Genomic DNA, 57671 nt, shown 5'->3' with positions numbered 1-57671 from the left:
GGGCATGAACGGACTGACGACCAATGTCAATCTTGCGGAGCCAGATAGAAACGTGATCCTTCAAAGCAGCCGAAACCCAAGCGAGAACCCACTGAATGCTTTTCGGTTGAAAGCGGATTATGCCATTAATATCGGCTCAGGGAAGCTGGAAACCGGCTATCAGTACCGAAATCAGGTTCAGAAAGGTGATTTTCAATATCTTGATCTGAACCTGGAAACGGGCGTCTTTCACATAGTCCCTGAATTTAGCAGCAATACCGAAGTCACCAATGAGATCCATTCTGTTTATGGGCAATATGCGGGCAAACACGGTAAATTGGAATACCTGGGCGGCTTGCGGTATGAATATTCCACCAGGGCGTTCAAAGCAGGTGCCGAAAGTCCCCGGAACCTCAATTTGTCAAACCTTTTTCCTTCGCTGAATCTGCAATATCAGCTCACCAAGCTGCTTCGCGCGCGTGCCGGATACAGTAAGCGTGTGCAACGCGCTACGAACAGCGAGCTCAATCCTTTTCCCGAGCGGGAGCATTCGGAGACGCTTGAATCGGGTGATCCGGACATTTTGCCCGAATTTATCGATTTGTCTGAGTTGGGGATCGTCAGGGAATTTCAGGAAGGCAGCTTTTTTGCAACTGTTTATAACCAGCGCATTAAGAATGTTGTCAACCGGGTTAATAGTGTCTATAACGACACGATTTTAAACCGTATTTATACCAATGCCGGCCTCGCCACTTCCTGGGGGCTGGAAACGGGAAGTTCATTAAATATCACGAAATGGTGGCAACTTCAGGCTGGGGGAAATTTGTATCATTATAAAATTAAAGGGTCGTTGTTCGAAAATGATGTGGCTGTGAATACGGCCAGCTGGGTTTACGGCATCAATGCCAACACTACGTTCAAGCTTTCCGGAACTTTTCAAATACAGGGATCGGTGAATTACCTGTCGAAGCGGGTTACCGCGCAGGGCGAAGATTCGCGTTTTGTGACTCCCAATCTTTCGGCCCGGAAGACGTTCCTGAAAGGAAAACTTGCGGCTACATTACAATGGCAAAATGTGGACCTGGGTCTCCTGGGAACCAACCGACAACGCATTACGACGTTCGGTAAAAACTTCTTCACCACGACCAACTACATCCAGGAAACGGACATTTTCCTGCTTAACCTGAGCTACAATCTCAATCAGACCTCAAAAAAGGCAAAACTGCCTTCAAGCGAATTTGGGGACAAAGAGTTCTAGGTTACATTACTTTTTAGCACGGAGGTCCAGGTTGTGGAAGACAAAAACCCTTAATACATTATTGCTATTGAAATGGTTGCCGGAAGGAAGCTGCTGGAACTGGTTCATGTAGCCTACCTGCAAATTAAGTCCTTTTGTGAACTGGTAACCCAGTCCCACGAAAAGGCGGTTTTGGTCAAAAATATTGTAGGTAATCTGCTTGCCCGCATTGATGTGAATCTCATCGTTAAAGGCAAAAAACAGCGTTTTAGGTTCGATAAAATCCCTGTTTAGCGGCACCATCAGATTGAGTAAATAGCGGAAGCGAAAATTGAAATTGTATCCGTCCTGCAAGACGTCATTGGTAATTTTTCGGTTAAAACGCTCTTCAACTCTGATCCACTGCTGCGTCTGCAAACGCTTTTGGCGGCTTGTCCAAAGTACCTGCTGCCAAAGTCTGTTTTCCGGCCGCACCGTATGCAGGCCAGCCGCCGGATAGCTGCGCGCGAAGGCATAACCCGCCGTAAATCTCAAATGGTCATTGGCATAATAAGTAATCCCGGGGCGGATAATCTGTGTAGACCAGCGCTCCAGAAAATCCGTGCGCCTGGCGTGCAGATCAAGCCAGAAGCCCCATTTGTCCGTAATCCTCGTTTGATTAAAATAGCCCAGCCATACGCCACTATGTTTGTTAACCTGTTTTTGAGCGAATGACGGAATTGCAAAAAGGATGAATGATAGTAAAAAGAATTTCTTCATATCGGGCTCAACTAAGTATTGCGTGTTGATTTACTATTGGTTAAAAATGATTGACCTGGATGGCACGTTTGCGTTAGTGGTATTCATTCAGTAAATTTCAAAAATACCTAATAATTTACCTGACAATCAGTAATTTATATTTTTTATTAAAATCCATGCATCCATATTTCTACATTTTCTGGTCTCTATACCTGACTAATTTGTAAAACCCCTGGGATACGCTATGGTACGCACTAAATTTATACCTATAATACTACTGGCCGTTGCGCTATTTGGGTGCAATAAGCTGATTGAAGTTAATCCGGATACGAATACCGCCCCCGAGCAGGCAGTTGCCCTCATTCGCAGCCGTTTCCCGGCAGCTTCCGATCTGGTTTTCAATACCCTGGTTAAGGGGCGGGTTTGGGATGCGTCCTTTAAAGTGAGCAACAGTCGCTATCGTTCTGCTGTGGATAGAACAAGCATTTTGACAACTTCCCGTAGCGCGAGCGAAAGTCTTCACGATTCCTTGGTGATATTGACAAATCATCTTTTCATCAGATGGGGAACAATTTCAAATATCCGGGAAATACTACCAGATAGCGAAACGGGTGCAAAGAAATCCTCATACTTTGCCGACTATGCGTGGAAAGGAAATCTGTGGACGTTAAAAGTCACTTTTGCAGAACCGGGATCACCCTTTTATCACACCGTCACGATAATCCCACGGATCGACCTTGAATACGTGACCGCTGATCTGGAGTCACTTCCAGCGAAGGCTCAAGAGGTTCTCAAGGAGAGGGGACAATGGTCGGGCGCAGTTACTGTGCGTATAGACAAGGACGGAAAGCGGACCTACCTCGCCCCATTTTACAGGTTTGATGATGACGGGATTCCCTTTTTTACCGGTTTAAATAATGTCGTTAAATATGGCAACATGGAAGAAATTGCCCCGGGTATCCACGACTATTTCAAACATTCCAGCGGTTTTTCAGAATTAAGTTTCTCCTCGGGAACCATGTTCGATGACGGGAGTTGTGCTGGTTATTCACTATATCTCGGAAATGATAATGAGAAAGTTTCCGAACAATTTCATTTCATTTTTTCAAGGCAAGGATACATCGTTACCGAATCATATACGGCCTCGGTAAAGCCATAGGAATGGCAGCGAATTAGAAACAATGAATAATTTGAACTCATCAACCTGCTAATTATAATTTGCCTGGTCATGGACAATCATGTCTTAATTGAGATTTTCGATGTTTTTTAACAAAAAAAGCAGATTCCATGACGTGACCGAACTTGTTAAGGCATGCCAACAGCTTGACCGGCGCGCGCAAAACATTTTGTATGACAGGTATATGAACAAAATGCTGGGAGTCTGTCGAAGGTATGCGCGTACAAACCTAGAAGCGGAAGATATCTTTCAGGAAGCATTTATGAAAATCTTTCAGAAAATTGATGACTTAAAGAATCCGCTTCAATTGGACAGTTGGATTAAAGTGATTGTGATCAGGACAGCTATTAACTACTATCAGCGCACCACTAAGAGCGAAAAGCTCCAAATTTGTCTGGATTCGATGGATTTTGAACGGGAGTCCGGCGAGCATGACAGGATTTTTAATCAATTGGATATGGAGATTTTAATCAATGTGATTAGTGAACTGCCCAACGGCTATCTGGCGGTAATCAACTTATTCTTCATCGACGGCCATACGCACGCAGAAATTGCCAATCTACTTGGAATAGAGGAATCGACTTCAAAATCACAATTGAGCAGGGGGAAAGACTTGCTGATTAAAAAACTGCAGAAAAAAGGAATCATGGCTTATGAAAGACTATGAGGAAAACCCTGAAAATGCTTTACGAAAGTTGTTAAGCGAAAGTTTTGCCGATTTCGAGCTTCCCGCAAATCCCGCTTTAAAGAAAAAGCTTTTCAATAAAATACCATCACGGCGGAATCCTTCCCGATTCTATATTTTGCTTGTCATTTTGGTGATGGTGGGAAGCCTGTTTCTTGTAACTCGCGAACCACGTCGTGAACCTGGCTTACAAACTTTTTCAAAAGCCAATGAGATAATTGCAAAGGGAAAGATTCAGACAGCATCAGTAGTGGTCGACAAAGGCGACGACGGGATCGTGTCAGTAGACCCGGTAGCGCAAGACCATCGCATACTCACTCCGCCAGTACCAATCGATCATATGCAGAACAAGATGCCTCGCAAAATCATCAGGGAAGAAATCAGACGTAATTTGAAAAATCATTCCCTTGCGTCTGTGGAGATTGGTGGCAAAAAAGACCAAACTTTCACACCTATGGATGATTTGGGAGGCCAAGACGGGCAAAGACGTCAGAACCGCGTTACCTCTCAGGCTCTGGACGAAACAGGGACAGCTCTTTTCGGAAATAAAAGCGAGCAAATCTACGTCCAGCAGGAAGCGCTCCCGAACACGTTAATTGACCCGTTGTCGCCGGGGGCAATCCCTCTTTTAAAGCCATCACCATTCCGTGAAATTCCTGGTCCACCATTTCCGGATGAAATGCAATTGATGCCTGAAACAGGCGAAAAACAAGGAATGCAGACTCCCAACACCAAACTGCATGCAAGGTTATCTGCCCCCAAATGGTCTTTTTCAGTCACGCCTATGCAGACTTTTCAAGTTATGAAGCTCTGGTCTACACCGCAATTGAGTCTTCAGAATATCCGGTTTGCACCCGTATTGTCATTGCAATCCAAGGCGATGAAAGTTTCCGGGGGCTTGGAGGCATTTGGAATGGACTTTCTGGTTAGTTACAGCTACATCGGCAACCGTGTTCATTTTGAAACGGCCACGGATGAGTACATCGTAGTGCCTTCTGACAACCAAAGCTATGCGGTTATCCGGAAAGGAGTACCTTTAATAAAAGAGGAAAACCTCAATCTGCTGAGCATCGGAATACGGAAAAATATCATGTTGGACCGTGGTCGCCTCAATCATTATCGCGGGGCCGTCGGTCTGGACTATTCGCGCATTCTTGGTAGCAAGCGAAACATGACAATGGCCGGCATCGGGATTTACAGGCAATGGGGCTTTGGGGCGAATGCTAGTTTCTCGGTTGGTCCCTATGCCCAGGTGGGACTCACACAGAAGACTGTGATTCCCGGGATCTGGAAATACAGGCCTTATCAGTTAGGGATTTCTATCGGGCTCAGAAAAAATCGGTGAATCCGCTTAATGTACGGATCCTTAGTCACTTAGCAAAGTTAATTCTTCATAAATCAAACTTTGAGTTTCAAGTTATGTATGTAAAGAAAAGTCTGATACTTCTCACCGTAATCATTGCTGTTTTGGGTTGCACCAAAAAGCGCGTGGAGGTTGAGCCGGTTAATTTGACTGGTAGCGAGCAACTTGTTTTAGTAACTGCGAACTACGGCCGACCGGATGCCAGCTTGACCGCTCTGGACGGAAGGACGGGCAAAGTCAAGTGGAAGATGGCCTTTGACGGTGACATCATTGTTCACTCCAAAGTGCTTTACCTTAACAGAAGAGTGTGGACTGATATCGTCAACTACGCCGATACGGTTAGTTTTTATGCCAATTCGGGCGGGCCTCAAAACCTTTTAACTATCGATGCGGCGACCGGAAAAGTAATTCGGCAAATTAAAAATACACTTCGACCGGATTTTACGATAGGCTGCTGCTCAACATATCAATTCAACAGCCTGGTGAAAATTGAGGATGAAATAGCCTATATGGTCCTAAGTGAATATGATTTTGGCATAGCTTACAGAGAAACGATCTATGCCACAGACCTGGCTGCGGGCCAGGTTAAGTGGAAATACAAAGTTCCTTCGGAAAAGCTGCCTCTCGATGTTTATAGCCGAAACGGAATAACTGTTACCGATGGGAAAGTATTCGTGGCCGGGAGAAATCAATCGTTTGTATTGGATGCTTCAACCGGACACTCTATTCAAGAGTATAAAATGGGAGGTTTAATAAATCCAGTTGAAGGATGCTACTATCTAACTAAAAGTTATGAAGCCTCGTCCATTGACGCAAAATCAGGCAACGTGAAATGGAGATTTGGTATACCTGCGGGAGATGGGGCCATTACATCCACGCCGCTCCTGGTTTATAATGATCTGGCATATGTATGTACGATGTCCGGGTCTATATCGGCACTGGATAAAGGTACGGGCGAAAAAAAATGGACGTTCAAAGTCAAAGAGATAACCCCTTATTCAAATTATAAGGTCTCCATGCGGTCCGGGATGCTCTATGCTTATAACGAATCTCTGGAGAACAACAGGTTATTTTCATTGGATCCCATAACGGGTAAGCTGAATTGGGAGGTCTTGATGGATGATAATTCGGATAACATCAGCCAGCAGGTTGGCGATGAAAACGAGCTGGTCTACGAAAGAACAATGTCGTCGGTAACGGCGGTGGATTCAAAAACAGGCAAAAAAGTATGGCGGCGGCTGAACCCGAAAGGTGAGGTGATAAACAATATTCATGCCTATAACAGAGCCCAGCTAGACTTTTAGAGAGCATCATTAATCAATGAAAACCGAACAATCCAAATTTATGAGAACAGGGAAAAATGTAATATTCTTTATGGTGGCCTTCACCATGTTTGGCTGTCTTTCAAGGAAACATCAAATCACACCGGATCCGCTCTCCAGTCAGGAAAATATTGTTCTGGTGCCTTCCGCTGTGGACGGGAAAGGATACTTAACAGCGCTGGATGGTCAAACGGGCAGCATAAAATGGGAGATGCCATTTTATGGAGATGTGAAAATCGGTCGTGAAAAACTCTTCCTCAATCAAGCAGCGTACAACCGCATAGAGAAATATTCAGATACCCTAAGCTTGTATACGAATGCACCTCTGACAAAAAACCTGTTAACCATCGATCCCTTCACCGGCAAATCCGTTGGAGAAGTATACAATCTTTTGAAACCGGGTTTTCACTTGAGTTGCTGCCACGAATTGCAGGTGAATCAACTGATCGGTGTTGAAAATGAGGTTGCATTTATGGCCCTGATGTTCAGGGGGCCGTTTTCCAACGGATCAGCCACCACGCAAAAATTCACAGTTTATGCAACGGAATTAAAAACAGGCTCTGTCAAATGGACTACGGACATCCCGACGACCAAGATCCCCGCATTCGACGATCTTGTAAACGCAATGCTGGTTAAGGACAGTAAAATTTATATTGGAGGCATGCAATACTCGCTCATACTGGATGCCCAGACAGGCAAAACAGTGCAAGGCTTTTCTATTGGTAAACTCATTGAACCTGTGGACGGAAATTTCTACAAGACCGAACGTGATAAAGTCATCGCAGTGGATTCAAAATCGGGGGCGGTTAAATGGCAGTTTACCCGTGAAAATATGCCATTGTCTAAACCTGCAATATCCGATGGTGTGTTATTCACTGCGGCCGATGACGGAAAACTGTACGCATTTGATGCACAGACTGGCTCAAAAAAATGGGAAGTTCAGATCAAAAATGCCAACAACGGTGGATTTCACGCCTTGCAGGTTAACGACGGCTTGCTTTACGGGACTTTTATGAATGGTCAAATGTATGCCATAGACCCGGGCAATGGAAGCATTAAATGGGAAGCGCAGCTGGATCTTAACTTCTATGTTTCTCCGTGGAATTTTCAAATCCGAGGTAATTTCGTCTACGCCTGGGACCTGGTCAATCGGGTGGTTGCGCTCGACAAAAAGACCGGAAGACAGATATGGGACAAGTCAATGAAGGGTGTCTTTCAGTATAATTACCCTGCTGTTTTCACAAAAGACAATTAGGTTCAACTTCTTGTTCAGCTATATTGCTCACACAAATGGCTTCGAAGCTTGGCAAATTCTGTCAGCACACGTTTACGCTTAATAGCACTGAATCCATTAGCCTCCCTTAGATAGCATCACCAATTTGCCTCCATTGACTTAAACAAACGATTCTCGCTTTCTTCTGTAAATGCCAAAAAATAGTCTCACCATTTATTGTATATTTTCCCATCGTCTCAGGTAAAAACTACAAAAAAGCGCGATTCCTATACTATAATCGAAGGGCTTTATTATCTCCGTAGTATTGCTGTTGCTCTCAACGGCAATAAGCATCGCAGTGGCCATCAGCAATTACAACGAAAGAAGCAGACTAGAAGAAAGCGCTCTCAAATTCCGTATTGCCCGGCAGCTCAGTCCGGAACTTACGGCAAGGGTTAATAGTATTTACTATAAAGATCCTGACCGAGCGGAACTCGAAACGCAGAAGCGTGAGGCGCACGAACTAACGGTCAAAGAGGTAGAAGAACTTTTGAACCAGAGGGAAGACGGGGCTGAACAAGCGAGGGAGTTGCTTAACAAGCTTAAAAGGGATTGCAAATCATTGTCGCTGCTGACTTAGCGTGTCTAGGGACGGCAACGTGAAATTCACCCTCAGCATATTTCATATTACATGTAAGGTTAGAAGTCGTATTCCCACAAGTTACATGAATAGGAATGGCAAAACAAGACAATCTATTAAGCGGCAATTGCTAGATGTAACGAAGGGAAAAGGACGTTTATATTCTGGTTAATTCCTTAAGATATTGGGCGTAGAATCATTCTCTCTTCATCGGCCCCGTATGAAAGCCGCTATTTCCTGACTATCGGTCACAATCTACCTCATATGTGTCGTTGACCTAATGACCGCCTCAGAACTGAACTTGTTCAAATCTCCCAAAGTTGCCCTACGAAATGTATGTGGCCCATTAAATTTTCTAGCGAATAGTTTCCGAGTATGCCCTAACTAAAAGAATGTCACAAAAAATGTTCGACTAAACAAAAACAGGCTTTCAAGTTGTTACACTTAAAAGCCTGTTAATCAATGTCGGGATGACAAGATTCGAACTTGCGACCCCTAGCACCCCATGCTAGTGCGCTACCGGGCTGCGCTACATCCCGAAAATTTGCTGATCAAAGGCTGGTTAATGCCTTTTTTCATGCCGGTGGCCCCGTTGTTTGGGGTTGCAAATGTATAAATGTTTTGGATTATTGTCTATTCCCGGCATTAAAAAATGTGGCCGGAAACAGACAATAATCCATGATTTTCTAAATCGTTTCGTTTTGCCAGTTTGGATTCACGACCTCAGGCTGGCCTTTTCTGAACCATTTGTCGCGCACTCTTTCGTTTACGTAATACATACAGGGGACAAGGATCAATGTAAGTATAGTCGAGAATGTGAGACCGAAAATGATTGTCCAGGCCAGAATATTCCAGAAAATCGAGCTCGGGCCGCCGATGATCAGATGCGGTTCAAGGTCACGGAACAAGCCGACGAAATCGACCGTAATACCCAGTGCAAGCGGCACCAGACCGAGTACAGCAGCCGATGCAGTAAGCAATACCGGCGTTAAACGGATCGCACCACCTTCAATGATCGCCTCACGCATAGGGTAGCCCCTGCCGCGGAGCTCTTCAATAAACTCAATCAGAAGGATACCGTTTTTAACTACAATTCCAGCTAGCGCGATAATACCTACACCTGACATGATCACCGAAAAGTCTTTATTGAAGATCACAAAACCGAGTAATACCCCGATCAGCGAGAGAACGATTGTGAAGAAGATAATGAATGGTTTCACGACCGAGTTGAACTGTGTAGCGAGGATCAGGTAAATCAGCATGATCGCTGCTCCGAATGCCGTTCCAAGAAAGGCCATGGATTCGGCCTGCTCTTCCTGTTCTCCGCCCATTTTGATCGTGTAGCCGTTAGGTACATCCATATCTTCGATAAGTGTCTGGATCTGGGCTACGATTTCATTTGCGTTGTACCCTGGCAATACGTCAGAACCAAGCGTCACGATGCGTTGCTGGTCCTGCCGGTTGATCTGGCTGAAAGTGGTTGAGTAGTGGATATTCGCGACCGAAGTGATCGGGACCTGGCGCAACGCACCCCCCATATTCATATCACGGTAAACCACATTGAGGCTCAACAACTTTTCAATTTGCTCGCGATCATCCTTTTCCAGTCTTACCATAATCGGATATTCGTCTTTATCGTCCCGGAATTTGGAAACTTCCAGACCGAATAATGCCGTCCGCACGGCCAGGGCGATTTGTTGGGAGCTGATCCCCTCGCGCTGCGCCTTTTCACGATCAATGTCGATGACGATCTCTGGCTTGTTGGTAACCAGGTCGGAGCGAAGCTGGTCAATCCCTTCTATGCCTGAGTCTTCAACACGTTTCAGGACGGTTTTTTCCAGTGCCTGCAGCTGCTCGAACTCATCTCCCGAAATTTCAATAGAAATCGGCTTACCGGTTGGCGGACCTACTGCTTCACGTTCAACCGATATTTCTGCGCCCGGAATGCCTGTAACAGCCGCCCGTATTTTCCGGAGGATCGCTTCTGATGATCTGCCGCCTCGTTCGGTTCCGTACACAAATGCGACGGTAACTTTGGATTTGTGCGGCGTTGCAGAGCGGTCGGGGTTATATGGGTCACCCGCGTTTTTACCAACGTTAGCAATGACGGAGTTCACCATGTCCATTGCTTTCTCTTTTTCCAGAACATCAAAAACCCTTTTTTCAATGATCTTGGTTACAGAATCAGTTACTCTCGCATCCGTTCCGATTGGCATTTTGTTATAAACGTAAACATAATCAGGGTCACCGCTTGGGAAAAACAAAACCTTGGGCTGGGCTATACCGGTGATAATAAACGTTGCAACCAGCAATACGAGCATGCTGACGATCGCGATAACAGGCCGCCAGCCGCGAAGCAGCCAGTCGATCAGTTTGCGGTAGTTGTTTTTCAGTGCCGGAAGCAAGCGGTCCTGGAATGGGACCAGTATTCTTGGTGTCAGAATATAGTGATTAAAAATCCATAGGATCAATATCATTACCAGGAAGTTACCAATACCGCGGTCGATCAGGTAGCCTATTACCGCTGCAACAACCAGTATAATCACAGGTCTGCGGATTGCTTTGAAACTGGTGTCGTGCGCTTCTTTCTCGTCATCGTGGCGACCCATAAAGGAAACCGCGAAAACCGGGTTCATTACATAGGCGACAAACAAAGACGCTCCGAGCGTGATAATCAGCGTCAGCGGCATGAATTTCATAAATTCCCCGACTATCCCTGTCCAGAAGAGAAGCGGGAAGAATGGTGCGATGGTGGTAAGCGTTCCTGATAGTACGGGAATAAATACCTCACCTGCCGCAGCCTTCACAGCTTGTTGGATCGTCCAGTCCTTGTGTTGGTTGAAAAGCCGGTGTGTATTCTCTATTACCACAATCGCATCATCCACAACCAGACCAATACCCAGCAGGAATGCAAAAAGTACGATGGTATTCAGTGTAAATTCGGTTCCAACAAGCGGACCAATAATTGGCATCATTACAAATGCGACCAATGCGGACAGTGGTACCGACAGCCCAACGAAAATGGCATCGCGCACACCCATGAAAAACATCAGTACCATTACCACGAATATAAATCCGAGTATAACCGTATTGATCAGATCGTGCAGATCGGCCCTAGTCTGGATAGATTGATCGGCAGTGATCTTAATATCGAGTCCCTGAGGGAACCGGTTCTCTTGGTAATCGGCGATTGTCGCTTCTATCTTGTCGGCAGCATCCACCAGGTTTTCTCCCGAACGTTTGATCACGTTCAGCGTAATAACCGATTTATTGGCCAAACGGGCAAAATCCTGCTGTTCTTCGAAATCATCCCGTACATCGGCTACATCGCCAAGCCGCACTGTCGCGCCCGTTGACGTACGGATGCGGATATCGGCCATGTCAGCTACATTGGTATACTCACCTTTCACACGCAGCGTTCTTCTCACACCGTCAACATTCAGCTCACCACCCGAAATATTGATGTTTTCACCCTGAATTGCAGTTTGGATATCATAAAAAGTCAATCCGGTGGAACGCATGCGATCGAGGTTTACATTGATCTGTATCTCGCGGTTCAATGCTCCGAGGATGTCTACACGGGTGATTTCCGGCAGTGCCTCTATTCCGTCCTGTAAATCTTCTGCATACTGCTTTAATTGTTTCAGTGAATAATTTCCTGCAATGTTCACGTTCATGATCGGGAACTCGGAAAAGTTCACGTCCTGGGCCGTAGGTCCCGAATCGAGGTTTTGTGGCAGATCGGTTTTGGCCTTATCGACCGCATCCCGGACCCGCTGCAATGCTACCTCCACTGCTACATCGGGCGTAAACTCAACCAGGATCACAGATACATCCTGCAATGCATTAGACTTGATCTTCTTGACCCCATTCAGCGATTTAAGCTGCTTTTCAATAGGCTTGTTAATTGTATTTTCGATATCAGCAGGGGCAGTTCCGAAATACACAGTGTTAATGTAGATCTGCGGTATTTTGATATCGGGGAACTGCTCTTTGGGCAGGTTATTGTAAACCATGAACCCGGCCAACGTGATGATGAACGTAAAGATGTAGATCGTCGTCCTGTTCTCTACGCACCAGTTGGTAAACCCAAGGGTTTTATATTCGTTGAATTTCATGTGATCAATTTTGAATGACTCAATGAATGATTGATTGAATGCATCAGACGGTAATTGTCAATTAATGACTATGAATGACAATAATGACTTACCGCCGCCACGCTGCCTTTTAATAACTGATAGGTTGTCCGTCAGATACTTCCTGGTAACCCAGCGTGATCAGCTGGTCGCCGGCGGATAGTCCTGAAAGAATTTCGATCTTGCCGTTGTAGCTCAAACCGGTTTTGACATCGCGGGCTTTGGCGATCTTTTTGTTTCCTTCTGCTACCGCCACATATACCACATTCCCTTTTTCAGTGCTTTGGACGTAATTCTGATCAATGGCCAGCGCATTCTTCTTCGTAGCATCATTGATCTGGACATTGGCCATCATATTAGGTTTGATATCCCTGTCAGAAGGAAGGTTGGCCTCAATCGTGAAAGTCCTGGAAAGCGGATCGACAGCTGTGCTTACAAAAGAAACCCTTGCCTTGTATTCCTTTTTCAGGTCAGGAAACTTCACGATCACTTCATCCCCTTTTTTGACGCTCGCAGCATAGGTATCAGATACTTTCGCGGATACTTTCAGGTTGCTCAGGTTGACAATCCTGACAACACCCATCCCGGGGGAAGCCATTTCGCCCACTTTCACATTCACCATATCCACCACTCCGGCCATCGGAGAAACGATATTGGTTTGCGACAACTGCGTATTCAGTGTGCTCATCCTTCTTTCCAGGGACTCCTTGTTGTTCTTTGCCTGAAGAAATTGAAGTTCAGTACCGATTTTCTGGTCCCAGAGATTTTTTTGTTTCTCATAAAGCGTATTAGCAAGGCTCAGCTGGGTCTTCAGTTCTTCCAGTGATTCGGTCAAAAGGCTGTTGTCAATTTTTCCGATGACGGTCCCTGCTTTCACATAATCACCTTCCTTAACATTCATGGCCACAACTACACCTCCCGATTTAGGAGTAACCATTACATTGTTTTTAGCATCGACAGTACCTTGCAGCTCCACATAATGGCGGAATGTTTCTGAGGTAAGCGTATCAACAGAAACAGGTTTGACTCTTGCCTCGGCGGCTTTTTTAGGGTCCAGTTTAGCGATCTCAGACTCCAGCGTCTTGATCTGCTTTTCCTTCTCGGCCTGCTCTGTTTTCAGTTTTGCGAGTTCTTCTTTTTTTCCGGCCAGGTCGTTCTTTTTCTCGCCACCGCAAGAAGCGAGTATGGTAGCCAGGGCGGCTATAAGCAAAATATGTCTTTTCATGATATTAGTAAGTAGCTGTTTCAAATTTTGTAAGTGTTAATGTCAATTTCCTGCTTCCGAGTAAAGTTCTCCTTTTGCTCTGCTGAGATCTACCTTCGCGATCATCAGATCATAAAGCGCTGTGAAGTAGTTGGTTTGCGCTTCTTTGAGAGAAGACTCTGCATTTATTACTTCGATATTAGAACCTACCCCTTCTTTGTATTTGATCTTCGAAACCCGGACGATTTCCTCCGCAAGTCGCAGGTTGCGCTGCTGTGTTTCCAGCGTAGCGAAAGCATTTTTGATATTGATCGTCGCCTGGTTAGTTTCCAGGTCGATGGATTGTTTCAGTAGCGTCTGGTTGTTCTTGATCTTGTCCAGTGCAATTTTCTTCTGGTCCAACTGATATTTTTTCGTGAAACCATCGAAAATCGGGATGTTAACATTCAATGCTATCAATGCATTATTGAACCATCTTGTAGTGAACAAATCGCCTAATGTGCTCTTACCATTGTTGTGACCATAACTTGCATTAAACGACACACTTGGAAGATATCCCGCGCGTACATTCCGGATATCCAACCCTGCCAGTTTTTCCTGTGTATCCAGCAGCGAAAATTCAATCCGGTTGCTGTAATTCAGTTCCGTGCCCGGGAAGGAGGATTTCAGGGAATCAATATTTACTGCATTGATATCATCCGTCAGCCTAATACTTTCGCCAGCGGGCATCCCCATTTGAAATTTCAGCAATGCGTAGCTCAGCTCAATCAGGTTCTGCACTTTCTGCCGCTCTGTCTGGAGATTGTTGGCTTGTACTTCCAGCCGGTTTACGTCCAGTAATTCAACAAATCCGCTCTCATTCATCACTTTCGTTTCGGCAATCAGCGAATCCACTCGACCAATGTTTAGATCCAGCAACTTGGCTCTTTCTTCGGCCACCTGCGCAGAGTAGTAAGCTTTTGAAACAGCTTCTGCCACAGACACTTTGGAAGAAGTGACACTTTTGCTGGCCAGCTCCCGGTAGGTCGCGGCTGCCTTCAAACCGATGAAATAAGACCCGTTGAAAATCAGCTGGTTCAAAGTAGCCGAAGCGGTTCCGAGGTACCTCACTCCAAACTCGATTGCAACAGGTTCTGCATTAGCCGGTACGCCTGGGCCGCCGAACTCACCTGGGGGCAGAAAAAATCTTTGAATGATCAGGTTATCTGTGAGGTTGACATTTGCATTTACCTGCGGCAGACCGGCTGCCCTGGTTTCCCCGATACGCGCCTCAGCCGAAACGGCATCCAACTGCGCATTTTTGACATTTAGATTATTCTTAATCGCGTAATCCACAGCCTGTTTCAGAGAAAAACTTTCTTCCTGCGCGTACAGCGGGACATAACTTAGTAAGATCGCCAGCAGTATCAGACTGCGGCGCATGATCGGTTCATTTTTCATGGGTATTGATTTCAATTGCTGATTTATCTTTTATGGTGTTATAATATTCAAATCCTTTTTCAGTTAAAATGCCCCTCAGAAAATGATGTACGAATTGCATTTGGATCTGCATCAAATCAAACTTCCTGGGAGTAAAAATGGTTGGGTCAAAGCCCATGACAACCTGTTCGATGCGGAGCAGTGAGAGTATCTCCACATCTATGTCGGGCCGGTACAATCCAAGTTCGATCCCAGTTGTCAGATTGTCACGGATGTTCTTGATTATGAATTCATGTTTATAGTTTTGAAACAACTCCCAGGCCGCGGGATAATACTTTTTAAGGTCGTATAAAAAAGTAGGACTCATATTGGCCATCATTTCGCGCATCTGAATGGAGGCGAAGATCATCTGTTCAATCGGGTTGGAAGCTTCTGAATCCAGCCTTTCCATATCACATTTCTGCGCCTTGATTTCTTCCTGGATTACCAGTGCCAGTATCGCTTCCTTGTCTGAATAATGCTGATAAATGGTTCTTTTAGAAATGCCCAGATCCCGTGCAATGTCATCCATTGTCACGCTTTTGATGCCATAGCGCCAAAACAGATTTAAAGCTGATTTTATAATTCGATCTTTCACGCGACAAATTTGAAATATTCGAATGATAAAAACTAAGGAAACTCCGTAAATCTTTAAAGTTTTCTAATTCTTCTGATAGGCTTTTAACATCACTAGCCGCCAATCGCTTACGAAATCCTTCAACCTGGCGCGATTTAACATTTTCAGTATTGCCGGAACACGCATTTGCTGCTATAATGATAAATGATGCGTTGCCGGTATATACATTGTTTTGATATGGTAACAAAAAGTTAATTTGTACTATTTATAGAACATTTGTTTCTTGGCAATGATCTGGCGGAACGCTGAAGTTTGTGAGGTGACGCTTTTCGTCGTGTGTTCCAGGGCAAAAATAGCTATACGAGATCGGGCGGGTCAATCAAAAAATTCTTAAACGGGATATTTGCGGTATGAACCTTTGAAAACAGCCGATAAATAGCAGGGTGGGGGAATGATTTCAAAGTAAACCGTGTTTGGAAATGACACATATTCTGGCCAAATTTCGAGCCTTTTTTGTTTCCCTTTTACTTATAAATCAATCATTACAACCGCGACGAGCAAATAATGAAAAGCAGCTACATTGACCTTATTGAGCAGACGTTCGAATTCCCAACCATGGAATTTAATGTTGATAATAATGAATTGCTGTTCAACAATGTACCTCTGATGGACATCATCAGGGAGCACGGTACGCCTCTTAAAATAAATTATTTACCCAAAATAGGGGAGCATATAGAGAATGCAAATATGTTTTTCCGGAATGCATTCAAGAGGCACAATTACAAAGGGACTTACACTTATTGCTATTGTACCAAATCTTCGCATTTCAGCTTTGTGCTTGAAGAGGCATTGAAGCATAATATCCACATTGAAACTTCTTCTGCGTTTGATATTCCCATTATCCGGGAACTGTACCGCCGGGGTAAGGTGAACAAAAGCACTTATATTCTTGCCAATGGTTACAAGCTGCCGCGTTATACGCAATATCTGAGCGAGCTGATCAACGAAGGCTTCAATGTGGTCCCCATTCTGGACAACCTCAAAGAAATCGAATCTTACGAGCAGCAGGTTACCGCGGACACGGTCAATTTCGGAATGCGCATTGCCACTGACGAAGAACCTAATTTTGCATTCTATACCTCGCGTCTTGGTATCCGTTACCACGATGTGCAGCAGCTTTACAAAGAGAAAATTGAGCCTAATCCACGGTTTAAGCTCAAAATGCTGCACTTTTTTATCAATACCGGTATCAAAGACAGCGCGTATTACTGGAGTGAGCTTACCCGGTTTATGTTCAAATACTGCGAAATGCAAAAGATTTGCCCCGAGCTCGATTCTATCGACATTGGCGGCGGTTTGCCGATCCAGACTTCATTGCAATCGGGCTATGATTACCAGCAGATGATTGACGAAATCATTGAAAATATTCAATGGATCTGCAACAAAAACAATGTGCCGGTTCCACATATTTTTACGGAATTTGGAAGCTACACGGTAGGCGAAAGTGGCGCGGTGATTTATGAAATCATTGACAAAAAGCTGCAAAACGACAAGGAGCTTTGGTATATGATCAATGGATCTTTTATCACTCAGCTGCCTGATTCGTGGGGTATGAACCAGAAGTATATCATGCTTCCGATCAATAACTGGGACAATGCGTACCAAAAAGTGAATCTGGGCGGATTAACGTGCGATTCACAGGATTTTTACAACAGTGAAATGCACAGTGCTGATCTGTATATGCCGATTTTTGAAGAAGAAACCGAAAAGCAATACATCGGATTTTTCCATACCGGTGCTTACCAGGAATCCCTGGGCGGCTACGGTGGGATTCAGCACTGCCTGATCCCGGCACCGAAACACGTGCTGGTCGATAAAGACGAAGACGGAAATATAACAACACGTGTATTCGCTCAGGAGCAAAACAGCGATTCGATGCTGCGGATACTGGGCTTTAAGGAGGAGCCTTTTACCAGTCAGATTAACAACAATAATGGCAAGGAAGATTTGCCGGTAGAGGTGGAGGAAGAGTTGGCCGAAACAAAAATTTAACCGCTTAATATAAAGTTCTTTGAATGAGTTCGTTATTAGTCGGACTGCAACACTTATTCAAAGAACTTTTTTTATATTTTTACGGTGACAAAACCTTATACGAACAGAAAAATGAAAAAGATCCTGGTCATTTTCGCGGTTTGCGGAACACTGGCAGCCTCAGCCTGCACCAAGCATGCCTGCCCTGCTTACGGCTCAGTTCAAAAGATTCAGGCCGCTCCGGTAGTAAAAGCCTAAGCTGAAATTTTTACTATGATTTCGGCTGCATCCAATAAATTGGCAGCCGCGTAATCACCCTCCGATTTTTCAGTATCAGGAACAATGTGGATTGTTCGTACTCCCGCATTCTTTCCAGCCTGCATATCCCTATCCCTGTCACCAATCATCCATGACAGTTCGGGATCAATATCATATTTGGCAATCGCTTTTTCCAGCATCAATGAACCTGGTTTTCTCGACAAGGAAGCGCCGGAAAACTGCGGATGATAGGGGGAAAAATAAAGATCATCCAATGCATTTTCCGAAGCCTGCTGCATTGCTTCATGGATTATGTACACATTTTCAGCGGTATATAGCCCTTTTGCAATACCCGCCTGATTGGTGATCACAATCAGCAGATATCCTGCCTTTTTGAGCATTTGAAGCGCCTGCGGAACACCTGCCGGAATTACCAGATCTTTAAGATCATATACGTAGTCGGGGCAATCCTCATTAAGTACTCCGTCGCGATCGAGGAATACACATTTCTTTTTTGGTACTGACATTACAGACTTGAATATTCTTTGACAGATTCAATGAAACACCGCACCTTATCCGGGTCAGTGTCGGGATAAACGCCGTGGCCAAGGTTGGCGATGTATTTCTGGGTGCCAAACTGTTCCAGCATTTTCTTCACTTCAAGCCTGATCTGATCGTAGGAAGCGTATAGTACGCACGGGTCGAGGTTACCTTGCAGCGTTTTGTTGGGAATCAGTTCGCGCGATTCGCGTATATCCATATTCCAGTCGAGCCCCACCACATCGCAACTTAATTCGCTTATCTCTTTTCTTGCAAAAAATGCACCTTTCGCAAAAACGGTCACAGGTACTTCTGTGATCGCGTCGCAGATTTGTTTGATATAGGGTAGGGAAAAAATCCGGTACTGCTCGGGCGACAGAATACCTGCCCAGGAATCGAAAATTTGTACCAGATCGGCGCCGGCTACTATCTGCGCTTTCAGGTAAGCAATTGTGCTGTCTGTGATTTTTTGCAGTAATGCGTGGGAAAATTGAGGATCTGCATACAAATGCTTTTTGGCCACTGAAAAGGTTTTAGAGCCTTTTCCTTCCGTCATGTAACAAAAAATAGTGAAAGGCGCGCCAGCGAAACCGATCAAAGGAACCCGGTTTTCCAATCCCTGCTTGGTGAGCTTGATCGCGTCGAGCACGTATTTTAGATCTGTTTCCGGCTCAGCAATATGCAGCTTTTCGAGGTCTTGCATGGAATGCACGGTCGCAGGAAAAACCGGTCCGCGCTGCTCGGCCATTTCGTAGGGCAGCCCCATTGCTTCGGGGATCACGAGAATATCTGAAAATATAATAGCTGCGTCAACGCCAAGCAAATCAACGGGTTGCAAGGTGACTTCCGCCGCCATTTCTGGCGTGGTAGCGAGTTTGATAAAGCTACCTGCTTTTTCTCTTACCGCCCGGTATTCAGCCAAAATCCGGCCCGCCTGCCGCATCATCCAAACCGGCGTCCGCTCCGTTTTCTCGCCCCGCGCCGCACGAAGCAAAAGGTCATTTTTGAGTTCCATGCGGCAAAGGTAGCCAGAAAGTCGAAATCAAAACCTAAAATTAACCCCTACCAGAAAGTTTCTGCCAGCTTGCGGGAAGTAGAAATTTTCCTGTGTTAATGCGCCCCCGGCGATGTAGCCGTAGGTATAACCGTTTGATTCGTATTGCTCAGCCAGGATATTGTTGACCAGCAGATTGAATGCAATTTCATTCGCCCATTTTGGTTTGACCGTCCATGACAGGCGCACGTCATTTGTGAAGTATGCGTCGAGTTTCCGGCTTTCAGTGGAAGTGTTATCGAGATATTGTTTGCCTACATATTTAGTCAGCAGCGCCAGTTCCAGGTTTTTTTGTATGGCATAAGTCAGCTGACTTCCTGCAACTACATTGGGCGAAAAAGAAATATCGGACTTTCCGTGGTTTACGGTCTGATATCCTCCATTGTCGTAATCGACCACATATTCAGTGAAATTATGGATCTTATTCCGGCTGAAAGTTGCGTTCACATTCCATTTCAGAAAGTGGTTGAATGCGACTGCGCCTTCCAGCTCGATTCCTGTCCGGTAGCTTTTCGGAACATTCACGCGGATCGAATTTCCAACATCATTGATCTGTCCGGTGAGTACCAGCTGATTTTTGTAATGCATTAAATAATAGTTCGCCGCAAAAGCAAATTTCCCCTGCTGTGTCCTGAAACCCGCCTCCACGTTTTGCAGACGCTCACTTTTTGGGAATAAAACAGCAGTTGTATTGGTAAGATCATCGCGGTTCGGTTCGCGGTTTCCGATGCTGTAAGACGCATAAATGCTGCTCTGATTCGCGATCTGATACGTTAATCCTGCTTTTGGATTCAAAAAGGAATAAGATTGGTCAACCGCCAGTTGAACCTGATCATTGTCCGTCCCGTGGACCGCGTGACTTACAGTTCTGAATTGCAGATCGGCAAATGCATTGAGCTTATCGGTAAACTGATAATACAGTTTTCCGTAAATATTAAAATCCTTTTTGATCCCCTGGCTGTAATAGTACTGGTGCTCGTTTTCGATGTTTCCCGCATTTCTGGCCCAGATAAGCTGTCCATAATGGTTACCGTCGTACTTGTTCCAGCCGCCGCCAATGCTGGCGGTCAGCTTTTTGAAACTGTTATAATCGAGCGAAAAGGTAGTTCCGTAGAAATAATTATCCAGCCAGCGCCTGCGGATCAGATCGGTACTTTCCAGTGTATCGGCGCCGATTATAACATTCGGCAGATTGTAGTTTGCGTAATCATCACCTTTCCGGTACTGCTCGTAATATCCCAAACCTCTAACCAAAAATGCATTGAGATTGAAGTTCCATTTATCGCTCAGACTGTGTGACGAAACAAGCTGGTAATGATCCTGGCGGTAATTATCTACCTCATTTTTGTAGGTATACGAATTGTAAGTGCGGTTGTCAGCGTTGAGCAGGTTCTGTGCATCTGCTTCGTCCAATCCGTTTCTTTCAATGTAGCTCAAAATTCCCTCCCGGTCGCCGCGCAACTTAGCTTCCGGCACGCCGTTCCACGACTGGTAAGTACGCTCTTTTCCTGAAAATACATTGACCCGTACAAAGCTTTTCCTGCCAAAATAACCACCTGACAAATAGTAGGAATGCAGCTCGGAAGCCGCACGATCGACAAAACCGTCGGATGAAACGCGGGAAAGTCGCGCATCGAATGTGAACTTGTCTTTGATCAGACCGGTACCCACTTTCAATGTGTTTTTGAAAGTATTGAAAGATCCGTAAGCATTGTTCAGCTCTGCATAGGCTTCTTTTCGCAATGCATTGGTATTGATATTCACCGTCGCGCCGAAGGAAGCCGCTCCATTGGTTGAGGTACCCACGCCGCGCTGGATCTGAATGCTGCTCACCGAAGAGGCGAAGTCGGGCATATTCACCCAAAAAACACCCTGACTTTCAGCATCGTTGTAAGGTATTCCGTTGACAGTCACATTAATGCGGGTTGCATCGGAGCCGCGGATCCTGATTCCGGTATAACCTACACCCGCACCTGCGTCACTCGTACTCACAAGTGAAGGCGTGAAGTTGAGCAGTACGGGTAAATCCTGGCCGAGGTTCTGCTTGTCGATAGCTGCCGCGGTCACATTCGTAAACGCCATTGCACTTTTTTCATTGACGCGGGTTGCATTGATTACCACTTCGTCGGCCTGGTAAGTGCTCTTTACCAGCTTGATTTCCAGTTGATTCTGTCCATTTAGAGGAATTTGAATGGTTTGATAACCAATATAGGAAACTTCAAACTCGCTCACATTATCCGAAATGTTGCGAAGGGTGAAATTCCCATTCTGATCGGAGTTGGTGCCACGAATCTCAGAGGCTTTGATGGTAGCGCCGGGGAGCGGCTTTCCGTCCTCGGAGTCGGTAACGCGACCGGAAATGGTGCGTTGTGCAAAGGTATGGGCACTGATAGTCACGCTGAAAACCAGCACGAGCAGATAGGTAGTAACGTTTCGCATTGCGAGATAAATAGTTACAACAGGCAGGGGCCACCTATCTTGATTTAAAACAATAAATAAAATTTAGAAACAGCTATGGATTTTTCCAGCTTTCTCTTCCTCCGCCGGCATTACCCGGATCAGGTTTATGGGTATGATCTCAGCCCGTCAGGTAGGGCACCCCTTTGAGATTATGTTTGCAAATTTAGTATGTGAAATTGATGTTTCAACAAATGTTTTCTATTCTTTTCGAAACGGCCATTTGTCAGGATTAAGGCTCATGTGGAAAACAGCAAAAATGACAACCGTTTTACTAATCTCGTCAATTCTAAAATGTATGGAAAATGGAAAAATTGGCAATTGCGCCAAACGGATATTTGAATAACGAACTTCATATAAGTAAGGGTTTTTACTTATCAATTCGAGTTTACCTTTAACAAAGTTTGTAAACCGTTTACCCAATCCTGGCCGTTGCTCATTATACCAAAGCGCAGCCTCCCTGGTGTCCAGTCTGGCCCCAGGGGTTATTTTAATTTTATACATCAGAGATCTTTCTCGATCTCTTTCATTGCTTCTTCAAAGTCGAGTAATTCTTCTGTTCCACTTTCGAATGCCTGGATCCTTTTAAGTACAATTTCTTTTTGCCAATCAGGAATGTGATAGGATTCGGATCCTTCAGTAAGCAAAGACTCAGATTTGAGAGAGTTCCACTCCTGAACCGGAATGAACTTGCGGGTGGTGGTACTGCGATTTTCTGGAATATAGTGCGCTTTCATATGCTTTAGCCTTCTGATCTTTTACAAATATAAGATTATAAGGCTTACTGTAAAATCACTAATTCCCTCAATGCTTTTCTCTATTTTTACATAAATAGAAATGATGGCTTATTATGGAAAAAATCTCAGACTATACAGACACAATGAGCAGCTCGCAGCATGCAATGGAGCTCGAATATCAATATGGTGCACATAATTACAAACCAATGCCCGTAGTGCTGGAAAGGGGATCGGGTGTGTATTTGTGGGATGTGGAGGGCAGGCAATACTTTGATTTTCTCTCAGCATATAGTGCTGTGAGCCAGGGACATTGTCACCCGCATATTATCAATGCCATGATTGCGCAGGCGCAAAGGCTGACGCTTACTTCCCGCGCATTTTATAATGATCGCCTGGGTGAATGCGAAAAATACTTGTGCGAATATTTCGGTTATGATAAGGTGTTGATGATGAATTCGGGTGTGGAAGGTGGTGAAACTGCATTGAAACTCACCCGTAAATGGGCGTATAAAGTAAAAGGAATTGAACCGGGGAAAGCCAAGACAGTTTATGCTGCGGGCAACTTCTGGGGGAGGACGCTGGCTGCTATTTCCTCTTCCACCGATCCTTCGAGCACCGATGATTACGGTCCTTTTTTGCCAGGGTATGAGATTATACCTTACGACGACCTGGATGCATTGGAGTCCATTTTCAAACGCGACCCGAATGTGGCCGGCTTTATGGTCGAGCCGGTCCAGGGAGAGGCTGGGGTTGTAGTACCCAAAGCAGGTTATCTGAAAGGCGTCAGGGATTTATGTACAAAATACAATGTGCTGTTCATAGCTGATGAAGTGCAAACCGGAATCGGACGAACGGGGAAGCGGCTCGCGTGTGACTGGGAAGGTGTCAAGCCGGACATATTAGTTTTGGGAAAAGCACTTTCTGGCGGTGTAATGCCCGTTTCAGCCGCATTTGCCGACAATGAAATCATGCTTACGATCGCACCCGGCGAGCACGGATCTACTTATGGCGGTAACCCGCTCGCGTGTGCGGTGACCATTGCGGCTTTACAGGTGGTGGAAAATGAAAATCTCGCTGATAATGCGGAGCAAATGGGACAGCTTTTCAGAAACAGAATGCTGGATTTGCAAAAGCAATGTTCTCTGATAGAAATCGTTAGAGGAAAGGGACTTTTGAATGCGATCGTAATCAATGATAGCGAAGAAGGTTCTGCCGCAATGGACCTTTGTTATAAAATGATGGAAAAGGGGCTGCTCTGCAAACCTACACACGGAAACAAAATCCGGTTTGCGCCGCCGCTCGTGATCAACGAAGAGCAAATGAACCAGGCTTGCGATATAATTGACGAGGTTTTCCTAGCATTTAACCGGGCATTATGAAAGCAAAATACCTCCTCCTGTTGTTACTGACAGCTTTTTTTCTGAACGCGTGTCGCGAAAAGAATGTAGATCCCGCGGATGATAAGCAGACGAATGAGTGGATCTATGCCAATATGAAATACTGGTATTACTGGAATGACCACATTCCGGCCTCACCGGATTATACTAAAAAGCCGGACGAATTCTTCGAATCGCTGCTTTACCGCTACGATGCAACCGCCCGGCCTGACGGGGACCGCTTTTCGTGGATCCAGGAAAGTGCGGATGAATTGCAGGCTTCGCTGGGCGGTGAATCCAAAACAACGGGAATGGAATACAAGCTCGTGTATTTCCCAAGCGGCTCTACCAACATAATCGGTATCGTGCTCTACGTAATTCCCGACTCGCCTGCCGACAAGGTGGGATTTGTTCGCGGAGATATCTTCAACAGTGTGAACGATCAGAAACTGACAGGCAGTAATTACAACCAACTGTTGAACAACGAGGAAAAAAAGACCTTCAAATTAGCCAGGATCAACGGTACTGTCCTGGAAGAAACAACTACCAAACGGGAAGTGGCACCGGTTGTGTTACAGGAAGACCCCGTGTTTTTTGACACCATATACACTTACGGGCCTAATAAGATCGGTTATGTGGTTTACCATCAGTTTATCCCCCAGCCTTACAAAGCGACGAACGGACAATACGACAAAAAGCTCGACAACATTTTCGCGACGTTCCAAAGAAACAATGTGAATGCTTTGATAGTGGATTTGCGATACAATCCGGGGGGATATGTAAGCTCGGCAACCAACCTGGCCAGCCTGATCGTGAAAGGTACTGCCAATGATATTTTTTATTACAAAGAATACAACGACGAGGTTACCGAGACGAATCGTAAGAAATACGGCGACAGCTATTTTTACGATAAGTTTATAACCAAAACACAAAACATCGGCGGAAACCTGACGAACGTCGTTTTTCTGGTATCCTCCCGCTCGGCTTCGGCTAGCGAGTTGCTGATCAATGGATTGAAACCATTTATGAACATTACATTGGTCGGTTCCAAAACGGTAGGCAAAAACGTAGGCTCGGTGACGTTGACCGGCGAGGAAAAGGGAATTAAATGGGGCTTGCAGCCAATCGTCTCCAAATCCCTTAACAAGGACAAAAAGTCGGATTATCACACTGGATTTGAGCCTGATATAGCAGCCAGTGAGGGAAATATACTCTTTCCTTTCGGCAACCCGAAAGATCCGCTACTAGGTGAGGCACTCTTCAAAATCACCGGGACTCGCGTAGCGCGACAGGTCCGCGGGGCCAGGATCCTGAAGGAAGAAGAAGGTCAGGAAATTATCTCTTCCATCACTAAAAAAGCGGGAGGTAGCAATATGTTTTATGATAAATGATTCCAACACGGCATGGTTTTTGTTATTGAAGTTTGAACACCTTTATTAATCTAAACTAAGAACTATGGGTATTTTAACATGGATCATCGTCGGCCTGGTCGCCGGTGCTATTGCAAAGGCACTTCATCCGGGAAAGGATCCGGGCGGTTTTATTGTTACCATATTGATTGGTATTGCAGGAGCCGTAATTGGGGGCTGGATTTCATCTATGCTGGGTTACGGAACCGTTGACGGATTTAATTTCGGGAGCCTTTTCATTGCCATACTAGGTGCTGTTTTGCTCCTGTTTATCTACCGAAAGTTTAGCTCCAGATCATAAAATTCTTCGGAACAGAATGGTGGGAAACAGGTTGAAAAACTGTTCTCCCACCATTTTTTATTGTTATTTTTACGGTCTTCCATCTGGCACTTCAAACTGAGTAAATACAATGAAGCTGGTTAACGATATGACTGTCTGGTTCTTAAAGCGCCGCTTTGAAAGGATAGAGCAGTTTATGAAATACCCGATCGAAACCCAGCAGCGCATCTTTTCCGAACTAATTGAAACGGCGCGTTACACGGAGTGGGGAAGCAGGTACAATTACAGTCAGATCAGATCAGTAAAGGAATTTCAGGAACAGGTGCCGGTCTCAACCTACGAGGACCTGTATCCCTATATCGAGCGTGTACTCAAGGGCGAACCTAATGTAATGTGGCCTTCGCCCATCGAATGGTTTTCAAAATCGTCGGGTACTACGAATGCCAGAAGCAAATACCTGCCTGTATCGCCGGAAGCACTCGAAGAATGCCACTACGAGGGAGGGAAAGATATGATGACGCTCCTGATCAACAACCGGCCGGATACGCGGGTTTTTGATGGAAAAGGATTGTCAATCGGAGGTACATTACACGCAAATCCATTTGATGATTACACGCAGATCGGTGATGTTTCAGCGGTAATCATGCAAAACCTGCCTTCCTGGGCAGAATTTATGCGTACACCGCCACTGGAAGTGGCATTAATGGACCATTGGGAGACTAAGCTGGAAAAAATGGCTTCTATTTGCTCTCAGGAAAATGTCACGAGCATACTCGGCGTGCCTACCTGGACAATTGTGCTGCTGGATCAGATACTTGAATTGACAGGCAAGAAAAATATGCTGGAAGTGTGGCCCGATTTCGAGGTGTTTGTTCACGGCGCAGTTTCGTTTGAGCCTTACCGTGACCTTTTCATGACCAAATATTTTCCGTCGGATCAGGTTTTATATCTTGAAACTTACAGTGCGTCGGAAGGCTTTTTCGCTATCCAGGATGACATTAATAGGGTAGGAGAAATGCTTCTGATGCTGGATTATGGCATCTTCTACGAATTTGTACCAGTAGAAGAAGTTGGTAAAAAGCACCCGAAAGCACTGCTGCTCGACGAAGTGGAAGTAGGTAAAAACTATGCAATGGTGATTTCGACCAATGCGGGATTATGGCGCTATCTGATCGGGGACACAGTTAAATTTACTTCGGTTTATCCGTTTAGGGTAAAAGTAAGCGGGCGTACCAAGCACTTTATCAATGCATTTGGTGAGGAAGTAATCGTTGAGAATGCAGATCACGCGATCAAGGTAGCGGCTCAAAAGACAGATTGCCTGGTAGCAAATTACACAGCCGGCCCGGTATATATGGGCGATGGCTCTCGGGGCAGCCACGAATGGATTATCGAATTTACCAAAGCACCTGCTGATCAAAATGAATTCAGCACGGCACTCGACGCTGCATTGCGGGAAGTCAATTCGGATTACGATGCTAAAAGATACAAGGATATGGCCCTGCTGCCGCCGGTGATCCATTTCGTACCTACAGGTACCTTCTACACCTGGATGGGCAAACGCCAGAAACTAGGCGGACAGAACAAGGTACCCAGACTTAGCAACGACAGGGAATATCTGGATGATTTGCTGGCGGGGCTTTGAGGGTTAAGCTGTATGCTTTAGGTTTTAAGCTCTATGCCTTTAGCTATTGGCCGTTAGCTATTAGCCCTTTGCTGGTTGTTTTCTGGCTGCTAGTGTTTGGTATTATTACATATTAATTCTAAAAGCTAATGGCTAACAGCTTAAAGCTAAAAGCATAGAGCCTAACGCATACTGCCTAATGCCAAAACAATGATCCCCAAATACCTCAAAATAAAAGGCTTATATTCTTACCAAACTGAACAGGAGATTGATTTTGATCCTTTGACGGATGCTGCGTTGTTTGGGATTTTTGGTGCGGTCGGGAGCGGGAAATCTTCTATTCTGGAAGCGATCACTTTTGCGTTATATGGAGATACCGAGCGGCTGAACAAGTCTGGTGACGACCGGACCTACAATATGATGAACCTGCGCTCCGATGATCTTTTGATAGATTTCGAATGCATTGCCGGGAAAAAAGGGGATAAGTATAAGTTCACGGTCCGCGGGAAAAGGAATACAAAGAATTTTAAGGACGTAAAGACTTTCGAGAGAAGGGCTTATATCTGGGAAGATGAAAAGTGGGTGCCCTTGCCGGAAACGGAATCGACTGAAAGTATCATCGGGCTGAGCTACGATAATTTCCGTCGCACGATCATTATCCCTCAGGGACGTTTCCAGGAGTTTATCGAACTCCGCGATGCGGAACGCACACGGATGATGAAAGAGCTATTTCAGCTCGAAAAATATGATTTGAGCCGAAACGTCGGGTCGCTGAGCAAGCAGAACGATATTGCATTGTCCAATCTGGATGGTCAGTTGACAGGATTGGGCGAGGTAACCCCGGAAATGATCGACGAAGAGCAAAAAAAGCGCGAGCTGATAAGAGCAGAGATCAGGAAGATAAATGCGGAGTTGTTACTTCAAACGGAGTTGGAAAGTCTTTTTCAACGGCTGAAAGCGACGGCGGAAAAGATCGGTTTACTTCAAAAGCAAAAAGAGGAGCTTGAACTAAGTGCTCCGGAAATGCAGCTTCGGGAGGAGGTACTCAAGATTTATGAAATCTGTTCTCTCCATTTTAAATCGCTTTTTGACCAAAAACGTAAGCTTGCATCAGATACTGAGCGAGAGGAAAAGCAATTTTTAAACAACCAGTTAAGAAGCAAAGAGCTGGCTGTTTTGATTAAAACGCAAAACGAAACCCTGAGTGAGCTGAAACCCCGGTACGGGAAGCGGGAAGAATTGCTGGATACGGCCGACGAGCTGGAAAAAGTGATCCGGATTCTGGAAAGCTCGACGGCTGTCACAAAGCGAAAGGAAGCACTGGAGCGCGGTGAAGCGCAGTTGAAAGTCACTGATAAGGCGATTGAACTGTTGAAACTACAGAAGCTTGACAAGGAAAAGGAAAACGAATCCAAAAAAGCGGAGCTGGCTGATATTCATGAATTAAGCCTGATTAAATCATGGTTTTTGAAGGCAGACAGCCTGGCAGAAAACAGGCAAATGGTTAAGGCAGAGGCGGAAGATTTGCAGACAGAATTGAAAACTCAACAAGCCGCACTCGATGAACAATTGGAAAAAAGCCGCGCCATGCTGCTCCATGACCTGCCTCTCTCCGTTAGTCCTGAAAATTTTCAAACCACAATTCAAAACTTCCTGAATGCAAGCGAGGGAGAGAGAAAGTCGCTTTCGGCAACTCTTCTAGGTATGAAGACGCAGCTTGCTTTGCAGAAATATTCGGTTGCATTGGAAGACGGACAACCGTGTCCGCTTTGCGGCTCTTCGCATCATCCCGCCAAGCTGCACGATGATGATTCGCTGGATTCTGAAATCAAAACTGCTGAAGTAAGTCTCTCGAACCTCGAACAACGCGAGCATTTGGTCAGGAAATCGCAATTGCCGGTGGAGCGACTGTTTAACCAGATTGCAGTTCTTGAAAAGCGGAAAGCTGCTATCAGAGAACGCTGGGACCAGGCAAAGGAAAAAACGAAGGAACACGAACAGCTTTTTTTGTGGGAACGGTTTGACAAAAACGACCGGGCGGCTTTTGAAAAACATTTTGAAGCAGTCACCCAAAGCCAGAATGCAATACGGGAAGGCGAGGCGGCGATCAAAAAACTGACGGCGCAGATAGAAATGGAAATTCAGCAAAAAACTGAAAAAATAGAAAAGCCACTGCAGGTGCTCAAAGACGAGATTATCCGGCTTGAAAATACGGTTTTAACCTTGTCAGAACAGCTTGAAAAGGTGAAGCTGGCAGACTTTGTGAACGAGCCGGAGCAAAAGATTTTTGAAAAAGTCAATGCACTGAAATCTACCTACAAGGAAATCACTGCGCTTTTTGAACAAACCGAACAACAGCTGAATGCACTTGAAATGGAGAAAAATGTGCTGGCTGGAAGTCAGGCCACTTTGCAGGCGGCATTGGATAGTTACCGGAAAGATCTGATGGACATTCAGGGTAAAATTGATCTGGAGCTTTCCCGATACGAATTCAATTCTGAGTCTCAGGTCGAAGCGATATTGGGAAAAAATATCCAAATCGATACTGAGCGGAAAGCAATTGAGACTTTCAAGTTTGCGCTGGAGACAACAAGCCGCGATTTGCAGCAGCTTTTGCAGGAAAATACGGAGCAGCAATATAACGCGGAACAACACGAAGCGGCAACCCTGGCCAAACAAACCCTAACAGCCAGCCTGAATGCGCATCAGAAAGAAGAAGGCGGACTTGACCGGCTGCTTAAAAAAATGGCTGACGACCTGGCTAAAAAGCAATTGCTGGTTAAAGAAAAAGAGCGGTTAACCCTCAGGAAAGCGCATTTGGACGATCTCTCAAAACTATTCCGTTCCAGCGGGTTCGTGGATTATGCTTCCAGTATTTACCTGAATAACCTTATTCAGGCAGCAAACCACCGTTTTCACCAAATGACGCACCAGCAGCTGCATCTGGAACTGGGGGAGGGGAACAGTTTCTGGATCAGGGATTTGCTGAATGGAGGACATATGCGGTTGCTGAAAACTCTTTCGGGCGGGCAGAAATTTCAGGCGGCCCTTTCCCTGGCGCTCGCGCTTGCTGATCACATTCATGTCCGCAACGAATCGAAACATAATTTCTTTTTTCTGGACGAAGGTTTCGGTTCACTCGATAAAAATGCCTTACAAACTGTTTTTGAGACACTTAAGTCGCTCAGAAAGGAGAACCGTATTGTCGGGATTATCAGTCATGTAGAGGATTTACAGCAGGAAATCCAGACTTATCTCAAGATAACGGAAAGCGAAGAAGGTAGCCGGATTGAAGCGAGTTGGAAGTGACTTTTCAATAACCGTATCTTTGGTATTATACACATATTACCCCCTAATGATATTAGAGAATTTCTACAGGTCATTTTTTTCCTGGATTGAACTCAGGTTATCTGGCGGCAACTGGCTTTGGAAGGCCACGCTGGTTTCCGTTGCCATCGCGCTGTTTCTCGCATTTCCGCCCTATACGCTTTTGATCGACCACTTTCGACCGGGAGGAGTAAAGCTGGACGCCTGGGTTTTTATTCATAACCAGGCCCAGGACCTTTTTCATCCGAAGGACATGGATTATGATGTCCGGCGCGAGAATATGATTTTTCGCTGGACACTGCCATTGTTTTCTTTTCTTACGAACGGCAACATTCTCATCATCCTGTTCGCTCAGGCCATTGCCGGAATCGTGTTTTTGAAGCGGATCGGCAACTACGTTTACTCACTTTGCGAGGATAAAGCGGTAGCTGCGCTGGTGATATTGTCGGTAGCAAATACCTTCGTGAGTGTCTGGACATTTGCGGATGTGCATGGATATGGTGACGGTTTTGCCTATTTCTTTCTGCTCGCCGCATTGTTAAGCAGTAACCCAATTCATATATTCCTTTTCTTGCAGGTTGCTTTTTTTACTGATGAAAGAGCGGTAATCGCGGGAGGGTATTTAATGCTCTGGTGGATGGTTACTAAAGCCTATGAAAAAAATGATTTCAGTTTTTCGGGTATTTTCAGGCGGTTTTTTGTGAAAGAATGCCTGGTCGTCTGGGTAGCCTGGATCATTTACTTTGGAATTCGTATTTATGTGCAGGGCAAATATTTCCCAAACCATAGTTACTCAACAATAGGAACTCCTGTACTATTCGCAAATGCGCACCGGAATGGGCTGGGTAGTAGCATTTGGGCCACTTTTGAAGGGATCTGGCTGATCATTCTGGCTGCTTTTCTGGTTCTTTGGCTTACAAAACGATACTGGCTGGTACTGGCATTACTAGTCGGTTTTATCGTATTGACAGCGACGGGAATATATGTGCACGATCTGGACCGGGCGCTGGCTTATGGATTCCCGTTTATCTTATTATCTCTCCATATACTAGTAAAAACGACCTCGCTTCCGACAATCCGGCAGATCCTGTTTTTTACCGCGGTAGTCTGCGTTATCCATTTGCAAGTTTTTTATATGGGTTACAATAGAATTCTCTGGCTGGAACCTTTACCAGTCAAAATGTTGATGTATATCGATCATTTTGCGGGCTGGCATTTTTTTAAATAGGGACAGGTTGTCCGTTAGTCCCTGGAGATGGATCGCGCAGATTATCCTTTTATAAAGTTTATTTTTCAATATGCTGATAATAAAATAATTAACAATAGCCTTTCGGTAATTGGCTTTTAAATCTGATTCTTTTATTTGTATTTTGAGAAGAACTCTGAATTCTCAGTCGGTTTGTTAATTGGGTGTTAAAGAGGTACTAACAGAAGATTTCCCTATGCCATCACTAATTACTTTGAATACGTTCAATACCGACTCAGGCAACCTGACGGTATTTGAAAAGATCATTCCCGGGACGATAAAGCGTGTTTTTTATATCTACGGTACCGGTGATGCGCCGAGAGGCGGGCATCGGCATCATAAAGCCTGGAATGCATTGATATGCCTTCATGGAAGTTGCCGGGTTTACTCCAATGATGGTGAAAGAGAGGAATATTTTACTCTCAATAGCCCCGACTCTTGCCTTATTCTTGAACCCAAAGATTGGCATACGATGGATATGTTTTCTTCCGACGCGATGTTACTGGTTTTGTCAAATGAATATTATGATAAAGCCGATTATATCGACGAACCTTATATGCTGAGCCAGCTTCTGATTCAATGATTCCTTTTCTGGATTTAAACCTTGTCAACGCTCCATACCTCGATGCAATTGAAGCTGCTTCCTTGCGGGTTATCCGTTCAGGATGGTATATTCTGGGTGAAGAGCTTGCAGCCTTTGAACGCGCTTTTGCCAATTATTGTCAGGTTGGACATTGTGTAGGAGTTGCCAATGGTTTGGACGCCATTACGCTGATTTTTAAAGCAATGGATTTTCCTCCCGGGTCCGAAGTCATTGTTCCTGCCAATACTTATATTGCGTCCGTATTGCCGCTTAGCTTTCTGCATTTGACACCCGTGCTGGTTGAACCAGATCCTTACACCATGTTGCTTGATGCGTCGCTGGTCGAAGCGCATATTACTACTAAAACCCGGGCAATATTAACGGTTGATCTTTATGGAAGAAGCTGCGAAATGGATGCGATCTCAGCGCTCGCTGAAACATATGACCTGAAAATAGTAACTGACGCAGCCCAGGCGCACGGTACCAAATATCAGGGAAAAAAGGTAGGCTCAATTGCGCATGCGACGGCTTTCAGCTTTTATCCCACCAAAAATCTGGGTGCACTCGGCGACGCTGGTGCGGTGACAACTTCCGATGAAACCCTCGCAAAGAAGATCAGATACCTCCGAAACTATGGATCCCAGCAACGATATAAAAATGAATACCAGGGTGTTAACAGCAGGCTGGACGAAATTCAGGCGGCTATCCTGAATGTCAAACTGCCTTATCTGGATAAGGAAAATGAACGTAGGCGGGAAATCGCCGGGAGGTATTTGGATGAAATAAAGCTGTCGCAACTGATTTTACCGCCAGCCGACCGGGTGCAGGAAGATTCCTGGCACCTTTTCGTAGTGCGGCACCCCGAGCGCCAACGCCTGATTTCGTATCTTGAAAGCAAAAGTATACAGACAAACGTTCATTACCCGCTGCCTGTCCATAAACAGCTGGCTTACAAGTCGATGGCTCAGCTCATCCTGCCGGTAACCGAGCAAATTCATGAAGAAGTCATCAGTTTGCCGCTGAATCCGGTGATGAGCGACGAAGAGGTTGCTTACATCATTGAAACCATCAATCAATTCGACTCGTGAGTATGAAGTTGTCAGTCATCATACCGGTTTACAACAGCGAGAAGACGATCAGTCCTTTGGTTGAAAAACTGCAGGGTACCTTATCTGAAATAACATTTGAAATTATCCTTGTTAACGATTGCAGCCGCGACAAATCCGAGGAGGTGTGCATGCAACTGTCGAAGATTTATTCGAATGTGCGCTTTATCTCGCTGCGCCGGAATTACGGAGAATTTAATGCTGTTATGTGCGGTTTGAACTGGGCTTTCGGTGATTATAGTGTCATGATCGACGACGACTTTCAGAATCCTCCCGAAGAAATCCTAAAACTGGTTGAAACCGCAGAGAACGGGCAGTACGATGTGGTATATACCTATTATTCAAAAAAACAGCATTCGGTAGGGCGTAACCTGGGCAGCAAGCTGGTGAATTGGTTGACGAGCTATTTACTCAACAAACCGAAAGATCTCTATCTATCGAGCTTCAAGCTGATACGTAAGGAAGTAGTTCAGGAAATTATTAAATACCAGGGCCCCTATCCTTACATTGACGGGCTGATCTTCAGAATTACAAAAAATATCGGGACAGTGCAGGTTGCACATTTGAAGCGTGAAGAAGGGATCTCAAATTATACCTGGCAAAAACTGGTCTCGCTTTTCCTCAATATACTTTTTTGCTATTCCTCTCTGCCGATCCGGCTATTCATGCCGATTGGGGTCGGTTTGTTTACGCTGGGCTCTCTTCTGCTGTTGTTCCTTACAATTCAATGGCTGATCGGCCCGGACCCAAAGGGCTGGCAAGTGGTTACAGCTACTTTTATATTTATAGGAGGAATACAATGCACATTGTTGAGCGTATTGGGAGAATATATCGGCAAGAGTTTTATGGCACAAAGCGGTCAGCCGCAATATGTGATTAAATACAATAGCGGGGAGCCTGTATGATCGACAACAGACTGGAATATCAGCGCATGTTTGAAGTAGAGCAGCAGCTCTGGTGGTACCAAATCCTGCATGCGCGTGTTTTGGAGCAGGTTAAGCGGCATTTTGGAGCAGATAACACTGGTCTGGCTATTCTGGACGCAGCTTGCGGAACGGGCGGTTTGTTATCTTATCTGAGACAAAATGGATACGATAATGTCACAGGCTTCGACTACTCACAGCACGCGATTGATTTTGCAAATGAGCGGAAACTGAATGTCACGTTTGGCGACCTCAAAGATATGGAATTGTATTTGCCCGGCAGGAAATTCGATGTGATCAGCTGCAACGATGCACTGTACTTTTTAAGTGATCAGAAAATCATCCATGCATTGCAGGATTTTAAAAGCCGGTTGAATAACAATGGCATTATTATCATCAATATTCACGCTTTTGAAGCGTTTTCTGGCACGCATGATCTGGCAGTAGGAAGCCAGCGAAGATTTACGATTGCCGATTTTAAGACGTACAGTGCCGCAGCCGGCCTTAAAATTCAATACAACAGCTACTGGCCATTCTTGTTATCACTGCCTATTCTGCTGGTCAGGCAGTGGCAGAAGTACCAGATCCGCCGTAGCGCGGTGAATATCAGCGAAGTGGATTCCGATGTAAAATACCCGGGTAACCTGATCAACACTATACTCCGTGCCATCACGAAAATGGAAGCTGCGCTGCTGCCCGGTGCGCCTTTTGGCAGTTCTTTGTTTATGGTCCTAAAACCACTTTAATTGCTGCTTACTTTTTGGAAAAGCCTGCCTGATTGATCTTTTCAAAAAACTCTTTCGTTTTATTCAATCCCGCCTCTCCATTGATCTCGAAATACCAGAACGTTTCCAGGTCGCCCCGGTGCATAGCCTGGTTCATATCACCGCTCTGCGACTTGTGCGCTGCCTTCACCCAATCCGCTACAATCATGTAGCTGTGCTTGTTATCCTCTCCGAAACTGGCAGAACGGTCAAATTCAAAAACCGGTGCCGAGGCAAGAATGTTGGTTTCGGGATAGCCAATCAATCCTGCGAATTTAAACGAAGACCCTTTGTTTTGCGATTGCCCGCCCAATACAACCGGTTTCTTTGCTCCTGCAAACCGCTGCACTGCCCGTATCGCGCTGATTGACGCCGTTTTATGGTGCGCGTGCTGGCCGTCGTGGGGGATCAGGCAAAATATGAAGTCATAATTTCCTTTGCGCAGAATCTGGTCGAGGCGGGTTTCAATGTATTTGATGTCCCAGTTCTTACCCGCGAGATAAGGCTTTTCGTCCCGGTTATAGTAATCATCCAGCTGGTCAAAAAAGAAGAAGTTCCCGATTCCCATGATTTCACCCGAGGCCATGATTTCTTTTTTCCGGATCAAGGGTAAATGCTTTCTGCCTGTAGCCGAGTCGACCATATTCAATCCGTAATAACTAGATGCCACCAATCCGTTGTAGCCTCCCGATGCATCTGTGATCAATGCAAGATCAGCGGAGCCTTTCAACTCGCGCGTCGCCTTGAATATTGTGACCGGGAACATGGTTTCATCGTCCGGGTGGGCAGTTACAATCAGTATGCGCGGACTTTGGGCAAAGGCTAAATTTGAAATCAACAGAAAAAGGCACAGATAAAGATTCTTCATTTGGACGTTTTCGAGGATTGACTTGTTATCAGATCACCTTCTGGTTGTAGTTAATATGCAACTGCCGGTTTGAAGGGTATTTTATTTGAATAATAATAAAAAATTATGGATTTGCAACTAAAAGGAAAGACAGCGTTCATCAGCGGATCTACGCAGGGAATTGGTCTTGCTATCGCTCAGAACCTGGCCAGAGAAGGTGCCACGGTGATCATCAACGGAAGATCTCAGGATAAGGTGGATGAAGTGGTGAGAAAATTGCAGCAGGATGTTTCCGGAGCTGATATCTCGGGCATCGCAGCGGATTTTTCAAAAGTGAATGAAGTAAATGCATTAACTGAAAAGCTGCCCGAAATCGATATTCTGATCAATAACGCAGGAATTTTTGAGCCAAAACCATTTATAGAAATAACTGATGACGAATGGTTTAAATTTTTTGAAGTGAATGTAATGAGCGGCGTAAGGCTTTCACGCTACTTTTTTCCTAAAATGATCGCGAAGAACTGGGGCCGCATTATTTTTATTTCGAGTGAATCCGCTGTCAATATCCCGGAGGAAATGATCCATTACGGTACCACCAAAACCGCCCAGCTGGGTGTAAGCCGAGGTTTGGCCGAGCTGACCAAGGGTACTAATGTGACTGTCAATACGGTAATGCCCGGGCCAACCAGGTCGGAAGGTGTGGCTGAATTTGTAAAACAGCTGGCCGCAGGTAATAATATGTCACCGGAAGAGGCCGAGAAAGATTTTTTCAAAACCGCCCGCCCGACTTCCCTGCTGCAAAGATTTTCGTCGGTAGAGGAAATTGCGAACCTCGTGACTTATGTGGCGAGCCCGCTGTCTTCCGCAACTAATGGTTCTGCATTAAAAGTGGACGGAGGCGTAGCGAAATTTATCATTTAACCCCGATATCGGAAAGTCCTGGGTAGCGTCTCGCGAGGATTATGCCCAGGATCATTCCTCCCAAGCTGGCCAGTAAACCGTAGATCAGCGGAGGGTATTCGGTATTAAAAAACGAACAGGCGATCCAGACTACCAGTCCGAAAACCATGGAAAAAATGCAGCCCAGCTGATTTGTCGCTTTCCAGTAAACGCCCGCAGCGAGCGGAACAAAAAGCGATACCAGACTGAATGCAGACGACTCGGCAACGAGATCAAAGATACTCTCGCGGGTGAGCGCCATGATAATGCAGGTGCCGGTGATCACGATAATACTGGCGCGGATAATGCGCAGTAACTGCCGGTCGTCGAGTTTTGGATTAAAAAATTTAACAATATTCTCCCCGAAAACGACTGCGGGCGCCATTACTGCGCTGCTGGTCGTGCTCAATATGGCCGAAACCAGCGCGCCGAAAAAGAGGATCTGCAAGGGTAGTCCCATGTGTTGCAGGATCATATTCGGAATGATCATTTGGCCGTCTTCTTTGGGTTGAGGATAAAGATATTGGCCGCACAGGCCGATAAATAGCGGAAGTAATGCGACTGTCAGATACATGAGCGAAGACAAAAGGCTAGCCTGCACCGAAACTTTGGCGGATTTGGCGGACATAACCCTTTGAAATACATCCTGCTGCGGAATTGATCCCAGCCCGATCGTGATCCAGGCTGCAAAATATTCAACAGAGGCTTTGAAGGTAAAATCGGGAAAAAAACGGAAAAAGCCTGGCGGGGCTTTGTCGATCAATGGCTGAAAACCGCCCACATCCTGGTAAAGACTGACTGATACGATCACCAGACCGATAATGATCATTAAAGTTTGAACGAAGTCGGTAATGGAAATGGACCACATTCCTCCCCAGATCGTGTAAAGGATCACGACGACCGAGCTGCTGAGGATACAAGCTGCCAGCGACCAGCCCAGCACTACTTTCAGCACAATGCCCATTGCAAGTAACTGCGCAGCGATCCAACTGAAATAGGAAGGAATGATCAGTATTGCAGAAAGAAGCTCTGCCTGCCGCCCGTACCTGATCCTGAAAAAGTCACAAAACGTGATGATGTTCATTTTGTAAAATTTCCTCGCAAAGAAAAGCCCTACCAAAAGCAGACATAGTGCCGCACCGAAAGGATCTTCAATCACACCCAGGAGTCCTTTTTCAACAAATTCGGTAGGTGCCCCTAGAATGGTTTCGGAGCCAAACCAGGTTGCAAAACTCGCGGAAGCGGCCAGAATAAGCGGTAGTTTCCTTCCAGCCAGCACAAAATCCTGAGTAGACGAAATCCGGGACGATGACCAGAGTCCGACCCCGAGATTGGCCAGCAAGTAAATAACGATAGAAATTGCCAGCATTTGGCGAATTGGTCAGTTGCAGTATTTTATTCTGCAAACAAACACCCGACACGCTAACTAAGCAAGGAAATGAGGAAAATCACCAAAATAAAACCGGCAGCCAGATTTACTGACCGCCGGTTCTGGCAAAAGGTATGGTGAATAATTATTTTGGTCCGCGTCTGTGCTGGCGGTTGCCATAATGGTTGCCGCGGTTATATTGTTGCCTGTAATGCCTGTTGTCCTGACGGCTCGGGCGATATCGGTTGGCGTGGATCACCCTTCTTGGTGCCGGCTTCACAACTACTACATGTGGTGGTCGCGGGGCGTAATAATAAGGCCTGTAACCGTAACCGTGCCTGTATCCGTAATCATAACCAGGATTATATGAGGCTCTGTAAGTACAGGAAGAAATACCGATTGCTGCAATAACCGTTACGATCAAAGGCAGCAGGAATCTATTTGCTTTCATGGCCTGAATTCATTTTGTTGATACTTTAAAAACGATTTTCGGGCTGTAATAGTGCCTTTTTGAGGGGAGAAAGGAGGATGAAGTAAGGGAGGAAGTTGACTTATCCACAGAGTGGATAAGTTGTAAACGTGGTTTAAATGGTTGTAAATAGCGGTTTTGTAGAGTTGTTAACAGGTTATCCACAGTTGTGATGTGGATAACTTGTTAACAAATATTAGCAAGCGAATTATGCTTCTACATCGTAGATCACGACCTTCTCCCAAAGATGTGCGCAGTCTTCGACAAACTTTTTATGAAGTGGGTGAACCTGGTAAACGTCGTGTGCTGCTTCATCTGCAAAAATCAGTATTTCGGCAAAATCATAAGTGGCGTCGATCACCGGGCGGCGCGTAGCTGCGGGGGTACCTATGTAAACGCTTTCAATCGATTCAATGGCTTCAAGGGATTTGATTCCAGCCAGCAGCTGCTCGCGGGCTTCCGCATTATCCTTTTCTTTCAACCAAAAAAAGACATTATGTACAAACATGGAAGATGGTTTTATAGATTTTAAAATGGTTACGAATTCACCTGTGTCACAAAATCTTCTTCGCCCTGTTCTGCCTGTGCGCTTCCGAAGGCTTTTTCGAGCTTAAAAGAGAATGTAGTCCCTTTATCCGGTTTTGACATGACCGCAATCTTGGTATCATGCGCATTCAGGATGTGCTTTACAATCGCCAGCCCAAGTCCGGTGCCGCCGATATCTTTGCTCCTGCTTTTGTCTACCCGGTAGAAACGCTCAAATATACGGTTCAAATGCTCATGTGGAATACCTGGACCGGTATCTCTCACCGCCACTTCTATGTATTTTTTTCCTTCGCTGAAATGTACGGTCACTTTGCCGCCCTCATTGCCGTATTTGATTGCATTTTCGATCAGGTTGAGCATTACCTGTTCCATGCGGTCGGCATCGGCCATTACCCACACTTCGGACAGATCGTCGGGTTTCACCTTGAATGTTACATTGCGGGCCTTTGCGATATTCTCCAGCCTGCTGAATATATCTAGGGACATCGAGCGAATATCAATTGGGGCAAGTGTCATTTTGATGTCCCCCGTTTCCATCTGAGACAGCACGAGCAGGTCTTTGACCAGAACATCAAGGCTATCAAGGTTATTTGCGGCCTTCCGAAGAAAACGTTCCCGGACTTTGTCGTCTTCCATAGCGCCGTCGAGCAGTGTGTGGATAAATCCCTGGGCAGCAAAAATGGGCGTTTTAAATTCGTGGGAAACGTCGGCCAGAAATTCTCGTCTGAACAATTCGAGCTTTTTCAGCTCGTCGATCTCTTTTTGCTTTTTAGTAACATACACAAAGATTTCATCATTGATCGTCTTCAACGGATTGGATTCCTGGATAAGCTTTTTTCGCGGCGTCATTTGAAAATCCCGCATTTTGAGCTTGTGGATCGTGCGGTACATTTTGTTAACCTCACGGAAAACCAGGATGTCAACCGTGTACAGGACCAAAAAAAATGAGGATATAAAAGCGGAGATTGAAACCACAAAAAGCATTCCTTTTGATACCCCGTCTACAAAAGCCAGAAAAGTGGTGGTGATGAGGGAAATAAGGAATGCGAGTATAACGGCAATAAAACGCGGACTTAGTGACATACTTCATGCATTGTTGCCATAAAGTTAACATTTCTGTCCTTTATAAAGCAGCATTTGCAGGGTGCGTTGGGATTTGTTAATGTGGGGGTAATGTTGGTTTTGGTTCGGAGTTGGTCGATGTTGTTCGACGTTGTTGGGGATGGTTTGGGGTTGATCGGTATGGTGATAAGTAAATTAGTTTGAGATGTATTTTCTTGAACAACCATTCAAAATGACCCACGCCAACAATTTCTAACTATATCCAACAATTTCGATCAACCCCAAACCACACCCAACAATTTCAAACCATCCCGAACAACATCGACCAACTTCGACGCAATTCCACCATAACCCTTAGTACCCTCCCCTAAACTTATAAGTACTCGAAACTTTGTCGATCGCTACGATGTAGGCAGCGATGCGGAGGGATACTTTATGTTTTTGTGAGACTTCATATACTTTGTCGAACGAATCTTTCATGATCCGGTCTGTGCGGCGGTTGATCCTTTCCAGTGTCCACTTGTAGCCGATCCGGTTCTGTACCCATTCAAAATAGGAAACCGTCACACCGCCTGCATTGGCGAGGATATCAGGGACTACCATGATGCCTTTTTCATTGATAATATCGTCGGCTTTGGACGAAGTGGGGCCGTTGGCGCCTTCTACGATCATCTTAGCCTGAATGCCGGATACATTTTTGCGGGTGATAACATCTTCCTTGGCTGCTGGCACAAGTACATCTACCGGTAAAGTAAGCAGGTCATCGCCAGGTATTAGTTCGGCACCTGAAAATCCTTCCAGAGACCCTCTATTGGCGTCACGGTAAGCGACAGCGGCTGCCATATCAATACCTTTGTCATTATAATATGCGCCGGAAATATCGCTTACTGCGTGAATCGCGACGCCACGGTCACGGAGGAGTAATGCAGCATGTGATCCCACATTGCCAAACCCCTGAACTGCCGCGGTAGCCCGGTAAGGATTGATACGCAGCTTTTCCATACCTGCCAGCGCCGATACCATAACACCCCGGCCGGTAGCTTCTGTCCTGCCGAGCGAGCCGCCGAGTACCAGCGGTTTTCCGGTAACTACTGCCGGCACGGTCATTCCTTTCGATTTGGAGTATTCGTCCATCAGCCAGGCCATTTCCCGGGGGCCGGTTCCCATATCGGGTGCCGGAATATCCTGGTCAGGACCAAAAACGTCCAGTAAGGCAGTTGTGTAGGCGCGCATTAAGCGTTCAATTTCGCCGGCAGACATTTCGCGCGGGTTGCAAGCCACGCCGCCTTTTGCACCCCCGTAGGGAATATCCACAACTGCACATTTCCACGTCATCCACGCTGCAAGCGCGCGTACTTCATCCAGATTTACATCCGGGTCAAACCGGATGCCTCCTTTGCTGGGACCTAAAATAGTAGAGTGTATGACACGGTAACCTTCAAAAGTCCTGATCTCGCCGGAATCCATGGTGACGGGCAGGCCAACAATTACCTGCTTGCGGGGTACTTTTAATATGTGGTACATTTCTTCCGAAATTCCCAGAATGTCCACAGCTTTATCAAATCTTTGCATCATTGACTCCAACGGATTTTCTTTATCCTTGATGGGGGCCGGTTCTATGTATGACATCGTTAACTTATTGAATTTAAGATTGTTAATGAATAATTCGCATTGAACAATACAAACTTACTGTATTTGTTTTTATAATAACAAAAAACCAAAATTTCTTGAAATACTACAATAAAACGCGAAAAGTAGATTGTTCTTTGTCTGTGTAATTGTCTGATACGAATTATCGACTTCCAATCAGAAATCCAAATATGATGACAGGTTTTTCAGCTTTTTTAAAATAACACAAATTGGCGTTGAGAGGAAATATTTTTAGCCCACTTGAATCGGCAGATCCTATGACGGTAATCCCAGGTCTTTGAGAAAAGCTTCCCTAAAATTGCTGCCGATCGGTATTTCGGTTGGGCCGATGAGCAACCTGTTTCCCTCAATATGATCGATTTTAGATTTGTTTACGATAAACGACCTGTGCACGCGGGAGAAGCCGGATTTAGGTACCAGTTCCTCAAAGCCGGAAAAAGTCATAGCGGGAAGGAGCGTCTGCCGGGATGTGACGATTTTTGTGTAGTTGCCGCTGGCTTCGGCATAAAGTATTTCAGTAAAGAATAACTTGAAGATTTTACCCTCCGTTTTTATGAAAATAAAATCCGTTTTGGGATCGTTAGGAGCAGGTTTGGAGGCTTGCGCGGGAATCAGCAGCCGCTCTACGGCTTTGTCGACGGCTGTAATGAATCGCTCGAGGGAAAAGGGTTTCAAAAGATAATCACAGGCAGAAAGGTCGAATGCATCCAGTGCGTATTCTTTATAGGCAGTGGTAAAAATTACTTGCGGCGGGTTTTTCAGTGTTTTTAGAAAAGTGACGCCGTCGATCACAGGCATATTGATATCCAAAAAGAGAATATCGGCATTTTGCTGAAATAAGAAGGTTTTCGCTTCCAATGCATTACCGATCGAAGCCACGACAGACAGATATGGTAAATGCGCGCAATATGTTTTGAGGATATCCCGGGCGATAGGCTCGTCGTCGACGATCATGCATTTGATTTTTTCCATTTCACTTTGCTTTGAGCCTTAGCGCAATCTGATAATCTGCTGCTTCCGCTTTTATAGTCAATTCGTGCTCGTTCGGGTACAGTAATTCCAGTCTCTTTGTTACATTCGGAAGCCCGAATCCACTATTTTTACCCAATATCGTATTTTCTGCTTCCGATTTTCCGTAAGAATTCCTTACTGAAAACAAGATAAGGTCGTTCCAGGTTTTGAGGGAAATATTGACGAAAATCTTTTCGTCCGGTGTGTTTTTCGAGTGCTTGAATGCATTTTCTATAAACACAATGAGCAGCATCGGGGCAATTTTAATGTTGGCGTCCGCTATATTTTCAATGTCCGTCACCAGCGCCAGCCGCTCGCCGATCCTGATCTTTTCAAATTCAATATAATTCTCAATGTAAGCCAATTCATCTTTGAGCGGGACGAATGTTTCTCCGGCATCATACACGGAATAACGGAGTAAGTCGGCGAGTTTGAGTAGTAAAGGCGGGATTTTTTCATGCTGCGTAATGGATAATCCGTACAGATTATTTAATGTATTAAACAAGAAATGGGGACTTAACTGGGATTGAAGTAAATGCAGCTCACTCTTACTATGTGCGGCCTGGCTCCTGGCTTCCTGCAATTCTCTTTTTCCAATCGTTCTCACAACCTTTATTAGCATACCCAAAGAAATACTGCCGATCAGAAATGGAAACCAGTAAAGAAGAATGTGGAGTGCTGCCGCTCCTTCGAAGGGAAATGCGAGCTGCGCAAATAAACCAATGCCGCTGGCGATCAATACAATAGCAATTGCAATGGCAAGTGTGCGAAGATCTTTGACGTGAATAATGAGGAGCTCGGCAAAGTATCTTCCAACAAAAATAGCGGCCATAAAAAAGATGGTAATGGCCGTCGCAAGTGCCTCATCGTTATTGAAATGCATGGCATTGCAGAAAAAATCCATCGCAATCCATATCGGCACGGACACGAGCCCGGCGACGACAACGACAGGTGCTTTTACCAGAAACTCGTGATTCTGAAGATCCTTAGGCTTATTCATTGATTTTGATGCTTAGTTCTTTAAGATCGTAAATCTCAACGACCCGGTCCCTATTTTAAAATCCTACTGGCATACGGTATTTAATTCCTGACAAACACCGCGAAATGCGGTTCGAATTGTTTTGTAAGCCTGTAATCGTATTCTGTCAGTGGTTTGGGAAGTTACGACACTATTATTTCCCCTGTTTGTGCCAGTTGCCAATATTTGCTTCATCATAAAAGGACAACCTTTAATAATTGAAGCCATGAAAACGATAAGCAAATTTTTGATCATTTTACTTTTTACCAACCGGCTGTTTGCCCAGTCACCGACCCATTCGATTTCCGGAAATGTGAAAAATACAGGCAATGAGGTTTTGCCCGGCGTAACTGTGCGAATACTAAGAATGCCCGATTCGGTTTTTGTAAAAGGAGAGATTACGGACATTGGTGGCCAGTTTCAGATCAATGCATTGGAGAACGGAACCTATCTTCTGGATATATCGGCAATCGGACAGAAAAGATTTGTCAGCCTGCCGATGACACTTGACAGCGTGCACCGATCCATTGTGTTACCGGCAATTATTCTGCTTCCGGCAAAGGACATCGCATTGAAGGAAGTTACTGTAAAGGCGAAAAGGCCGCTCATTGAACAGGAAATCGACCGTACAATTGTGAATGTAGAATCAATGATCAGCAGCGCTACAAGCAATACACTGGAAGTTTTGGAAAAAACACCTGGCGTTTCTGTCAATATTAACGGTGAAATAAGCCTGAATGGAAAGAACGGTGTGCTGGTACTCATTGACGGGCGGAGTACCTATATGTCGGGGGCAGATTTAGCTGCATACCTCAAATCACTGCCGGGAGGATTGCTTGACAAAATCGAGCTGATTGATAATCCTTCGGCCAAATACGACGCGGCCGGTAATGCTGTAATTGATATAAAATTGAAAAAGAATCGTGTAGGAGGACTTACCGGGAGTTTTTCGGTGGGAATGAGCCAGGGCAGGTACGCCAGAAGCAATGGTGCGTTGAACCTCAATTACAGCCATAAAAAAGTAAATCTGTTTGCGAACCTGGGTTATGGTTACGAGAAAAATTACAGTGAAGATATTTTCGACAGAAGGTTTTATAATGAATCTTCAAATCTGATTTCGAGTGTGGATCTGACAAATGATCAGGTTTATAAAAACAAAAGTATCAATGCCAATTTCGGTCTGGACTTTGCAGCTACTGCGAAAACGACCTATGGTTTGATTTTCAATTTGAATAAAGCAAAAAGAGATGGTGTGTTTGAATACGAAAGTAAAAATTATGATGCCGCGCATCAGCTGGTAGTAATGGGTTCGGGCAGTACAATTGGTGGGGATAAACGGGCTAATACCGGCATCAATTTTAATATGCTTCATAAATTCAATACCGGCGGGAGAGAACTTTCGATGGATATCAATTACCTGAATTATGGTAATAATGGAAATCAACTTTTAAGAAACCAGACATTTGAGCCAGGCGGTGAATTTTCCGATCAGGAAAATTTCAGATACCGCGTTCCTTCCGACATTCATATTTATACTGCCAAAGCAGATTACGCACATCCATTGAAAAACAATGCGCGATTCGAATCCGGTTTTAAATCCAGTCTGATCAGAACTGATAATGTATTCAACTATTACGATGTGGAAGATGGAGCGGAAACATTGAACAATACGCAATCCAATCATTTTAAATACAATGAAAATATCAATGCTGCATACCTGAACGGACAAAAATCCTGGAAGAAGTTCGGGATACAGCTTGGATTGCGGGTTGAGAATACGAATATTGAAGGAAATCAGCTGGGCAACGCAGCAGTTACCGGATCGACATTTGCCAAACATTACACCGGCCTTTTTCCAAGCGGATACCTGAGTTTCAAACCAGACGAAAAAGGAAATAATACTTTGGGCTTAATGGCTGTCAGAAGGATCAGTCGGCCTAATTATCAATTACTTAATCCATTTCTTTTCCTTCGCGATCAATACACTTACAGTACAGGCAATCCGGATCTGAATCCGCAATACCAAAGTCGTCTGGAATTAAAATACCAGCGCAAACAATGGCTGAACATGGGTTTGAGTTACAATAAATTTAAAAACACATTAATCCCGATCACACAAATCATTGATACTGTTTTCGTCAATAAGCCGGGTAACGTTGCCGGGGGATTTATGGTACTGCTAAACACAACTGTCTCGGCCTCGCTTACCAAATGGTGGTACACCAATACCACTTTGCGGCTGTCGAGGATCGGGCTGAAAGGCGAGGCATTCAATTCGGCTATTGATTTCAAAACCAATATCGCCCGGCTTGAAGTAAATAATTACTTCACACTTGGAAAAACGGTTTCAGCGGAATTGGGCGGTTATTATGCAAGCCGCGACTTCACTGCCCAGACCGTGACAGGTGGAATGTATCGCGTGAATGCATCGATCCAGAAAAAGCTTTGGGAAGGAAAAGGAAGCATCAGAATTTCTGCTGAAGACATTTTCCATTCCTGGGTTTATCACAACCGTTCGATCGCACTGATCAATTCAGAAAATTTTCAGACAAACAGAACGGATACACAGCGGATCGGGGCCGCATTCACTTATCGTTTTGGAAAGGATACATTCGTCCGGAAGCGAAGACATAACAACAATGCTTCGGATGAAGAGAAGGAGCGGTTGTAGGCTGCTACGAAATAAAAAGGGAGCACTTTCGCGCTCCCCTTTTACTATAATATTTCAGAAATGTGCTAGACCATTTCCAGTTTTGAAGCGTAACGCTTGCGATCGTTTTCTTCCAGATAGATCTTGCGCATACGCATGCTTTGCGGCGTCACTTCAAGATATTCATCTTTCTGGATGTATTCCATCGATTCTTCCAGAGAGAAATTGATCTTCGGAGCGATACGCAGACCGTCATCTGTACCTGATGCACGCATGTTGGTCAGTTTTTTCGCTTCCTGCAAGTTTACCACGATATCGTTCGGGCGGTTGTGCTCGCCGATAACCTGTCCACCGTAGATCTCGTCACCTGGCTCCACGAAGAAACGGCCGCGATCCTGCAATTTATCAATGGTATAACCAGTAGCTGGTCCTGTGTTTTTAGAAATAATAGAACCGCTGATACGTCCTGGGATTGGTCCGCGGAATGTACCGAATTCTTTGAACCGGTGTGTCATAACTGCCTCACCCTGCGTTGAAGTCAATACATTAGAACGCAATCCGATCAAACCTCTTGACGGGATCAGGAATTCAAGGTGTTGCAAATCGCCTTTTGGCTCCATAACCAGCAATTCACCTTTACGCTGCGTCGCCAATTCGATCACCTTACCAGCAGTTGCTTCCGGAACATCTACCACCAATGTTTCGATCGGTTCCAGTCGCTCACCGTTTTCATCTTCTTTGAAAAGAACTTGAGGCTGACCTAGTTGCAGCTCATATCCCTCGCGACGCATTGTTTCGATCAATACCGACAAGTGAAGGATACCACGTCCGAAAACAAGGAATTTATCTTCTGTATCAGTTGCTTCAACACGCAATGCAAGGTTTTTCTCCGTTTCTTTCATCAAACGGTCACGCAAGTGGCGTGATGTTACAAACTTGCCTTCTTTACCGAAGAAAGGAGAGTTATTGATCGTGAAGAGCATGTTCATAGTTGGCTCGTCCACGGCAATACGAGCGATTGGCTCAGGATTTTCAAGATCAGCAAGTGTATCACCGATTTCGAAATCTTCAATACCGGTTACTGCACAAATATCTCCTGCTGTAACTTCTGAAACCTTCACTCTTCCAAGACCTTCAAAAGTCTGAAGTTCTTTTACTTTCACTTTTTTGATCACACCGTCCGCTTTGCAAAGAGACAATGTCGATCCTTCTTTAATAGTACCGCGTTTCACACGACCAATTGCGATCCGGCCAACGAATGCATTGTAGTCAAGCGACGTGATCTGCATTTGCAAGGTACCTTCGTCTATAACCGGTGCAGGGATCGATTCTATGATCGTATCCAGCAGGTAAGTAATATTATCAGTTGGTTTCTGCCAGTCAGGGCCCATCCAGCCTTGTTTTGACGAACCGTAAACTGTAACAAAGTCAAGTTGGTCCTCAGTAGCGCCCAGGTTGAACATCAGGTCAAATACATTTTCCTGAACTTCTTCCGGGCGGCAGTTTTCTTTATCTACTTTGTTTACAACTACGATCGGCTTCAAACCCAGATCGATCGCTTTTCCTAATACGAAACGGGTTTGTGGCATCGGGCCTTCAAAAGCATCGACCAGCAACAATACGCCATCCGCCATTTTAAGTACGCGTTCCACCTCACCACCAAAGTCTGCGTGACCTGGTGTATCAATTACATTGATTTTCACATCCTTGTAACGCACCGATACGTTCTTAGAAACGATTGTAATTCCACGCTCGCGTTCCAGGTCGTTGTTGTCCAGAATCAGGTCGTCGAACTCCTGATTGTCCCTGAAGAGCTTTGAAGCGTGAATGATTTTGTCAACCAATGTGGTTTTACCGTGGTCAACGTGCGCAATGATTGCGATGTTACGAATGGCTTGCATTGTTTTATAGATCAATTGTTTACGAAACCTGAAATCGATAGTTGGAATGTGTTACCAGGCCCCGCTATGCTTGTTTGACTGAAGTATTGTCAAAATAAGGTGCAAATGTACTACTTTTCTACTGAATAACAGTATTTTACAATTAAATTATTGTTAATAGCTGAAAAACAGGCTTTCTACTACAAGAAGTGCAAATGGTGAAGAGAAGTGCGGCGAATTTTTCAATTCGCGCCATTGTTGGTGTTCCGCGGTTGTTGATATTGCTTTCACCTTTTTTGGTGTTCCGCGTTTGTTGGTGTTGTCACCAACAACCCTGCACGATGCAGTCGGTGACAACACCAACTGGGGCAGGAATGATGCAGTCGGTGACAACACCAACTGGGGCAGGAATAATGCAGTCGGTGACAACACCAACTGGGGGCAGGCACGATGCGTCCGTTGACAACACGCACTGAGGCGGCGTTTTGCATTCGACCCGCGGTTTAGTTACTTTGTAACAATTGACATAACAAGAGGTTTACATATGAATAAAAATTGGCTCGCAGGGATATTCCTTTCCGCTGCAACAATTGCGAATGCACAGGACGATGCGGCTAAATATGCAGAAAGCATTACCGCTGGTGATCTTAAAAAGCACCTCGTTATTATCGCTTCCGATAGTCTGGAAGGCCGCGATACAGGTTCGCCGGGACAGAAAAAAGCTGCTGAGTATGTTTCGAAATACTATAAGCAATTCGGTTTGCTGCCTGCGGCAACTGATTCTGACGGTTCTAAAAGCTTTTTACAGAAATATACCCTGCATAAAAGAGGTTGGGGCGATGTGTATGTGAAGGCTGGCAATGAAAAGTTTGAGTTCAATAAGGATTTCTACTTAAATGGGATACTGATCGCTCCGGAAGAAGTTTCTTCGGAGGTGATATTGGCTGGTTATGGTATTGATGATCAGGCCTATTCGGATTACAAGGATCTGGACGTAAAAGGTAAATCGGTCATCATTTTCGAAGGTGAGCCAAAAGCTGGCGACGGGAAATATCTGATCAGTGGAACTTCCGAGAAGAGCAAATGGGGCGCGGCTATCGGCTGGCAGAGTAAAGTAAAAGCGGCTCACGAGAAAGGAGCGAAGTATGTTTTTATTATCACGGATAAAACCGGCGATGATCTCGATAAGGAAATCCGGCAGCGGGCGGTTATGGCGCGCAGATTTAATGCGCCTACCTTGAAGCCTGTTCAGGAAAACCCGAACAATATTGCGGCGGTTGGCGTTTCGCAGGATGTGGCTGCGAAAATCCTGAATACCTCGGTAGCAAAGCTGGCAAAAAGCAAAGCCGCTATTGACAAAACAGGCAAGCCTCTGACCAAAAATCCATCAGGCCAGGTGGCTGTGAAAGCTGAGCGTACGAGCGAAACGATTGAGACTGAGAATGTGGCCGCCTTTATGGAAGGGTCAGATAAAAAGGATGAAGTGCTTGTAATCAGTGCGCATTTGGATCATATCGGTATTTCTCCAAACGGGGAAATCAATAATGGCGCTGATGATGACGGTTCGGGAACTGTGTCTCTGCTCGAAATCGCCGAAGCTTTCAGTAAGGCCAAAGCAGAAGGAAAGGGACCAAGAAGAAGCATTCTGTTTTTGAATGTCACCGGAGAAGAAAAGGGATTGTTCGGCTCTGAATATTATTCGGAAAACCCCTTATACCCCCTTAAAAATACGATTGCAGATCTGAATATAGATATGATCGGCCGCGTGGATGAGGCACATAAAGATGATCATAAATATGTGTATCTGATCGGTTCTGATAAGCTTTCATCCAAGCTGCATGAGATCAGTGAAGAGGCAAATAAAAAATATGTCAACTTTAAGCTTGACTACACTTTCAACGATCCCAAAGATCCAAACCGCTTCTATTATCGCTCGGATCACTACAATTTTGCAAAAGTCGGCGTACCTGTGATTTTCTATTTTACTGGCGTGCACGAAGATTACCACAAGCCGGGTGACGATGTGGAGAAGATCCTTTTCGACAAACAAACATCGATTGTGAAATTGGTTTTCCATACGGCCTGGGAGCTCGTGAACCGTGATGAAAGGATCTTGGTGGATAGTAATAAGGAATAAAGGTTTTTGGGAGAAAGGGAGGAAGGGGGAAGGGGAGAAAGGTTGTATTTAACTTTTTTTGTGATGAGGGTTTCGGTTTGGATTTTTGGGTTGATGTTTTGTTTTTGGACAAAAGCTGGTTTTGCGCAGGTTCCTGCTGAAAATGCATTGCTTTGGGAAATTTCGAAACCCGGCCAAGCGAAACCTTCCTACCTTTTCGGTACGATTCATTTGATCTGTCCGGGGGATTTTTCGCTGACTGATTCATTGAAATCGGCTTTATCCAGATCCGGGCAGGTTGCTCTGGAAATGGATATGGACGATCCGGGAATGATGATGACGATGATGAAGTCTATGAATATGAAAGACGGCGTCGAATTGAAAAGTCTGATTACCGAGTCCGAATACAATAAGCTCAATCAGTTTTATAAAGATTCAGTAGGAATTGGTTTGGCGATGTTTGAAAAGGCCAAACCGTTTGTTTTGATGGGGCCGCTCTTCAACGCGGTCCTGGCCTGTCAGCCGCAATCCTACGAAATGGCGTTGATGGACCTGGCAAAAAAGCAGGAGCTTGAAATAGTAGGGCTCGAAGCGCTTGACGAACAAATGGCCATTTTTGACTCAATACCTTACAAGGACCAGGCGAAAATGATTGTTTCAATGGTCAATGATCTTCCGAAAGCCAGAAAAGAGTTTAAAAACCTGGTTGCACTTTATAAAGTTCAGAATATCAGCGAACTATATAGCCTGACAATGAAAAGCGAATATGGGCTGGAAGGAAATGCCGAAATCATGCTTTTTGACCGGAATAAGAAATGGATTCCGCGTATTCAGAAAATGATAGAGGAGAAGCCGACTTTTTTTGCGGTAGGCGCGGCACATTTAGGAGGTGAGCAGGGTGTGATCGCACTGCTGCGCGGACAAGGATTTAAAGTCCGGCCAGTACTGTAATTCAGAATGCACTAATCCATTGCAACAGCCAGTCGGGGCTGAAGAACAATGCGAGTACGGCGATCAATACAAATCCTGCCAATACTTTTCCTGGAACATTATCATTGGGTTCCTGTATTCCCACTTTTTCAGATTTAAAGAAAAGTAAATAGGGGAGCCGCAGATAATATGCCAGTGAAATCGCCGCATTCAATATCCCGCCGATCAGCAGCCACAACATCCACGGAAATTCTTGTTGGTGGTAACTTTCCCAAAGCGCAGAAAATATTAAGACTTTTGAAGTAAACCCAACCGTAGGCGGCAACCCGGCCAGCGCGATCATTATTACGGTGAGAGTTGCTGAAATCCAGATATTTGTCTTACCCAAACCCTCATAATCAGCCAGATTGGTGTCGGATTTTGGTTTCAAAATATCAATGAGCAGGAATGCGCCCAGGTTAATAATCAAATAGGAAGCAGTGTAAAATACCGCCGCCTCGAAACCAAAACGACTGTAAGCAGCGATTCCCACGAGCAGGTAACCCGCCTGTGCGATAGAGGAATAGGCTAGAAGTCGCCGCGCATTGGTTTGCCACAAGGCAGCAACATTCCCGATCGTCATGCTGATCAGCGCGATGCCGCCCAGGATTGGGAAATATTGTGCAGGTAAAATTCCCGCAAGACGCATTAATACCAATACAACCGCTACCTTAGGTGCCACAGACAAAAAGGAGACCAGTGGGGTAGGAGCGGACTCGTAAACATCTGGTGTCCAGACGTGAAATGGAACGAGCGACAGTTTGAAAAGCAGCCCGGCGAGCGTCAGTACAATGGTTACCGTTACTACCAGATCATTATTGTTAGATAGTCCGGCAGTGAGTGCCTCGCTGGTAATGTCCATCGTACCGGTAATACCGTAGATGAACGAAATTCCGTAGAGCATGACAGCTGAGCTGGCTGAACCGAAAAGCAGGTATTTGATACCACCCTCCGCAGCTTTCCGGTAGGGCAACAATGCGACGAGAATATAAGAACTGATCGAAATGAGTTCGAGCGACAAATAAATGGAGAGCAAATGTGTGGACATACTCAGCAAATTCATCCCGGCCACGGCCGCGATCAGCAACGCATTGTATTCCGGCGGGAAATCGTATTTGAGGATCCGGACGTGCAATAAGGTAAACAGCCACGCAAATGCGATCAATAGCTTAAAAAAAACTGCCTGCCGGTCGAGAAACAACAGGGGGTGGAATTTGAAAGAGGGTTCAGCATTCCATTGCACTAAAATCAGCCCGAAAGTGACAATACATCCAGCTAGGGCTATATTTTGCAAATAAGCTGCTGATTTTGCGGGAGTGAATCTTTTGAAAAAAAGCAATTCGGCGAGCAGGATGAAACAAAAAAGGAGAGCCAGGAAAATTTCCGGAACGATGCCTGCTAAGCTTTGGCGTATATGTATGAGCTGTTCGCTGATATTCAATGGAACGGGTACAATTTTTTTGGCAAAAGTACTTAAAGATGACAGGGAAACCAGCCAATGCGGCTACCCGACTTCGAACTTATCAAATTAACCAACTTAAATCATGAAATATTTAAGAAGATTTTTTCTCTTAACCCCAATATTACTGGCACACCTGGCGCTGGCACAGGATTCAACAGGTCTTGCGGGGACTTCCTACAGTGAAGCCTCAGCAGATACCGACGGTTCGCATTACTTATTCAAAGAATGGTACTCAGGTAGTATCAAGGGCAGCGACGACAGGGTTCGGGATGGCGTGAAGATCCGGTATGATGTGAACAAAGACGAATTGGAATACAAAGCCGATTCGGGCATGTACAGGGTTTCGGCAGGTATCAAAGAGTTCAATCTTCCTACTGGTACCGATCTATATACCTTCAGAAGCGGCTATCCTTCGGTGGGTGATCAAACTGAAAAAAGCTTTTACAGGCTCTTGTATGATGGAAATACCAAGCTTTTGAAAAAATACGTAAAGCCGATCAAGGTGGAAAAGGCAAGCGCGACCAGGCAAATGGAACCGTCGGCCAAGCTTTATATTTTGAAAGATGGTAAAATGAACCCTATTGAGCTGAATAACCGAAACAGCTTTTTGAAATTACTCACCGACGAGAAAAATAAAATGCAGTACGTGATCCGTGAGCAGCAGCTTGACTTCGCAGCCGATGACGATTTGATCAAATTACTGGAAGAATATGATTCATACAAAGCCGGGCGTGGCGGTAACTAATAGGTTATTTCTCCACGATCCAGCGATTCACACTATTGTATTTCGCTTCTAACACCACTTTAAAAAAGCCGGAAGGGTATTTACTGATATCTATTTCGGCTTTTTCATTGCTTACCGGCACTTCACCTGCCAGGTGATAAATGTCCCGTGTCCCTTTCGCAAAATTGTTTGTAGTAGTGATCCAGACTTTAACTTTTCCCTCATTATCAATAGATTTCCACGTAAGTGAAATTTTACCCTGCTCTTTTTTTATGGTTGGGCTGATAATGGAGATTTTTCCCGTCAGCGCAATTCCGTCTACTTCAAAAGCCTGGTCTTTCGGAATGTGAATATCCATATGCCGCGCCACGGTGGGCATAATGTCGACGATCCCCGGGTTGGCTTTGAAGTTGGGGTTAAGGTCTTTTGCGTTGGTTACAATCCACGTCCCACGCTCCCGGTCAGACTGCCCGCCGTGGCCTTTTCCGGTCTTACTATCGCGGCCGTGATCGGTGGTAACCACCACCAGCCAGTCTTCATTAAAGGTCTTTTCGCGGAATTGGACCGATTTCCAAAGCCGCCCCATTTGATCGTCCATCGTTTGAATAGCTTTGTGAAATTGCTCGCTATCCCCAAAGCGGTGCCCCATATCATCGGTAAATTCCAGATATACCCACGACATATCCGGTCCGTTATCGTGAATGTACAACGCAGCTTCGTCCACCACTTTCTCATCGATCTGATGAATATACTGCGCCTGTTTATCGTGGGGAAAATGAATGGTATCTACTTCCAGACCATCGAAGGAGTAATCGAGCTGTAACTTATTTGTCTGTTCCAGACCTTCCCCGACAAGCTTGGTGCGGTTATCAAGCCAGGTTGAAAATACCGCGCTCTTTTTGTGAGGATACTGGCTTTCCAGGAAGCGGAAAAGTGTCCAATAGTGGTAGTTTGGGTCTTTGATGTCGTTGTCAAAAACATTGTGCTTATTGACCCAGGTACCGGTCAAAAGGCTGTTGTAGCCTACTGCCGAAATCGTCGGCGTTTCGGAATAGGTACCTTTGTCCCCGCCTACGTGCGCCCTGGTGTACCCTCCGAGTTTGGCAATTGCGTCGAGGTTAGGTGTAGGGATTTTCTCTTTACTATCACTGGAAATCCCGTCTACAATCACGAAAAGCGTCTTTTTGATCTTTGTTTGGGCAAAAATGCTCTCATTTTGAAAAAGGAGCAAGAGGAAACTGAGCAGGGATATCGATAGAATCTTCATTTTGAACAGAAAAAAATGCTCTCAAATGAACGGGATTTTACCGGATTTGAGAGCATTGATGCACTAAGAAATTATTAAATATCAGGGATTTGCCGGTAGGTCGGGCAACGCCTCTGTTTTTTTCTTTTTACCAAAAACATAAACCAGCCCGAAATGACTTTTCAACACTCCACTATCGAATTCATCCTTCACATAAGGATTCAGTTCCAAAGCAACCTGAATGTTCCTGTTTTGAGGTAAAGGCGATATTCTCACACCTACATTCAATGAATAGCCGTCGATCGTGATCAGGTCTGCATCCGCATCGGCAATGCGGTAAAGCGGATTCAGCCGAAGTCCGCCGCCGATATACCATTGCACTACTTCGCCCCTTTTCAGGTTGATCATCGGCAGCAGATCAACGCTCAGACTGCTGAAAAGCGAGTTAGTCTGAAAGCGGGTATCGAGCCAGACCGCTTTCCTGGGACTGGTACTCACCGAAAGCAGGCTGCTCCAAGGGTAATAGCCTACTGAAGCTTGTGCTTTGAGCGTTTCGGTACTTAATGCAAAAAGGATGATGAGCAGACAGAACAACTTTTTCATCACTAGCGGCGTATTGCTTTATTCAATTTACCGGCAGCCTGCATGGTGTTCATTTTCTTCATCATTCTTCGCATTTCGTCAAATTGCTTGATCAGGTTGTTTACCTGCAAAATAGTTGTTCCGCTACCGGCTGCGATCCTTTTCTTGCGGCTTCCGTCGATCATATCCGGATTTTCCCGCTCCTTTTTGGTCATCGACTGAATGATCGCTTCAATGGGTTTGAAAGATTCATTGCTGATATCCAGATCCTTCATCGCGCTTCCCATTCCCGGGATCATGCCGATCAGATCTTTCACATTACCCATTTTCTTGATCTGCTGTAACTGACCAAGGAAATCGTCAAAATCGAATTTGTTCTGACGCATTTTCGCGTTGATTCGCTTCGCTTCGTCTTCATCGAAAGCCTGCTGCGCACGTTCAACCAGAGAAATCACATCACCCATACCCAGGATCCTGCTTGCCATCCTGTCAGGATAGAAAGAGTCCAGGGCTTCCATTTTTTCGCCGGTACTAATGTATTTGATCGGCTTGTCAACAATCTGACGGATCGAAAGCGCCGCTCCACCGCGGGCATCTCCGTCCAGCTTCGTTAAAACAACGCCGTCGAAATCAAGTCTTTCATTAAATGTTTTGGCCGTATTAACAGCATCCTGACCCGTCATCGAATCCACGACGAACAGGATTTCAGATGGTTTTACGGTGGATTTAATATCCTCCACCTCCTTCATCATCACCTCGTCCACAGCCAAACGGCCTGCGGTATCGACGATCACGATCTTCTTGCCAGTTTTCCGCGCGTGTGCTACTGCATTGGATGCAATGCTCACCGCATTCTTGTTCTCAGGCTCTGAATATACTTCAACTCCCACCTGCTCACCGAGTACTTTCAGCTGGTCTATCGCAGCCGGGCGGTACACGTCGCAGGCAGTAAGTAATACCTGGCGGCCTTGTTTTTTGAGTAATGCTGCCAGTTTCCCTGAAAAAGTGGTTTTACCGGAACCCTGCAAACCTGCGATCAGGATCACAGCCGGATCGCCCTTGATATTGATTCCTTCGGCTGTTCCGCCCATGAGCTCCGTCAGCTCTTCCTGGACGATCTTGACAAACATTTGCCCCGGCTCAACAGAAATCAGGATTTTTCGGTCAAGTGCTTTTTCGCGGATACGGTCTGTGATGTCTTTGGCAATCTTGAAGTTCACATCGGCATCGACCAATGCTTTGCGGACTTCCTTGGTAGTTGCGGCAACATTTATATCGGATATCCTGTCCTTTCCTTTGAGTGTGCGGAAGGCATTGTTAAGTTTATCCTGTAAGTTCTCAAACATGGATTATAAGGTATTGTGCTGGATCTGACTTGAAATAAGTCACAAATGTATAAATAAAATAAGGAGTACAGGAACGTTACTTCCCGTACCCCCATTTTATTCGGTTTCCTTAAGTTCGGGTTATTGCTTCAAAGCAACGCTTACCTCTGCCGGTTTCGGTGCCTGAATACCATCTTGTGCAAATTGCCGGCTGATACCTTCGTGCAGGTTATAATAGGTATCCCAATATGTAGCGCTGGGTGTCCACACACGCACATCGAAGAAAATCGCATTCTCCGTCAGTTTAGTGACCAGAATATCATGCGGTACATCTTTCAAAGCGGTCGGGCAGGCGTCAATTA

General features: G+C 45.3%; 50 protein-coding genes, 1 tRNA gene and 1 riboswitch (2 of these 52 only partly in view). Of the genes, 25 read left to right on the top strand and 26 right to left on the bottom strand.

Translation table 11 applies throughout. The features are described 5' to 3' along the window. Positions 1-1237, top strand: the 3' portion of a protein-coding gene (locus FXO21_RS08285) for a TonB-dependent receptor domain-containing protein (protein ID WP_149639651.1). 1226 nt of this gene lie to the left of the window's left edge; the window shows 1237 of its 2463 coding nt (coding positions 1227-2463); its start codon lies off the left edge, out of view; it ends in the stop codon at positions 1235-1237. A 6-nt stretch (positions 1238-1243) separates the two neighbouring features. Here the strand turns inward: FXO21_RS08285 and FXO21_RS08280 are convergent, their stop codons facing one another. Further along, positions 1244-1975: a DUF2490 domain-containing protein gene (locus FXO21_RS08280; RefSeq protein WP_149639650.1), complete on the bottom strand. Its 732-nt coding sequence runs from the start codon at positions 1973-1975 to the stop codon at positions 1244-1246. Between the two features lie 223 nt (positions 1976-2198). Between FXO21_RS08280 and FXO21_RS08275 the strand changes: the two genes are divergently transcribed. The 6 genes from FXO21_RS08275 to FXO21_RS08250 all read left to right on the top strand — a co-directional run bounded on the left by FXO21_RS08275 (position 2199) and on the right by FXO21_RS08250 (position 8354). Further along, complete coding sequence (locus FXO21_RS08275) at positions 2199-3113, top strand: hypothetical protein (protein WP_149639649.1); 915 nt, start codon at positions 2199-2201, stop codon at positions 3111-3113. A gap of 100 nt (positions 3114-3213) precedes the next feature. After that, positions 3214-3798: an RNA polymerase sigma factor gene (locus FXO21_RS08270; RefSeq protein WP_149639648.1), complete on the top strand. Its 585-nt coding sequence runs from the start codon at positions 3214-3216 to the stop codon at positions 3796-3798. Continuing rightward, complete coding sequence (locus tag FXO21_RS08265; protein WP_149639647.1) at positions 3785-5161, top strand: hypothetical protein; 1377 nt, start codon at positions 3785-3787, stop codon at positions 5159-5161. Before FXO21_RS08270 ends, FXO21_RS08265 begins: the two co-directional genes overlap by 14 nt. A gap of 74 nt (positions 5162-5235) precedes the next feature. Then, complete coding sequence (locus FXO21_RS08260; RefSeq protein WP_149639646.1) at positions 5236-6483, top strand: PQQ-binding-like beta-propeller repeat protein; 1248 nt, start codon at positions 5236-5238, stop codon at positions 6481-6483. Between the two features lie 40 nt (positions 6484-6523). After that, positions 6524-7756 (top strand): outer membrane protein assembly factor BamB family protein, encoded by a 1233-nt coding sequence (locus FXO21_RS08255; RefSeq protein WP_192579190.1) that lies wholly within the window; start codon positions 6524-6526, stop codon positions 7754-7756. Between the two features lie 316 nt (positions 7757-8072). Next, positions 8073-8354, top strand: a complete 282-nt coding sequence (locus tag FXO21_RS08250) for a hypothetical protein (protein WP_149639644.1) — start codon at positions 8073-8075, stop codon at positions 8352-8354. A gap of 465 nt (positions 8355-8819) precedes the next feature. Here the strand turns inward: FXO21_RS08250 and FXO21_RS08245 are convergent. The 6 genes from FXO21_RS08245 to FXO21_RS28735 all read right to left on the bottom strand — a co-directional run bounded on the left by FXO21_RS08245 (position 8820) and on the right by FXO21_RS28735 (position 15976). Next, positions 8820-8893: transfer RNA gene (locus FXO21_RS08245), tRNA-Pro, on the bottom strand. A 147-nt stretch (positions 8894-9040) separates the two neighbouring features. Beyond that, positions 9041-12472: an efflux RND transporter permease subunit gene (locus FXO21_RS08240; RefSeq protein WP_149639643.1), complete on the bottom strand. Its 3432-nt coding sequence runs from the start codon at positions 12470-12472 to the stop codon at positions 9041-9043. Between the two features lie 109 nt (positions 12473-12581). Beyond that, on the bottom strand, positions 12582-13715 hold the full coding sequence (locus FXO21_RS08235) for an efflux RND transporter periplasmic adaptor subunit (RefSeq protein WP_149639642.1): 1134 nt from the start codon (positions 13713-13715) through the stop codon (positions 12582-12584). 42 nt (positions 13716-13757) lie between these two features. Continuing rightward, the gene (locus tag FXO21_RS08230) at positions 13758-15134 is read right to left on the bottom strand and encodes a TolC family protein (RefSeq protein WP_225865616.1); all 1377 of its coding nucleotides are present in this window, start codon (positions 15132-15134) and stop codon (positions 13758-13760) included. Further along, a complete protein-coding gene (locus FXO21_RS08225; RefSeq protein WP_225865615.1) occupies positions 15124-15684 on the bottom strand; it encodes a TetR/AcrR family transcriptional regulator in 561 nt (186 codons plus the stop codon). The genes FXO21_RS08230 and FXO21_RS08225 overlap by 11 nt, the downstream gene beginning before the upstream one ends. Beyond that, complete coding sequence (locus tag FXO21_RS28735) at positions 15677-15976, bottom strand: hypothetical protein (RefSeq protein WP_192579380.1); 300 nt, start codon at positions 15974-15976, stop codon at positions 15677-15679. Before FXO21_RS28735 ends, FXO21_RS08225 begins: the two co-directional genes overlap by 8 nt. A gap of 317 nt (positions 15977-16293) precedes the next feature. Between FXO21_RS28735 and FXO21_RS08220 the strand changes: the two genes are divergently transcribed. Beyond that, positions 16294-17781 carry a type III PLP-dependent enzyme domain-containing protein gene (locus FXO21_RS08220; protein ID WP_225865614.1) on the top strand — a complete coding sequence of 496 codons (1488 nt, stop codon included), beginning with the start codon at positions 16294-16296 and terminating at the stop codon, positions 17779-17781. A 111-nt stretch (positions 17782-17892) separates the two neighbouring features. Then, a complete protein-coding gene (locus FXO21_RS29075) occupies positions 17893-18018 on the top strand; it encodes a hypothetical protein (RefSeq protein WP_255486053.1) in 126 nt (41 codons plus the stop codon). Here the strand turns inward: FXO21_RS29075 and FXO21_RS08215 are convergent. The 5 genes from FXO21_RS08215 to FXO21_RS08195 form a co-directional block, all read right to left on the bottom strand. Continuing rightward, the gene (locus FXO21_RS08215; RefSeq protein WP_149639640.1) at positions 18015-18545 is read right to left on the bottom strand and encodes a D-glycero-alpha-D-manno-heptose-1,7-bisphosphate 7-phosphatase; all 531 of its coding nucleotides are present in this window, start codon (positions 18543-18545) and stop codon (positions 18015-18017) included. The two genes, FXO21_RS29075 and FXO21_RS08215, sit on opposite strands and share 4 nt — an antisense overlap. Then, on the bottom strand, positions 18545-19573 hold the full coding sequence (hemE, locus tag FXO21_RS08210) for a uroporphyrinogen decarboxylase (protein WP_149639639.1): 1029 nt from the start codon (positions 19571-19573) through the stop codon (positions 18545-18547). The genes FXO21_RS08215 and hemE overlap by 1 nt, the downstream gene beginning before the upstream one ends. Before the next feature lie 27 nt (positions 19574-19600). Beyond that, positions 19601-22051: a TonB-dependent receptor gene (locus FXO21_RS08205; protein WP_149639638.1), complete on the bottom strand. Its 2451-nt coding sequence runs from the start codon at positions 22049-22051 to the stop codon at positions 19601-19603. Between the two features lie 79 nt (positions 22052-22130). Further along, positions 22131-22225, bottom strand: a riboswitch (TPP riboswitch). 45 nt (positions 22226-22270) lie between these two features. After that, complete coding sequence (locus FXO21_RS29175) at positions 22271-22573, bottom strand: type II toxin-antitoxin system RelE/ParE family toxin (RefSeq protein ID WP_149639637.1); 303 nt, start codon at positions 22571-22573, stop codon at positions 22271-22273. Beyond that, positions 22573-22806 carry an addiction module protein gene (locus FXO21_RS08195; RefSeq protein WP_149639636.1) on the bottom strand — a complete coding sequence of 78 codons (234 nt, stop codon included), beginning with the start codon at positions 22804-22806 and terminating at the stop codon, positions 22573-22575. Before FXO21_RS08195 ends, FXO21_RS29175 begins: the two co-directional genes overlap by 1 nt. A gap of 113 nt (positions 22807-22919) precedes the next feature. Between FXO21_RS08195 and rocD the strand changes: the two genes are divergently transcribed. The 10 genes from rocD to FXO21_RS08145 all read left to right on the top strand — a co-directional run bounded on the left by rocD (position 22920) and on the right by FXO21_RS08145 (position 35426). Then, positions 22920-24185 (top strand): ornithine--oxo-acid transaminase, encoded by a 1266-nt coding sequence (rocD, locus tag FXO21_RS08190; RefSeq protein ID WP_304487020.1) that lies wholly within the window; start codon positions 22920-22922, stop codon positions 24183-24185. Continuing rightward, entirely contained in the window at positions 24182-25573 is a 1392-nt protein-coding gene (locus FXO21_RS08185) for a S41 family peptidase (protein WP_149639635.1), read from the top strand. Before rocD ends, FXO21_RS08185 begins: the two co-directional genes overlap by 4 nt. 64 nt (positions 25574-25637) lie before the next feature. Further along, positions 25638-25892 (top strand): GlsB/YeaQ/YmgE family stress response membrane protein, encoded by a 255-nt coding sequence (locus FXO21_RS08180; protein WP_149639634.1) that lies wholly within the window; start codon positions 25638-25640, stop codon positions 25890-25892. Between the two features lie 109 nt (positions 25893-26001). Next, positions 26002-27516: a GH3 auxin-responsive promoter family protein gene (locus tag FXO21_RS08175; RefSeq protein WP_149639633.1), complete on the top strand. Its 1515-nt coding sequence runs from the start codon at positions 26002-26004 to the stop codon at positions 27514-27516. Between the two features lie 189 nt (positions 27517-27705). After that, positions 27706-30804, top strand: coding sequence for an SbcC/MukB-like Walker B domain-containing protein (locus tag FXO21_RS08170; protein WP_149639632.1), 3099 nt, complete (start codon positions 27706-27708; stop codon positions 30802-30804). Positions 30805-30850: 46 nt separating this feature from the next. Beyond that, on the top strand, positions 30851-32050 hold the full coding sequence (locus FXO21_RS08165) for a hypothetical protein (RefSeq protein ID WP_149639631.1): 1200 nt from the start codon (positions 30851-30853) through the stop codon (positions 32048-32050). A gap of 214 nt (positions 32051-32264) precedes the next feature. Next, positions 32265-32651 carry a sugar 3,4-ketoisomerase gene (locus FXO21_RS08160; protein ID WP_149639630.1) on the top strand — a complete coding sequence of 129 codons (387 nt, stop codon included), beginning with the start codon at positions 32265-32267 and terminating at the stop codon, positions 32649-32651. Further along, complete coding sequence (locus FXO21_RS08155) at positions 32648-33739, top strand: DegT/DnrJ/EryC1/StrS family aminotransferase (protein WP_149639629.1); 1092 nt, start codon at positions 32648-32650, stop codon at positions 33737-33739. The genes FXO21_RS08160 and FXO21_RS08155 overlap by 4 nt, the downstream gene beginning before the upstream one ends. A 2-nt stretch (positions 33740-33741) precedes the next feature. Then, on the top strand, positions 33742-34662 hold the full coding sequence (locus FXO21_RS08150; protein ID WP_149639628.1) for a glycosyltransferase family 2 protein: 921 nt from the start codon (positions 33742-33744) through the stop codon (positions 34660-34662). Next, positions 34659-35426 carry a class I SAM-dependent methyltransferase gene (locus FXO21_RS08145; RefSeq protein WP_149639627.1) on the top strand — a complete coding sequence of 256 codons (768 nt, stop codon included), beginning with the start codon at positions 34659-34661 and terminating at the stop codon, positions 35424-35426. The genes FXO21_RS08150 and FXO21_RS08145 overlap by 4 nt, the downstream gene beginning before the upstream one ends. Before the next feature lie 7 nt (positions 35427-35433). Here the strand turns inward: FXO21_RS08145 and FXO21_RS08140 are convergent, their stop codons facing one another. Further along, positions 35434-36312, bottom strand: coding sequence for a PIG-L family deacetylase (locus tag FXO21_RS08140; protein ID WP_149639626.1), 879 nt, complete (start codon positions 36310-36312; stop codon positions 35434-35436). Positions 36313-36417: 105 nt separating this feature from the next. On the opposite strand from FXO21_RS08140, the gene FXO21_RS08135 reads away from it, so the two are divergent. Further along, the gene (locus FXO21_RS08135; RefSeq protein ID WP_149639625.1) at positions 36418-37212 is read left to right on the top strand and encodes an SDR family NAD(P)-dependent oxidoreductase; all 795 of its coding nucleotides are present in this window, start codon (positions 36418-36420) and stop codon (positions 37210-37212) included. Here the strand turns inward: FXO21_RS08135 and FXO21_RS08130 are convergent. The 7 genes from FXO21_RS08130 to FXO21_RS08100 form a co-directional block, all read right to left on the bottom strand. Further along, entirely contained in the window at positions 37205-38599 is a 1395-nt protein-coding gene (locus tag FXO21_RS08130) for a sodium:solute symporter family protein (RefSeq protein WP_149639624.1), read from the bottom strand. The two genes, FXO21_RS08135 and FXO21_RS08130, sit on opposite strands and share 8 nt — an antisense overlap. A gap of 145 nt (positions 38600-38744) precedes the next feature. Further along, positions 38745-39050, bottom strand: coding sequence for a DUF3300 domain-containing protein (locus FXO21_RS08125; RefSeq protein ID WP_149639623.1), 306 nt, complete (start codon positions 39048-39050; stop codon positions 38745-38747). Positions 39051-39276: 226 nt separating this feature from the next. Next, positions 39277-39576 (bottom strand): Dabb family protein, encoded by a 300-nt coding sequence (locus FXO21_RS08120; RefSeq protein ID WP_149639622.1) that lies wholly within the window; start codon positions 39574-39576, stop codon positions 39277-39279. Between the two features lie 29 nt (positions 39577-39605). Next, positions 39606-40697 (bottom strand): sensor histidine kinase, encoded by a 1092-nt coding sequence (locus FXO21_RS08115; RefSeq protein ID WP_149639621.1) that lies wholly within the window; start codon positions 40695-40697, stop codon positions 39606-39608. 333 nt (positions 40698-41030) lie between these two features. Beyond that, positions 41031-42305 (bottom strand): Glu/Leu/Phe/Val family dehydrogenase, encoded by a 1275-nt coding sequence (locus tag FXO21_RS08110; protein ID WP_149639620.1) that lies wholly within the window; start codon positions 42303-42305, stop codon positions 41031-41033. Positions 42306-42581: 276 nt separating this feature from the next. Further along, entirely contained in the window at positions 42582-43298 is a 717-nt protein-coding gene (locus tag FXO21_RS08105) for a LytR/AlgR family response regulator transcription factor (RefSeq protein WP_149639619.1), read from the bottom strand. A 1-nt stretch (position 43299) separates the two neighbouring features. Further along, a complete protein-coding gene (locus FXO21_RS08100) occupies positions 43300-44337 on the bottom strand; it encodes a sensor histidine kinase (protein WP_149639618.1) in 1038 nt (345 codons plus the stop codon). Between the two features lie 244 nt (positions 44338-44581). On the opposite strand from FXO21_RS08100, the gene FXO21_RS08095 reads away from it, so the two are divergent. After that, positions 44582-47026, top strand: a complete 2445-nt coding sequence (locus FXO21_RS08095) for an outer membrane beta-barrel protein (RefSeq protein WP_149639617.1) — start codon at positions 44582-44584, stop codon at positions 47024-47026. A gap of 65 nt (positions 47027-47091) precedes the next feature. Here the strand turns inward: FXO21_RS08095 and typA are convergent, their stop codons facing one another. Then, the gene (gene typA, locus FXO21_RS08090; protein ID WP_149639616.1) at positions 47092-48906 is read right to left on the bottom strand and encodes a translational GTPase TypA; all 1815 of its coding nucleotides are present in this window, start codon (positions 48904-48906) and stop codon (positions 47092-47094) included. 298 nt (positions 48907-49204) lie between these two features. Between typA and FXO21_RS28730 the strand changes: the two genes are divergently transcribed. The 3 genes from FXO21_RS28730 (at position 49205) to FXO21_RS08080 (ending at position 51952) form a co-directional block, all read left to right on the top strand. Then, positions 49205-49348 carry a hypothetical protein gene (locus FXO21_RS28730; RefSeq protein ID WP_192579189.1) on the top strand — a complete coding sequence of 48 codons (144 nt, stop codon included), beginning with the start codon at positions 49205-49207 and terminating at the stop codon, positions 49346-49348. A gap of 81 nt (positions 49349-49429) precedes the next feature. Further along, positions 49430-51022 (top strand): M28 family peptidase, encoded by a 1593-nt coding sequence (locus FXO21_RS08085; RefSeq protein WP_149639615.1) that lies wholly within the window; start codon positions 49430-49432, stop codon positions 51020-51022. 63 nt (positions 51023-51085) lie between these two features. Beyond that, positions 51086-51952 carry a TraB/GumN family protein gene (locus tag FXO21_RS08080; protein WP_149639614.1) on the top strand — a complete coding sequence of 289 codons (867 nt, stop codon included), beginning with the start codon at positions 51086-51088 and terminating at the stop codon, positions 51950-51952. A 1-nt stretch (position 51953) separates the two neighbouring features. Here the strand turns inward: FXO21_RS08080 and FXO21_RS08075 are convergent, their stop codons facing one another. Then, complete coding sequence (locus FXO21_RS08075; protein WP_149639613.1) at positions 51954-53411, bottom strand: NADH-quinone oxidoreductase subunit N; 1458 nt, start codon at positions 53409-53411, stop codon at positions 51954-51956. 103 nt (positions 53412-53514) lie between these two features. On the opposite strand from FXO21_RS08075, the gene FXO21_RS08070 reads away from it, so the two are divergent. Beyond that, a complete protein-coding gene (locus tag FXO21_RS08070) occupies positions 53515-54177 on the top strand; it encodes a hypothetical protein (protein WP_149639612.1) in 663 nt (220 codons plus the stop codon). Positions 54178-54181: 4 nt separating this feature from the next. Here FXO21_RS08070 and FXO21_RS08065 read toward each other — a convergent pair whose 3' ends face one another. From FXO21_RS08065 to FXO21_RS08050, 4 genes are all read right to left on the bottom strand, one after another. Further along, entirely contained in the window at positions 54182-55423 is a 1242-nt protein-coding gene (locus tag FXO21_RS08065) for an alkaline phosphatase family protein (protein WP_149639611.1), read from the bottom strand. 81 nt (positions 55424-55504) lie between these two features. Continuing rightward, the gene (locus FXO21_RS08060) at positions 55505-56005 is read right to left on the bottom strand and encodes a hypothetical protein (protein ID WP_149639610.1); all 501 of its coding nucleotides are present in this window, start codon (positions 56003-56005) and stop codon (positions 55505-55507) included. A gap of 2 nt (positions 56006-56007) precedes the next feature. Continuing rightward, on the bottom strand, positions 56008-57330 hold the full coding sequence (ffh, locus tag FXO21_RS08055) for a signal recognition particle protein (protein WP_149639609.1): 1323 nt from the start codon (positions 57328-57330) through the stop codon (positions 56008-56010). A gap of 120 nt (positions 57331-57450) precedes the next feature. Beyond that, positions 57451-57671: the end of a mechanosensitive ion channel family protein gene (locus tag FXO21_RS08050; RefSeq protein ID WP_149639608.1), read on the bottom strand. 592 nt of this gene lie beyond the right edge of the window; the window shows 221 of its 813 coding nt (coding positions 593-813); its start codon lies beyond the right edge, outside the window; its stop codon occupies positions 57451-57453.

This window comes from Dyadobacter sp. UC 10 (assembly GCF_008369915.1).
Lineage (GTDB): Bacteria > Bacteroidota > Bacteroidia > Cytophagales > Spirosomataceae > Dyadobacter.
This window is presented reverse-complemented; position numbering and strand designations above follow the sequence as displayed.

Excerpts from the sequence above, each read along its gene's own strand:
- FXO21_RS08280 (WP_149639650.1), bottom strand. The coding sequence starts at position 1,975 with ATGAAGAAATTCTTTTTACTATCATTCATCCTTTTTGCAATTCCGTCA.
- FXO21_RS08275 (WP_149639649.1), top strand. The coding sequence starts at position 2,199 with ATGGTACGCACTAAATTTATACCTATAATACTACTGGCCGTTGCGCTA.
- FXO21_RS08270 (WP_149639648.1), top strand. The coding sequence starts at position 3,214 with ATGTTTTTTAACAAAAAAAGCAGATTCCATGACGTGACCGAACTTGTT.
- FXO21_RS08265 (WP_149639647.1), top strand. The coding sequence starts at position 3,785 with ATGAAAGACTATGAGGAAAACCCTGAAAATGCTTTACGAAAGTTGTTA.
- FXO21_RS08260 (WP_149639646.1), top strand. The coding sequence starts at position 5,236 with ATGTATGTAAAGAAAAGTCTGATACTTCTCACCGTAATCATTGCTGTT.
- FXO21_RS08255 (WP_192579190.1), top strand. The coding sequence starts at position 6,524 with ATGAGAACAGGGAAAAATGTAATATTCTTTATGGTGGCCTTCACCATG.
- FXO21_RS08240 (WP_149639643.1), bottom strand. The coding sequence starts at position 12,472 with ATGAAATTCAACGAATATAAAACCCTTGGGTTTACCAACTGGTGCGTA.
- FXO21_RS08235 (WP_149639642.1), bottom strand. The coding sequence starts at position 13,715 with ATGAAAAGACATATTTTGCTTATAGCCGCCCTGGCTACCATACTCGCT.
- FXO21_RS08230 (WP_225865616.1), bottom strand. The coding sequence starts at position 15,134 with ATGAAAAATGAACCGATCATGCGCCGCAGTCTGATACTGCTGGCGATC.
- FXO21_RS08225 (WP_225865615.1), bottom strand. The coding sequence starts at position 15,684 with ATGGATGACATTGCACGGGATCTGGGCATTTCTAAAAGAACCATTTAT.
- FXO21_RS08220 (WP_225865614.1), top strand. The coding sequence starts at position 16,294 with ATGAAAAGCAGCTACATTGACCTTATTGAGCAGACGTTCGAATTCCCA.
- FXO21_RS29075 (WP_255486053.1), top strand. The coding sequence starts at position 17,893 with ATGAAAAAGATCCTGGTCATTTTCGCGGTTTGCGGAACACTGGCAGCC.
- FXO21_RS08215 (WP_149639640.1), bottom strand. The coding sequence starts at position 18,545 with ATGTCAGTACCAAAAAAGAAATGTGTATTCCTCGATCGCGACGGAGTA.
- hemE (WP_149639639.1), bottom strand. The coding sequence starts at position 19,573 with ATGGAACTCAAAAATGACCTTTTGCTTCGTGCGGCGCGGGGCGAGAAA.
- FXO21_RS08205 (WP_149639638.1), bottom strand. The coding sequence starts at position 22,051 with ATGCGAAACGTTACTACCTATCTGCTCGTGCTGGTTTTCAGCGTGACT.
- FXO21_RS29175 (WP_149639637.1), bottom strand. The coding sequence starts at position 22,573 with ATGTATAAAATTAAAATAACCCCTGGGGCCAGACTGGACACCAGGGAG.
- FXO21_RS08195 (WP_149639636.1), bottom strand. The coding sequence starts at position 22,806 with ATGAAAGCGCACTATATTCCAGAAAATCGCAGTACCACCACCCGCAAG.
- rocD (WP_304487020.1), top strand. The coding sequence starts at position 22,920 with ATGGAAAAAATCTCAGACTATACAGACACAATGAGCAGCTCGCAGCAT.
- FXO21_RS08185 (WP_149639635.1), top strand. The coding sequence starts at position 24,182 with ATGAAAGCAAAATACCTCCTCCTGTTGTTACTGACAGCTTTTTTTCTG.
- FXO21_RS08180 (WP_149639634.1), top strand. The coding sequence starts at position 25,638 with ATGGGTATTTTAACATGGATCATCGTCGGCCTGGTCGCCGGTGCTATT.
- FXO21_RS08175 (WP_149639633.1), top strand. The coding sequence starts at position 26,002 with ATGAAGCTGGTTAACGATATGACTGTCTGGTTCTTAAAGCGCCGCTTT.
- FXO21_RS08170 (WP_149639632.1), top strand. The coding sequence starts at position 27,706 with ATGATCCCCAAATACCTCAAAATAAAAGGCTTATATTCTTACCAAACT.
- FXO21_RS08165 (WP_149639631.1), top strand. The coding sequence starts at position 30,851 with ATGATATTAGAGAATTTCTACAGGTCATTTTTTTCCTGGATTGAACTC.
- FXO21_RS08160 (WP_149639630.1), top strand. The coding sequence starts at position 32,265 with ATGCCATCACTAATTACTTTGAATACGTTCAATACCGACTCAGGCAAC.
- FXO21_RS08155 (WP_149639629.1), top strand. The coding sequence starts at position 32,648 with ATGATTCCTTTTCTGGATTTAAACCTTGTCAACGCTCCATACCTCGAT.
- FXO21_RS08150 (WP_149639628.1), top strand. The coding sequence starts at position 33,742 with ATGAAGTTGTCAGTCATCATACCGGTTTACAACAGCGAGAAGACGATC.
- FXO21_RS08145 (WP_149639627.1), top strand. The coding sequence starts at position 34,659 with ATGATCGACAACAGACTGGAATATCAGCGCATGTTTGAAGTAGAGCAG.
- FXO21_RS08140 (WP_149639626.1), bottom strand. The coding sequence starts at position 36,312 with ATGAAGAATCTTTATCTGTGCCTTTTTCTGTTGATTTCAAATTTAGCC.
- FXO21_RS08135 (WP_149639625.1), top strand. The coding sequence starts at position 36,418 with ATGGATTTGCAACTAAAAGGAAAGACAGCGTTCATCAGCGGATCTACG.
- FXO21_RS08130 (WP_149639624.1), bottom strand. The coding sequence starts at position 38,599 with ATGCTGGCAATTTCTATCGTTATTTACTTGCTGGCCAATCTCGGGGTC.
- FXO21_RS08125 (WP_149639623.1), bottom strand. The coding sequence starts at position 39,050 with ATGAAAGCAAATAGATTCCTGCTGCCTTTGATCGTAACGGTTATTGCA.
- FXO21_RS08120 (WP_149639622.1), bottom strand. The coding sequence starts at position 39,576 with ATGTTTGTACATAATGTCTTTTTTTGGTTGAAAGAAAAGGATAATGCG.
- FXO21_RS08115 (WP_149639621.1), bottom strand. The coding sequence starts at position 40,697 with ATGTCACTAAGTCCGCGTTTTATTGCCGTTATACTCGCATTCCTTATT.
- FXO21_RS08110 (WP_149639620.1), bottom strand. The coding sequence starts at position 42,305 with ATGTCATACATAGAACCGGCCCCCATCAAGGATAAAGAAAATCCGTTG.
- FXO21_RS08105 (WP_149639619.1), bottom strand. The coding sequence starts at position 43,298 with ATGGAAAAAATCAAATGCATGATCGTCGACGACGAGCCTATCGCCCGG.
- FXO21_RS08100 (WP_149639618.1), bottom strand. The coding sequence starts at position 44,337 with ATGAATAAGCCTAAGGATCTTCAGAATCACGAGTTTCTGGTAAAAGCA.
- FXO21_RS08095 (WP_149639617.1), top strand. The coding sequence starts at position 44,582 with ATGAAAACGATAAGCAAATTTTTGATCATTTTACTTTTTACCAACCGG.
- typA (WP_149639616.1), bottom strand. The coding sequence starts at position 48,906 with ATGCAAGCCATTCGTAACATCGCAATCATTGCGCACGTTGACCACGGT.
- FXO21_RS08085 (WP_149639615.1), top strand. The coding sequence starts at position 49,430 with ATGAATAAAAATTGGCTCGCAGGGATATTCCTTTCCGCTGCAACAATT.
- FXO21_RS08080 (WP_149639614.1), top strand. The coding sequence starts at position 51,086 with ATGAGGGTTTCGGTTTGGATTTTTGGGTTGATGTTTTGTTTTTGGACA.
- FXO21_RS08070 (WP_149639612.1), top strand. The coding sequence starts at position 53,515 with ATGAAATATTTAAGAAGATTTTTTCTCTTAACCCCAATATTACTGGCA.
- FXO21_RS08065 (WP_149639611.1), bottom strand. The coding sequence starts at position 55,423 with ATGAAGATTCTATCGATATCCCTGCTCAGTTTCCTCTTGCTCCTTTTT.
- FXO21_RS08060 (WP_149639610.1), bottom strand. The coding sequence starts at position 56,005 with ATGAAAAAGTTGTTCTGTCTGCTCATCATCCTTTTTGCATTAAGTACC.
- ffh (WP_149639609.1), bottom strand. The coding sequence starts at position 57,330 with ATGTTTGAGAACTTACAGGATAAACTTAACAATGCCTTCCGCACACTC.